Origin of the sequence: Rhizobacter sp. Root1238 (assembly GCF_001425825.1) — a bacterium.
GTDB lineage: Bacteria > Pseudomonadota > Gammaproteobacteria > Burkholderiales > Burkholderiaceae_C > Rhizobacter.
Genome location: NZ_LMDM01000001.1, coordinates 1 through 57,324, shown reverse-complemented (window position 1 = coordinate 57,324; position 57,324 = coordinate 1). Strand labels below are relative to the sequence as shown.

Sequence of the window (57,324 nt, the reverse complement as noted above, 5' to 3'; positions counted from 1 at the left end):
CACGGGATCACGCGGTAGGTCACGCCGGCCTCGATCGCGCGGAAGGCCCGGTCGGCGAACACCTCGGGCTGCATCAGGAACGGCATGCCGTAGCGGTTCTCGCGTGTCAGCGGCGTGTCGATGTAGCCCGGGCCCAGCGTGACGACCTTGACGGCGTCGGGCCGCAGCTCGCCGCGCAGGCTCTCGCAGTAGGCGATCACCGCCGCCTTGCTGGAGCAATAGGCGCCATGGCCCGGCAGCCCACGGATGCCGGCCACGCTCGCGATGCCGACCAGCGCGCCGCTGCGCCGCGCCCGCATCGCGGCGATGAACGGCTGGAAGGTGGCGGCCATTCCGAGGTTGTTGGTCTCGTAGGTGGCGCGCATCACCGCCAGGTCGTCGAACACCGCGGTGTCGATGCCGACGCTGATGCCGGCGTTCGCGATCACGACGTCGGGCAGCCCCTGCGCCGCGATGCAGGCGCGGCCGACCGCGGTGATCGCGTCGATGTCGCGCACGTCGGCGGCATACACCGCGAAGCGTGCCGCGTCGAGGCGCTGCGCGTCGGCCCACTTGCGGACCTCGTCGGTGCGGCGGGCGACCAGCGCCAGCCGGTAGCCGGCCTGGTGGAAGCGCAGCGCGAGCGCCTGGCCGATGCCGCTGGAGGCGCCGGTGATGAAGACGAGGCGGTCGCTCATTTCGCTTCCCGCGGGCTGAAGACGGCCCGCATGCGTCCGCCGAACTTGATCACCCGGTCGAGGTGGCTGTAGTCCATGCTGTCGGCGCGCAGCTCGGTGCCGCCCTGGGTCACGGTGACCGGCAGGTGCGAGCGGATGCGCTCGGTGTCGATGAAGGCGTGCAGGAACTCGCTGCGGAAATCGATCGGCGGGCCGCCGTCGACGCCGTCGCGGACGATCTCGGCCTGGCCGACCAGCTGCACCTCGGTGGCGTCGCCGTTCGCGATGGCCTGGCGCGCGGTGGCATGCAGCACCCGGCCGTCGGGCCCTACGGCGCGCAGCCGCACGTTGTCGATCTCGACGGTGTCGGTGTCGGGGTAGTGGCGCAGCACGTCGCCTTCGATCTGCGCGCGCAGCTGGCCCTGCGGCGTGAAGCGCTGCAGCGCGAAGTGGCGCATCTCGTAGTCGGGCACGTGGCGCAGCGGCGCGGCGGTGCGCGGGTCGTCGGACAGCGGCGTGTTCTTGACCAGCCACCAGGTGCCCATCGCGAGCACGCCCATCAGCAGCAGCGGCAGGTAGGACGACAGCAGCTCCACGAGCCGCCAGCGCAGCGGCTGCGGCGTGCGCCGGCCGCCCGGCCGCGCCGCGGCCGGTGCCAGCGTGCCGGGCCGGCTGGCGGGGGTCGCCGTGTCAGTTTCCGCCATCGAGCGTGACGAGGTGTCCGCGCAGCAGCGCCGCATAGCGGCCGGTCGCGCTCAGCAGCAGGTCGCAGAACTCGCGCGCAGCGCCGTGTCCGCCGGCCGCCGCGGTGACGTGGTGCGCGATCGCGCGCACCTCGACGTGGCCGTTGGCCGGCGCGCAGGCCAGCGCGGCGCGCGCGAGCAGCGGCAGGTCGGGCCAGTCGTCGCCGATCGCGGCCACGCCGTCCCAGTCGATGCCAAGCGTGCTCAGCAGGTGCGTCGCGGCGGCCAGCTTGTCGTGCACGCCGTACACCGCGTGGGCGATGCCGAGGTCGTTGACGCGGCGGCGCACCGCCGGCGAGTCGCGGCCGGTGATGACGATCGGCGCGATGCCGCCTTGCGCCAGCAGCTTCAGCCCGTGGCCGTCGAGCGTGTTGAACGCCTTGAACTCCTCGCCGCGCTCGCTGATGTAGATACGGCCGTCGGTCAGCACGCCGTCGACGTCGAAGATCGCGGCGCGGATGTCCTGCGCGCGCAGCAGCAGCTCGGGCGCGAAGCCCAGCACCGGGGTGATGTCGTCCAGGGCCATCAGATCACCTTCGCGCGCATGAGGTCGTTGGTATTGATGACGCCGACCAGCCGGTCGTCGGCGTCGACCACCAGCAGCACGGTGATGCGGTGCAGCTCCATCAGGTCGGCCGCATCGACCGCGAGCGCATCGCTGCGCACGCGCCGCGGGCTGCGGTGCATCACGTCGGCCGCGGTCAGCGCGCGCAGGTCGCGGCCCTGCTCGACGAGCCGGCGCAGGTCGCCGTCGGTGAAGATGCCGAGGATCTCGCCGCGCTCGCCGAGCACCGCGGTGGCGCCCAGGCCCTTGCGCGTCATCTCGCGCATGGTGTCGACGAACGGCGTCGACGGCGGCACCTGCGGCACCTCGTCGCCGCTGCGCATCACGTCGCGCACGTGGGTCAGCAGCTTGCGGCCGAGGCTGCCGCCGGGGTGCGAGCGCGCGAAGTCTTCTTCGCGGAAGCCGCGCGCGTCGAGCAGCGCGACCGCCAGCGCATCGCCGACCGCCATCTGCGCGATGGTGCTGGTGGTCGGCGCCAGGTTCAGCGGGCAGGCTTCCTGGTCGACCGCGCTGCTGATGGTGATGTCGGCATGGCTCGCCAGGCTGGAGTCGGGCCGGCCGGTCATCGCGACCAGCGTGACGCCCAGGCGCTTCAGCGCCGGCAGGATCGCCGCGAGCTCGTCGCTCTCGCCGGAGTTCGAGATCGCGAGCACCACGTCGCCGGGCGTGACCATGCCGAGGTCGCCGTGGCTCGCCTCGGCCGGGTGCACGAACAGCGCCGGCGTGCCGGTGGACGCCAGCGTCGCCGCGACCTTGCGGCCGACGTGCCCGCTCTTGCCCATGCCCATCACGACCACGCGGCCGCTGCATTGCAGCATCGCCCGCACCGCCTCGACGAAGCTGTCGCCCTGGCGCGCCTGCAACGCGAGCAGCGCGCGCGCTTCGATGTCGAAGGTTTCGCGCGCCAGCTTCAGCACGCGTTCGGCATCAAAAGAAACGGCGGGAGGGGCGGTCAGGGGCACGGAGGGCGGCTTCGGTCCGATAGGATCCGGCGATTGTAGGCACGCACGTTGCGTTGGCGATTCAATGGCATCCACTCTCGAACTCGTCCTGCTGTATCTCGTCGCCGCGGTCGCCGGCGTGGTGGCATGCCGTTCGTTGAAGTTGCCGCCGATGCTCGGCTATTTGACGGTCGGCGTGCTGATCGGCCCGAATGCCCTGGGTCTGGCCAAGGATTCGGCCGGCATGACCTACCTCGCCGAGTTCGGCGTGGTGTTCCTGATGTTCGTGATCGGGCTCGAATTCAACCTGCCGAAGCTGAACAGCATGCGCCGGCTGGTGTTCGGCCTCGGGCTCAGCCAGGTGGCGATGACGGTGCTGGCCGCGCTGGCCGGCAATGCGCTGCTCGGCTGGGGGCTGGCGCAGCTCGGGCGCAGCTGGGGCCTGTCGTGGCAGAGCGCGTTCGCGCTCGGCGGCGCGCTCGCGATGAGCAGCACCGCGATCGTCGTCAAGCTGATGGCCGAGCGGCTCGAGCTGGAAAGCGAGCACGGCCGCCGCGTGATGGGGGTGCTGCTGTTCCAGGATCTGGCCGTGGTGCCGTTCCTGGTGCTGATTCCGGCGCTCGGCGCGTCGCCCGACGCATTGGCGCCGGCGCTCGCGTGGGCCGGGTTGAAGGCGGTGGCGCTGCTGACCGTGCTGCTGGTCGGCGGCCAGCGCGTGATGCGCTGGTGGCTCACGCTGGTGGCACGCCGCAAGAGCGAGGAGCTGTTCATCCTGAACCTGCTGCTGGTCACGCTGGGCCTGGCCTGGCTGACCGAGCACGCCGGGTTGTCGCTGGCGCTCGGCGCCTTCGTGGCCGGCATGTTGATCGCCGAGACCGAGTACAAGCACCAGGTGGAGACCGACATCCGCCCGTTCCACGACGTGCTGCTCGGGCTCTTCTTCATCACGATCGGCATGAAGCTCGACGTCGAGATCGTGCTGCGCCAATGGCCGCTGGTGCTGGTGATGACGGTGCTGCCGGTGCTGTTCAAGTTCGCGCTGGTGACGCTGCTGGCGCGGCTGTCGGGCGCGGCGCCCGGCGTCGCGCTGCGCACCGGCCTGTACCTCGCGCAGGCGGGCGAGTTCGGCTTCGTGCTGCTGACGCTGGCGACGCAGGAGCACCTGATCCCGGCCCACCTGCAGAGCCCGGTGCTCGCGAGCATGGTGCTCAGCATGCTGGCCACGCCGTTCATCATCATGTACAGCAACCGCATCGTGATGCGGCTGAGTTCGAGCGACTGGCTGATGCAGTCGGTCGCGATGACCAGCATCGCGAAGCGCGCGATCAACACCGAGGCGCACGTGATCATCGCCGGCTACGGCCGCAGCGGCCAGAGCCTGGCGCGCATCCTCGACGGCGAGCACATCCCGTACATGGCGCTCGACCTCGACCCCGACCGCGTGCGCCAGGCCGCCGCCGCCGGGCAGAGCGTGGTGTTCGGCGACGCCGCGCGGCTGCAGAGCCTGATGGCGGCTGGACTGGCGCGCGCAAGCGCGGTCGTCGTCAGCTACCACGACACGCCGTCGGCGATGAAGATCCTGCACCTGGTGCAGGCGCATGCACCGACGGTGCCGGTGATCGTGCGCACGCTCGACGACAGCGACATCGAGCGGCTGCAGGCCGCCGGCGCGACCGAGGTGGTGCCGGAGGCGATCGAGGGCTCGCTGATGCTCGCGAGCCATGCGCTGGCGCTGGTCGGCGTGCCGATGCGGCGCGTGATCCGCGTGGTGCAGGACCAGCGCGATGCGCGCTACGGGCTGCTGCGCGGCTATTTCCATGGCGCCGACGACGACACCGTCGACGAGCTGCAGCAGGCGCGGCTGCTCAGCGTCAGCCTGCCGTCGGCGGCGACGTGGGTCGGCCAGCCGCTGTCGGCATTGGCGCTGCATGCGGTCGGCGTCACGGTGGTGTCGGTGCGCCGCGCGTCGGGCGCGGTGACGAAGCCGCACGAGGCGCTGCTGCTGGCCGGCGGCGACACGCTGGTCCTGTCGGGGCTGCCCGAACCGCTGGCGCTGGCGGAGAGCAAGCTGCTGGGCCGTTGACGCTTCAAGGCGCCGGACAGGCCGGGCGGGTCGACAACGGGTTCACAATGGCGCCCCCGATGGCGCCCCCAACGGCGCCCAGTTACCGACGGCGAATCCCATGACCGCAGACACCCCCCTCCAGGAATCGGCGCGCGACACCATCAAGCGCAGCATCCGCACCGTGCCCGACTGGCCGGAGCCGGGCGTGCAATTCCGCGACATCACGCCGCTGCTGGCCGACCCGCGCACCTTCCGCATCCTGATCGACGAGTTCGTGCACCGCTACTTCGACGTGCGGCCGACCGCGATCGCCGGGCTCGACGCGCGCGGCTTCATCATCGGATCGGTGCTGGCCTACGAGCTCAACGTCGGCTTCATCCCGATCCGCAAGAAGGGCAAGCTGCCGTTCACCACGGTGCAGGAAACCTACGAGCTCGAGTACGGCTCGGCGACGGTCGAGATGCACACCGATGCGGTGAAGCCGGGCGACCGCATCGTGCTGGTCGACGACCTGATCGCCATCGGCGGCACGATGATGGCCGGCATGCGGCTGCTGCAGCGGCTGGGTGCACTGGTGATCGAAGGCGCGGCAATCGTCGACCTGCCGGAGCTGCACGGCTCGCAGCGGCTGCGCGAAGCGGGGCTGCCGCTGTTCACGCTGGTCGACTTCGCGGGCCACTGAACAGCGGGGCCCGGCCGCGAAGCCGGCTCAGGTGACCGGCGTCTGGCGCGTGATGTTGGCGCGCATCCGCAGCGCCATCACCGAACCGGCGGCCCGCACCAGTTCGAGTGCGAGGGCCGGTGTGCGCTGGGCCAGTTCTTCGAGGCGCGGACCGCGCAGCGCCCAGACGATGCACGGCGTCATCGCCTCGACGTTGGCCATGCGCGGGCCGTCGAGGAACAGCGCCGGTTCGCCGACCACCGAGCCGGCGCGCAGGATCGCGATGCGGTTGCTGCCGGGCGGGCCGCCGGTCACGAAGACCTGCAGCGAGCCCTGGCCGAGGAAGTACATGCTGCGGTCGGAGTCGCCCTGCTTGATCAGCAGGTCACCGGCGCGGATGTCGTGGCGCGTGAGGTAGGGGCCGATGACGCGCCACTGGTCGAGCGTCAAACGCGCGCGAAAGGCGTCTTCCGCATTCAACGTTTGAATCGCTTGTGCCAACTGCTGCAGTTCCATCGTGTCCTCTGTGTGGTGTGACGCGAGCTTGCGAGGCAAGTGCGTGAAAGTGACGCGATTATCGGCGTGTGTGACGGGCACCACAACAGCGCACGGCAAAACTTGTGCCCGTCGGTCGCCGTCGCAGGCCCGTTTGTCGGCGCTGTGTGACCAAAAGTGCTACTTGCCGATGCAGAAGCGGCTGAAGATCTCGCCGAGCAGGTCATCCGACGTGAACTCGCCGGTGATCTGCGACAACGCGGTTTGCGCGAGCCGCAGTTCTTCGGCGAGCAGGTCCAGCGCCGGGTCGGGCGAGGTCGCGAGTTCGAGCGCCAGCGCCAGGTGCTCCGCGGTGTGGCGCAGCGCGTCGACATGGCGAGCCCGCGCGATGAACAGCCCGTCGGGCGACGCATGCCAGCCGGCCAGTTGCAGCAGCAGGCGGCGCAGCGCGTCCAGCCCGGCGCCGGTGCGGGCCGACAGCGCGAGGTGGTGGCCATGGTCATCGGGCAGGCCCGGCATGGCGGCGAGGTCGCTCTTGCTGTAGACGTGCACGATGCGTTCGCCATCACGCCGGGACGGTGTCTGCCATTGCGGCAACCTGGCCGCAATCTCGGCCTCCGCCGCGTCGTACGCCGGCTCGCCCCGCCGCGTCAGGTCGTGCAGGAACAGCACCGCGTCGGCTCGCTCGATGGCGTCCCAGCTGCGCGCGATGCCGATGCGCTCGACCTCGTCGCCCGCCTCGCGCAACCCGGCGGTGTCGATCACGTGCACCGGCACACCGTCGATCTGGATCGTCTCGCTGACCTTGTCGCGCGTGGTGCCGGGGACCGGCGTGACGATCGCCAGCTCGGCACCGGCCAGCGCGTTCAGCAGCGAACTCTTGCCGACGTTCGGTTGCCCGGCCAGCACGATCTGCATGCCTTCGCGCAGCAGCGCGCCCTGGCGTGCGCGGCCGAGCACGCCGTCCACGTCGGCCGCGATCGTGCGAAGCCGTCCGAGCGCGTCCGCTTTCTGCAGGAAGTCGATCTCTTCTTCGGGAAAATCCAGCGTCGCCTCGACCAGCATGCGCAGCGAGACCAGCCGGTCGCGCAGCGCATGCACCTCGTCGGAGAACGCACCGCTCAGCGAGCGGCTGGCCGAGCGCGCCGCCGCTTCGGTGCTGGCGTCGATCAGGTCGCTGACGGCCTCGGCCTGCGCCAGGTCGAGCTTGTCGTTCAGGTAGGCCCGCTCGGTGAACTCGCCCGGCTCGGCCAGCCGCAGCCCCATCGCCCGCCCGGCGTCGAGGCAGCGCGCCAGCAGCAGCTGCAGCACGACCGGGCCGCCGTGCGCCTGCAGTTCGAGCACGTCTTCGCCGGTGTAGGAATGCGGCGCCGGAAAGTACAGCGCGAGCCCGCGATCGATCGCCTGGCCCTGCGCATCGGTGAACGGCAGGTAGGTGGCATGACGCGGCACCAAGGGGCGGGCGAACAGCGCCTCGACCAGCGGCTTCAGGTCGCGGCCCGAGGCCCGCACGATGCCGACGGCGCCGCGGCCGGGCGCGGTGGTGATCGCAATGACGGGGTCGTGGTGGCGCGGCAGCATGGCGGCGATTGTCCCGGAAGGCCGGCTGAAACCGTCGGCCCGGAAACGACAAACCCGGGCGACGCTTGCGCGTGGCCCGGGTTGAAGATGGCGCGGGGGGAAGCGCCGGTGCAGCATGCTGCGATCCGAATCATCCTCCCGAGCCGCTGCCGTTCACGGCAGCGGGTCTGCCCCGCATTGAACTGGTGAGAGCGTCGGCAGCTGCCTTCGTTCCATGGCTGCATCGTCGCGCCGGCCGGGTCTGGCGGCAAGCCCCCGCTTGGGGGGCCGCAAGCACGGGGGCGCTGCGGCCCGCTACTTGCCGAGCACGCCCAGCTGCTTGTTGATCAGCCACTGCTGCGCGATCGACAGGATGTTGTTCGTCAACCAGTACAGCACCAGGCCGGCCGGGAAGAAGAAGAACATCACCGAGAACACGAGCGGCATGATCCACATCATCTTGGCCTGCACCGGATCCGGCGGCGTCGGGTTCAGCCAGGTCTGCAGCAGGCTCGACGCCGTCATCAGCAGCGGCAGGATGAAGTACGGGTCCTTGGCCGACAGGTCGGTGATCCAGCCGATCCACGGCGCGTTGCGCATCTCCACCGTCGACAGCAGCACCCAGTACAGCGCGATGAAGAACGGCATCTGCGCAATGATCGGCAGGCAGCCGCCGATCGGGTTGACCTTCTCCTCGCGGTAGATGCGCATCATCTCCTGCTGCATCTGCTGCGGCTTGTCCTTCAGGCGCTCGCGCAGTTCCATCACCTTCGGGTTGATGGCCTTCATCTTGGCCATCGAGCGGTAGGCGCTGGCGTTGAGCCAGTAGAACGCGATCTTCAGCAGCACGACCAGCGCGATGATGGACCAGCCCCAGTTGCCGATCAGCTTGTGCAGCTGCGTCAGGATCCAGAACAGCGGCTCGGCCAGGATCTTGAAGTAGCCGTAGTCCTTCACCAGCTCGAGGCCGGGCGCCAGCGCGGCGAGCTTGTGTTCTTCCTGTGGGCCGACGAAGAGCTGCGCGTCGAAGGTCTTCGTGGCGTTCGGTGCGATGTCGCCCAGCGGCACGGTCATGCCGACCTGGTAGACGTGCGCCGGGCCGCCGGTCACGTCGTTGGTGACGTCGGCCTTGCCGGTGAAGTACTCGCGCGGCTGCTTCGCGCCGTCGGCCTTGTCGATCAGCCAGGCGGACGTGAAGTAGTGCTGCACCATCGCGACCCAGCCGCTGTCGGCCGTCGTGACGTGGTCGGGGGCGTCGTGGGCGCCGCGCTTCTCGATGCTCTTGAAGTCGACCTTCGTGAAGTGCTTGCTTTCCTCGTAGATCGCCGGGCCGGTGAAGGTGGAATAGAAGCTCGAGCCGCCGGTGCCGTCGTTGCCGTCGCGCACCAGCTGCAGGTACAGCCGCGCATTGACCGGCGCGCCCGACGCATTGGTGATCTCGTTGTGCACCGCGATCACGTAGTCGCCGCGCTTGAAGGTGTAGGTCTTCACCAGCTTGACGCCGTTGACCACCGGCGATTCGAAGCGCACCACCAGCTCGTTGCTGCCGTCCTTCAGCGTGCGTTCGCCCGGGACCAGGCTCATCACCGTCAGGTGGTTCGGCAGCCCGCTGCCGCCCGCAGCCGGGATCAGGCCGCTCTGCGCCACGTACAGGCGTTGCGCCGACTCGTCGAGCACGACGACGTTCTTCTTCTGGAACTGCTCGTCATGGCGCGGCGCGAGGCCCACCAGCTCCTGCACCATCTGCCACAGGTCCTTCTGCAGCTGCTCGTGCTGCGTCAGCAGCTCGACGCGCGCCAGCGTGCCGCCCTTGCTGTCGAGCGTCGCCTTCACCAGGTCGGTCTGGATGACGACCCGCTCGGACACCACCGCCGACGCGGCCGGCGCGGCAGGCAGCGCGGCGGTCGCCGTCGTGGTCGGGCCGGTGGCGGCCGTCGGCACGCCCGCCGGCGCGCTGCCCGGACCCGCTGTGGCGACCGGCGCCGTCGTCACCGGCTGCGGCCCGAACAACGACGGTTGACCGTTGTGCCGGCTCCAGGCGTCCCAGATCAGGACGAGCGACATCGAGAACACCACCCACAGCAGGGTGCGGCGCATATCGGTCATGGGAGAGTCTCTTCGCGGGAAAGGGGGGAGGGATTGCGAGACGTCGGATGAGCGGCTGACGTCGGGTCGGACATGGGGCTGGAACGCCCGGCCACAAGCCGGGTGAACAGGCGACCCGGCGCGTCGGGCACCGGGTCGTGGCCGCCATTGCACCACGGGTGGCAACGCGCCAGCCGGTGCAGCGTCAGGTAGCTGCCGCCGATTGCTCCATGCCGCTCCAGGGCCTGCAGCGCATACACCGAGCAGGTCGGCTCGAACCGGCAGGCGCTGCCGAGCCAAGGGCTCAGGAAGAAGCGGTAGCCGCGCACCAGCGTCATCAGCAGGCGTTGCGGCGCGGACTTCAACAACTCGATCCACCGCCCCATCGTCAGGCTCCAGTCCGGGCAGCTTTCGCCATCACCGCCAGCAGTTCGTTGCCGGCCACCGTGCGCAGCGCATCGGATGCCGCGCTCGGAAACAGCTTGCGATCGAACGGGCTGCGCAGCCGGATCACCCACAGCCCGCTCGGCAAGCCGACCTGCGCATGCACGACACGCCGGATCTGACGCTTCAGCAGGTTGCGCGTGACGGCCCGCCTGGCATGCCGTTTCGGCACCACCGCGCCGAGCCAGCAGGCGCCTTCGGGCAAGTCATCCACAGCGGCGCCCTGAAGAGGTGCCTCGCCTGTTGACAACTTGTGGGCAGCGTGTCGGACAGCAGCCACTTTGACGGCAGGCCGGGCGGCCAGGAAATGAACGGCGAAATGCGTGCTGCGGGCCCGGGTGGGCGCCGCGAGCACGCGCTCGAAGTCAACCGATTGAACGATTCGCCCGATCACGGTGCCGCCCTGGACGCCATGCTGGGCGCTGGTGGGGCGTTGGCACCCGACGCTGAAGCGGTAGGTGCCGTCGATGCAGTGACTGCGGCTACTGCAACCGGCCTCAGACGGCCAGGCGCTTGCGGCCCTTGGCGCGACGTGCGTTGATGACCGCACGGCCACCGCGGGTCTTCATGCGCACGAGGAAACCGTGGGTGCGGGCGCGGCGGGTCTTCGAAGCTTGGTAAGTGCGTTTCATGATGATCAGTCCTGCAAAAAGGGGCCCCAAGTCACGCGGTGCTCACGCGCTGCTCACGCGATGTTCACGCGGTGCTCACCTTGATCAACAAGAGTCGTCACAAGAGCCGAGCCTTCGGGAAACCCACTATTACACCAAAAACCTCCAGTCTAGTCAAAGACTTGCACGGCAGCATGCGCCCGCCCGGCGGTTGCATCCCGCTGCACAAGACTGTGGATAACCCCGCCCGGCGGGCCGGTTGCACCGTAGAATCCGGCCGCTCCGAGAAGAACTTTTCCACAACATGAGCGCTGATCTCTGGCAGCGCGGCTGCGAGCGTTTGGCAGCCGAACTGCCCGAACAACAATTCAACACCTGGATCCGCCCGCTGCCCGCTGCCGACGTCACCGACCAAGGCATCTCCGGCGCGGTGGCATCACTGCGTGTGCCCAATCGGTTCAAGCTCGACTGGATCCGCAACCAATACGCCGGCCGCATCGAGGCCGTGCTGAGCGAACTCGCCGGCAAGCCGGTGCGGCTCGACCTGATGCTGGCGCCGCGCGACAACCCGGCGCCGATCGGCAGCTTCCGCAGCGACGGCCCGGTGCCGATCGCCCGCGCGCTCGGGCCGGCGCGGCCAGCCAGTGCCGACGGTGGCGATGTCGCGACGCTGGGCGCGCCCGCAGTGGCCGTGCCGCGCAGCCCGTCCGCCGCGAACGCCGCGCTGCCGCGCCACCGCCTGAACCCGGCGCTGACCTTCGGCTCGCTGGTGGCCGGCCGCGCGAACCAGATGGCCCGCACCGCGGCGCTGCACGTCGCCGGCGCGCCGGGGCAGATGTACAACCCGCTCTTCATCTACGGCGGCGTCGGCCTCGGCAAGACCCACCTGGTGCATGCCGTCGGCAACGCGCTGCTGGCCGACCGCACCGATGCCCGCGTGCTCTACCTGCATGCCGAGCAGTTCATCACCGACGTCGTCAAGAACTACCAGCGCAAGACCTTCGACGAGCTGAAGGCCAAGTACCACTCGCTCGATCTGCTGCTGATCGACGACGTGCAGTTCTTCGCCGGCAAGGAGCGCACGCAGGAGGAGTTCTTCAACGCCTTCGAGGCGTTGCTGGCCAAGCGGGCCCACATCATCATGACCAGCGACACCTACCCGAAGGGGCTGGTGGACATCGACGAGCGGCTGACCTCGCGCTTCGATGCCGGCCTGACGGTCGCGATCGAACCGCCGGAGCTCGAGATGCGCGTCGCGATCCTGATGCGCAAATCGGATGCCGAAGGCACCGCGATGCCGGAGGACGTGGCCTTCTTCGTCGCGAAGAACGTGCGGGCCAACGTGCGCGAGCTCGAAGGGGCGTTGCGCAAGATCCTGGCGTACTCGCGCTTCTCGCACAAGGACATCAACATCCAGCTGGCCCGCGAGGCGCTGAAGGACCTGCTGTCGATCCAGAACCGCCAGGTCGGCGTCGAGAACATCCAGAAGACGGTGGCCGACTTCTACAAGATCAAGGTCGCCGACATGTACAGCAAGAAACGCCCGGCAAGCATCGCGCGGCCGCGCCAGATCGCGATGTACCTGGCCAAGGAAATGACGCAGAAGAGCCTGCCCGAGATCGGCGAGCTGTTCGGCGGGCGCGACCACACGACGGTGCTGCACGCGGTGCGCAAGATCGCCGGCGAGCGCCAGAAGAACACCGAGTTGAACCAGCAGCTGCACGTGCTGGAACAGACGCTGAAAGGCTGAGCGAGGCTGCTGACACCAATGCGTGGGGATGTCAAAGCACAAGCCTGGGGACAACTCTCGAACAACAGCCGAGATGTCCACAGGCCAGGTGGGTCCGGGAAAGTTGTTGTGTGCGAGTCCCGCAGTTCAGGGCCGGCTGCACACAGGGTTTCGAGGTCTGTAAGCGGTTGATGGAAAAGGGGAAAATGGCGTTCTCCACAAGGAACGCGATCCTCTACTAAGACGACTAATTTAAGAGGTTGACATGATTGTCTTGAAGGCAGCGCAAGAAAAAGTGTTGGGAGCCCTGCAGGCCGTCTCCGGCATCGTCGAACGTCGGCACACCTTGCCCATCCTGGCCAACGTGCTGATCCGCAAGACCGGCAGCCAGGTCGAGCTGACCAGCAGCGACCTGGAGATCCAGGTGCGCACCACCGCCGAGTTCGACGGCGATGCGAGCAACTTCGCGACCACCGTCGGTGCGCGCAAGCTGATCGACATCCTCCGCTCGCTGCCCGCCGACCAGACCGTCACGCTGAGCGCGGCGCAGAACAAGCTGACGCTGCAGGGCGGCAAGAGCCGCTTCACGCTGCAGACGCTGCCGGCCGACGATTTCCCGCTGGTCCAGGAAGCGGCCGACTTCGGCCCGGTGTTCAGCGTGCCGCAGAAGACGCTGAAGACGCTGATCAACCAGGTGCACTTCGCGATGGCGGTGCACGACATCCGCTACTACCTCAACGGCATCCTGTTCGTCGCCGAAGGCAAGAGCCTCACGCTGGTCGCGACCGACGGCCACCGGCTGGCGCTCGCTCAGGCCAACCTCGACGTCGAGATCCCGAAGCAGGAAGTCATCCTGCCGCGCAAGACCGTGCTCGAACTGCAGCGGCTGCTGAAAGACGACAAGGACGGCAAGGACGAGAAGGACAACGTCCCGATCGAGATGCGCTTCGCCGGCAACCAGGCCAAGTTCAGCTTCAGCGGCATGGAGTTCGTCACCAAGCTGGTCGAGGGCAAGTTCCCCGACTACAACCGCGTGATCCCGAAGAACCACAAGAACCACGTGACGCTCGGCCGTGCGCCGCTGCTGGCCAGCCTGCAGCGCGCCGCGATCCTGACCAGCGAGAAGTTCAAGGGCGTGCGCGTCAACATCGAGCCCGGCGTGCTGCGCATCGCGTCGAGCAATGCCGAGCAGGAAGAGGCCAAGGAAGAACTCGAGGTCGACTACGACGGCGACGCGATCGAGATCGGCTTCAACGTCACCTACCTGATGGACGCGCTGGCCAACATGAGCGTCGAGATGGTGAAGCTGGAATTGCAGGACACCAACTCCAGCGCGCTGTTCACCGTGCCCGAGCAGGCGGGCTTCAAGTACGTCGTGATGCCGATGCGTATTTGATCCGACGGCCACGATCCCGGGGCGTGATCCGCCCGCCGGCCGCCTGCCTCCGATGTATTCCATGAGTTCAACACCGCGATGACCGATTCCCTGAACACTCCCGACGACGGCGCCGCCAAGAAGGCGGCTGCAGATGCAGTGTCGAGCGCCTACGGCGAAGGCAGCATCCAGATCCTGGAAGGCCTGGAGGCCGTGCGCAAGCGCCCGGGCATGTACATCGGCGACACCTCCGACGGCACCGGGTTGCACCACCTGGTGTTCGAGGTGGTCGACAACTCCATCGACGAGGCGCTGGCCGGCTACTGTGACGACATCGTCGTGACCATCCACAGCGACAACGCGATCAGCGTCACCGACAACGGCCGCGGCATCCCGACCGGCGTCAAGATGGACGACAAGCACGAGCCCAAGCGCAGTGCGGCCGAGATCGCGCTGACCGAGCTGCACGCCGGCGGCAAGTTCAACCAGAACAGCTACAAGGTGTCGGGCGGGCTGCACGGCGTCGGCGTGTCGTGCGTCAACGCGCTGTCGAAGTGGCTGCGCCTCACCGTGCGCCGCGACGGCAAGACGCATTTCATCGAGTTCCGCAAGGGCGTGCCGCAAGACCGCGTGCTGGAGATGCGCGACGGCTTCGAGGTCAGCCCGATGAAGGTCACCGGCGACACCGAGAAGCGCGGCACCGAGGTGCACTTCCTGCCGGACGACGAGATCTTCAACAACATCGACTTCCACTACGACATCCTCAGCAAGCGGCTGCGCGAGCTGAGCTTCCTGAACAACGGCGTCAAGATCCGGCTGGTCGACGAGCGCAACAACAAGGAAGACAACTTCGCCTTCGCCGGCGGCGTGAAGGGCTTCGTCGACTTCATCAACACCGGCAAGAAGGTGCTGCACCCGAACATCTTCCACGCCACCGGCGACAAGCTGTCGGACCAGAACACCAACATCACCGCCGAAGTGGCGATGCAGTGGAACGACGGCTACAGCGAGAACGTCCTCTGCTTCACCAACAACATCCCGCAGCGCGACGGCGGCACCCACCTGACGGGCCTGCGCGCCGGCATGACGCGGGTGATCAACAAGTACATCGAGGACAACGAGCTCGCGAAGAAGGCGAAGGTCGAGATCACCGGCGACGACATGCGCGAAGGCCTGTGCTGCGTGCTGAGCGTGAAGGTGCCCGAGCCGAAGTTCAGCAGCCAGACCAAGGACAAGCTGGTGTCCAGCGAAGTGCGCGGCCCGGTGGAAGACGTGGTGAGCAAGGCGCTGACCGACTACCTGCTCGAGAACCCGGTCGACGCGAAGATCATCTGCGGCAAGATCGTCGAGGCGGCGCGGGCGCGTGAAGCGGCCCGCAAGGCGCGCGAGATGACGCGCCGCAAGGGCGTGCTCGACGGCATGGGCCTGCCGGGCAAGCTGGCCGATTGCCAGGAGAAGGACCCGGCGCTGTGCGAGATCTACATCGTCGAGGGCGACTCCGCAGGCGGCTCGGCCAAGCAGGGCCGGGACCGCAAGTTTCAGGCGATCCTGCCGTTGCGCGGCAAGATCCTGAACGTCGAGCGGGCGCGCTTCGAGCGGCTGCTGACGAGCAATGAAATCCTGACGCTGATCACTGCGCTGGGCACCAGCATCGGCAAGGACGAGTTCAACCCGGACAAGCTGCGCTACCACCGCATCATCATCATGACCGACGCGGACGTCGACGGCGCGCACATCCGCACGCTGCTGCTGACGTTCTTCTACCGGCAGATGCCGGAGATCGTCGAGCGCGGCCACATCTACATCGCGCAGCCGCCGCTCTACAAGGTGAAGCTCGGCAAGGAAGAGCAGTACCTGAAGGACGGTCACGAGCTGGACGGCTACCTGCTGAAGGTGGCGCTGAAGGACGCGAAGCTCGAGACCGGCGTCGGCGGCACGGTGCTGTTGGGCGAGACGCTCGAGACGCTGGCGCGCCAGTACGTGATGGCCAACAACGTGGTGGAGCGGCTGTCGAGCTGGATGGACATCGAGGCCTTGCGCGCGATGGCCAACGGGCTGGCGCTCGACCTCGATACGCTGGAGGCGGCCGAGGTGTCGGCGGCCGCGCTGAAGGGCGCACTGCACGATGCCGAGGTGACGGCCGAGTTCGATGCCCGCACCGACAAGCACATCCTGCGCATCAGCCGCATGCACCACGGCAACCGCAAGAGCAGCGTGATCAGCGCCGACTTCGTGCATGGTGCCGACTACGAAGCCTTGTCGACGGCCGGCCAGACCTTCAAGGGCCTGGTCAGCAGCGAGGCGGTGGTCAAGCGCGGCGAGGGCGAGAAGCAGAAGGAAGCCAAAGTCGGCGATTTCCGCCAGGCGATGGCGTGGCTGATCCAGCAGGCCGAATCGGCGGTGGGCCGCCAGCGCTACAAGGGGCTGGGCGAGATGAACCCGGCGCAGCTGTGGGAGACCACGATGGACCCGACCGTGCGCCGGCTGCTGAAGGTGCAGATCGACGACGCGATCGAAGCCGACCGCGTGTTCACGATGCTGATGGGCGACGAGGTGGAGCCGCGCCGGGAGTTCATCGAGACGAATGCGTTGAGGGCGTCGAACATCGACGTGTGACCGGGTCGGGTGCCGCTGTGCGAAAAGTCGTCCTGATCATGACCATGTCGATCGACGGGTACGTCGTCGCACCGGAAGGGATGTCGACGGGCGGTCTGCCTGAATCGGCGGAGCTCAAGCGCTGGAAACTGGATCGCATTCGTCGCGCCGGCACCCACATCATGGGCCGCGTGAGCTACGAGGAAATGGGGCCGTTCTGGCAACGGTCCGACGATGCCTATGCCGCGCCGATGAACGACATCCCGAAGGTCGTGTTCTCGAAAACGTTGAAGGAGGCGACCTGGCCGGAGTCCTCCATCGCGAGAGGCGACCTGCACGAGGACATCTCTGAACTGAAAAAGCAGGCCGGTGGCGAAATCATCGCGTGGGGCGGCGCAGCGTTCGCCCAGGCGTTGTCGAAGGCGGGGCTGATCGATGAGTACGTCATCCTGACCCGGCCCATCGCCTATGGCGGCGGCAAGCCGCTGTTCAGCGGTCTGGCAGACGCCCTCAAGCTCAAGGTTCTCGTGACAGCCGCTTACGACAACGGCACCTTGCTTCGGATCTACGCCCCGCGCTGAAACCAGCATCAAGCTGTACCTGGAGGCCGAAGGAGATCCCATGCTGCGATGCACACCGTCGGCGGACCCCGGCAGGCGACGCGTGAAATGAGTGACGTCGTCAACGACCCGGTCGCTGGCCGGACCACTCCGGTGTCCCGCCGCCTGTCGGCGCGGCAACTCGCGTGGGCCTGCGTCGCCATCGCAGGCGCCGTTCTGCTGATCGCGCCGTGTTTCTGGCCCTCCTTGTGGCCTTTCCCGCAGTCGACCCCGCTGCGGCTGTCGGTGGCCGCGGCCCTGGTGGTCTACCTGGGCCGCCGACGGCTCTCCGATGCCATCGTGCTGGCCATTCCGCCGCTCGCCGGTCCGTGGGTGGACGCCGATCTCGGCGCGCACGCGCTGCTGGTGGCGTGCCTGGTGCCGTACCTGCTCACGCTGCGGCCCCGCTTTGCCGCGGTGGCAGGAAGCACGCTGGTCGCACTGCTGCTGACGGCCATCGGCCTGAAGGAGCAATTTGCCGGCACCACGCTGACGTGGCAGGACATCCGCTTCTTCTTCCGGCAGTTCGCCGACAACGTCGGCGTGATGGCCAGCCAGCCCACGCTGCTCTGGTACGCCGGCGGTGCGCTGGGCCTGGCGGCGCTGGCCTGCGTCCTGGCCTGGCGGTCGAATCCGTCGCACCGCACCGCACGCTGGGCCGCCCCGGGCACCGCGGCGATGCTTGCGTTGTTCCTCGTCGTGCACAGCGGCGCCCTCGTGGCGCGCAAGGCCTCGCAGCTGAGCGCGGCAGGCGACGCATGGGTCATCGGAGAAGGCCAGCTCGCGCGGCCGATCCTGACCTTCTTCGCGACGGCCTTCTTCGAGCCTCGGTGGGAAGGAGGCGCGGCCGACACCGACGCGTTCCAGCGCGAAAGCCGCCAGCTGATCCCCGGCGCGGCACGAGACCGGCCGGCCGACATCGTCGTGTTCCTGCAGGAAAGCCAGTTCAACCCGGCTGCCCTCGCAGGCTGTCCGGCAGCCCTGTGCACACTTGACGCATTCGGCGCGACGAAACAGACCGTCGCACGTGGGCCGCTGCAGGTGCACACCTTCGGCGGTGGAACCTGGAAGTCGGAGTTCGCGTTCCAGACCGGTGTTCCGCACAGCGCATTCGGGCCGGCGGGCGAATTCGCGCCGTTCAACATCGCGCCCGGCACGCACCGTTCGTTCGTGCGGTCGTTGAAGGCCGCCGGTTACCGCACGGTGGCGCTGTACCCGACGCGCGGCGGCATGATGAATGGCCGCGCGGCCTATGCCGCCTACGGCTTCGACGCGTTCTACGACGCGACGGAGCAAGGCCTCTCCGGGGGCTACGACACCCCGGACGCGCTGGTGCATGCCGCCGCCCGCGAGGTTCTTGCGCGCGAACGGACGCACGACCAGCCGGTGTTCCTGTTCGCGCTGACGATCTTCAACCACGCCGAGCACGGCGTGGACATGGAGCGCGTGCCGGCCGGACTCGTCGCCGAGGCATCCAAGGTGTTTTCAGCCGAGGAAGCGCAGAGCGTCGCCGACTACCTGTGGCGCACGCGGGAGTTCGAGCGCGAGCTGAAGCTCACCCGCGCGGCGGTGCTGGACACCCCCAGGCCGGCAGTCTTCGCATGGTTTGGAGATCACCAGCCGCCGTTCGCGAACGCCATGACGCTGAGACAGCGCATGCAGTCGCTGCCGACGGAGTCCGGGACGGTGCCCGCGAAGTACCAGACGTGGTACGAGGTGTCGAGCAACCAGGGCCGTCCGTTCGCGAGACAGGCCGGCAAGCCGGCCGAAGCCGAGGCCGTGCGTGCGGTGGACATCGTGTTCCTGCCCGGCCTGCTCGCGCAGGCCGCCGGCGCGCCGCTGGACGATTGGCTGGCCGCCAACGTGTCGGCGCGAACCCGATGCGGCGGACTGCTGGAAGCCTGCCAGGTGCCGGCGGTGCGCGAGGCCTACCTCTCGTACCTGTGGCGGGACCTCAACGAGTTCGACCTGCCCTGAGCCCGGCCTTTCCGCTCCTGCCGAGCGCGACCGGGCGCCCATTCCCACCCCCCATGAACCAAGGGTGGCCGCCCCGGTAAAATCCGAGGTTTTTTCGTTGGCACCTTGACTGGCACCCTGGCGCGCGCACCGCGCCGCACACCTCTTTCCGGTTCCGCGCTGATCCGCTTGCTGGCTGCGCTGGGCGACGCCGACATCCCGGCGCCGAAGGACAGCTTTTCGGACGGGCTGTGCCGGTGGTTCGACTGGACGGACGCGATCTCGCTGTCATCGGCGCTGGACGGCCCGCAGGCGGCGGTGGCCGACCCACGCGCCGCGGCGAACGCGGCCGCCGCTGCTGCCGAGCGCGACTGCCGTCGCGTGCGCGAGGCGATCGCGAAGCTGGGTGCTTCCGCCGATCCCACCAGCGACGACTTCGCACCGCACCGCCAGCGCTACCTCGGCTGGCAGCAGGCGATGGAAGCGGGCATCGCGCCGCTGCGCCGCCGGGTGCGCGCATCGCTGTCGTCCGCCTCGCCGGCGCTGGCGCGCCTGGCGGCGGTGGACGCGGTGATGGACAAGGTCATCGGTGCCCGCGAACGCACGCTGCTGGCCACGGTGCCGGCATGGCTCGAACAGCACTTCGCGCGCGTGCAGGGCAGCCAGCCCGACGCCTGGCGCGACACCTTCTGCCAGGACATGCGCGAGGTCCTGCTCGCCGAACTGGACCTCCGAATGCAACCGGTCGACGGGCTCCTCGAAGCCCTTCGCGGGTCGTCACCAGACCAACCATGACCAGATTTCTCCCTCACGCCGTGTTCCTGACCGGCCTGGCCGCCCTCGGCTGGGTCGGTGCCGGCTATGTCGGCTCCCACCCGCTCGCGCTGTCCATCACCGCGCTCATCGGGGCGTTCTACGCGATCGGCGCGCTCGAACTGCATCGCTTCCGGCAGGCCACCGCCACGCTGGCCCGGGCCGTCGCCGGCCTGGCCGATCCGCTGCCCGCCCTGCGGCCATGGATCGACGGCGTGCCGGCGTCGCTGCAGAACGCGGTGCGACGCCGCATCGAAGGCGAATCCGCCGGCTTCCCCGGCCCGGCGCTGGCGCCCTACCTGGCCGGCCTGCTGGTGCTGCTCGGCATGCTCGGCACCTTCGTCGGCATGGTGTTCACGCTGCGCGGCACCGGCATGGCGCTCGACGCCTCGACCGACCTGCAGGCCGTGCGCGCCTCGCTGGTCGCGCCGGTGCAGGGCCTTGGGCTCGCCTTCGGCACCTCGATCGCCGGCGTGGCCGCCTCCGCGGCGCTCGGCCTGCTGTCGGCACTGGCCCGACGCGAACGCGTGCAGGCCTTGCAGCTGCTCGACGCGAAGATCGCCACCACGCTGCGTCCGTTCTCGGGCGTCCACCAGCGCGAGGAGTCGCTGAAGCTGCTGCAGCGCCAGGTCGAGCAGATGCCGGCGCTGGTCGATGGACTGCACGCCGTGATGCAGGCGATGGAGCGGCAGGCGGAGGCGTCGAACGCCCGCCTGCTGGCCAGCCAGGAACGCTTCCACGGCACGGCCGAGGCGGCATTCACCGCGCTCGCCTCGTCGGTCGACCGCACGCTGAAGGAGAGCCTCGCGGAAAGCGCCCGCCTCGCCGGCGCGACGATCCGCCCGGCCGTCGAGGCCACGATGGCCGGCGTTGCCCACGAGACCGCCGCGCTGCACCAGGCCCTCTCGACCACCTGGCAGTCGTCGCTCGACGGATTCGCGCAGGCCTTCGAGCAGCGCTCGACCGCACTGCTGAAGACGGTCGCGCAGGCGCACGCCGAGTGGCAGTCGGCCGCGGCCGCCCACGAGCAGCAGCGCCTCGCCGCGATGACGCACCGCCTCGAGTCGATGGCCGCCTCGTTGCGCAGCGAGTGGCAGCAGGCCGGCGCCCAGAGCCTCGCGCAGCAGCAGCAGGTCAACGAGACGCTGCAGCGCAGTGCCCGCGACATCGCCGCCCAGGTCGAATCGCAGGCGGCGGCCACCACCGCCGAGATCGCCCGCCTGCTGCAGGCCGCTGCCGAGGCCCCGCGCGCCGCTGCCGAGGTGATCGGCGAACTGCGCCGCCAGCTCTCCGACAGCATCGCCCGCGACAACACGCTGCTCGACGAGCGCGCCCGCATCCTCGGCACGCTCGGCAGCCTGCTCGACACCGTGCAGCACGCCGCCACCGAGCAGCGCAGCGCGATCGATGCGCTGGTCGGTTCGTCGGCTGCACTGCTCGACCGTGTCGGCACGCGCTTCGGCGAGCAGGTCGATGCGCAGACCGACAGGCTGGCCGCCGTTGCGGCCCAGGTCACCGGCAGTGCGGTCGAAGTGGCCAGCCTCGGCGAGGCCTTCGGCCTGGCCGTCGAGCTGTTCGGCCAGTCGAACGACAAGCTGGTGAACCAGCTGCAGCGCATCGACAGCGCACTGGGCAAGTCGCTGGCGCGCAGCGACGACCAGCTCGCGTACTACGTGGCCCAGGCGCGCGAGGTCATCGACCTGAGCCTGCTGTCGCAGAAACAGATCATCGAGGACCTGCAGCGCCTCGCGGGCAAGGCGGCGGCCCCGGCGGCCGTGGCGGTGCGGTGATGGAAGAGATCGACGCGGGCGGGGAATCGTCGATACCGGTCTGGGCGGTGTTCGGCGACCTGATGGCCGGCCTGCTCGGCGCCTTCGTGCTGATCCTGCTGTGCGCGATCGGCGCGCAGCTCGAGCTGGCGAGCCGGCTCGAGAACGAGGTGCGGCAACACCAGCTCGAGGAACAGCGCCGCCAGGCGCTGGAGCGTGCGCTGGCGGGGCCGCTGGCGGCCGGCCGGGTGACGCTCGACCACGGGCGCATCGGCATCAGCGGCAGCGTGCTGTTCGCCTTCAATTCCGCCGACCTGCAGCCCGAAGGCCGGCAGCTGCTGCAGAGCCTGGCCGCGCCGCTGGCGGCCTACCTGCAGGCGCGCGACGAGGTGTTGATGGTCAGTGGCTTCACCGACGACCGCCAGGTGCGCGGCGGCAACCGGCAGTTCGCCGACAACTGGGAACTGTCGGCCCAGCGCGCGCTGACGGTGACGCGCACGCTGATCGAGGAAGGCCTGCCGTCGTCGTCGATCTTCGCGGCGGCATTCGGCTCGGAGCAGCCGGTGGCGCCGAATGCCGATGCGCAGGGGCGCTCGAAGAACCGGCGCGTCGAGATGGCGCCGACACCGCGGCCCGCACGCGGTACCACTGCGGCGGCGCATGGCTGACGGCGCGCGGGCGGATCCGGCCCTCGAGCCCTGGCGCGAGCGCGGGGCGCCGCAGGCCGACCGGGTGCGCCTGCGCTTTCTCGAAGCGCTGGCCCGGCGGGCCGCGAACCACGAAGGCGCCGTGCGGCAGGTGCTCGACGAGCGGCTCGCGCAGCTGGTGGCGGCGCATCGGCACCGGCTGGACCCGCCGCAACCGCCGCACGACGAGCCGCGGCGGCCTGCCGACGGCGTTCCGGCAGCGCGCAGCGCGCTGGCCGACCTTGTCGCGGACCTCGGCGAGCGCTCCGCAGCGCGGACGCCGTCGGCCGCGAACCCGAAGCCCACGTCAATTGGTGCGGCCGTCGAACTGGAAACGCTGCCGTTTTTCAGGCGCACCTGGTCGCGGCTGAGTGCGGAGCAGCGCCTGGCGCAATCGCAGGCCGCACTGCCGCAGAACGCCGGCCCGCTGAATTCGCACCACCTGGTGCACCGCTCGCTGACCTTGATGCGCGAGCTGTCGCCCGGCTACTTCGACCGCTTCGTGGCCCATGTCGATGCGTTGCTGTCGTTGCAACAAGGGCCGGGCTGATCTGCGGCGGAATGCGCATCCTCAAACTTGCTGAACCGTGCCCGGGTGGAACTTCGGTTGGCGTGGACCGCCGGACGGGGCTATAACCGATCCACCGCAATGAGGGCACGGCGCAAGGCGTGCCGCGATGCAGGGAGCCGACGTGAGCGACGAGCCGAGTGCACAGGACTGGCGACAGCCGTTTCGACGCCTGGCCATCGGCGCGGCGCTCGCGCTGGCGGTGGTGGCGGGGTTCCTCGCGTTCTCGCTGTGGACCAGCCACCAGCGCTACCAGGCGGCGGCCGCCGACAACCTGCGCAACCTGACGCTGAACCTGGAGCGCTACCTCTTCACGCGATTGCAGGCAGCCGACCTGGTGCTGCAGTCGGCGGCGCAGGAGTACCGGCGGCTCAGCAGCCTGGGCCCGGTGCGCGCGGATCAGTTCACCGAGGTGCTGATCGGGCTGCAGCAACGCCTGCCCGAGGCGCCGGCGCTGCGCGCGGCCGATGCGGCCGGCCTGGTGCAGTACGGCGCCGGGGCCGATGCGCAGCGGGCGCTCAGCGTCGCGCATCGCCACTTCTTCCGGCAGGCCGTCAACACGCCGGGGCTGGTGCTCGGGCTGCCGCTGAAGTCGCGCATCACGTCGCGCTGGGTGCTGCCGATCGCGCACCAGCTGCGCGACGCGGGCGGTGCGCTGGCGGGCGTCGTGTACCTCAACATGGACCTCGACGAACTCGGCGACATCATGCGTTCGCTGCGCATCGGCGAGCGCGGCGTGATCACCGTCTTCAACGCCGACCGCGAGGTGCTGCTGCGCCTGCCGGAGGTGCCACTCGTCGCCGACGAGAAGCCGGCGCGCCTGAACTCGCCCGAGACGCAGCAGGCGGTGGCGAGCGGCCAGGTCGCCGGTGGGTTCGATACGCGCAGCTCGATCGACGCGCTGCGGCGCACCGTGATGTACCGCCAGCTGGGTCGCTACCCCGCCTACGTGCTGATCGGGCTCGAGTACGGCGAGATGATGGCGCCGTGGCAGCGCGAGGTGGCGATCGCGGTGGCGTTCTGGTTCGTCCTGGTGGCCGGCGTTGCCGCGCTGCTGGGCACGCAGTACCGGGCGGCACGGCACCGCGCGGCGGTGCTGTGCGAGCTGCAGGCGGCGCGTGAGCGCGCCGAGGCCGCCAGCCAGTCGAAGTCGCTGTTCCTCGCGAACATGAGCCACGAGATCCGCACGCCGCTGAACGGCGTGCTCGGCTTCGCGCAGATCGGCTTTCGCGACCTCACGTCGTCGCCCGAGGTGCGCAGCCGCTTCGGGCGCATCCTCGAATCCGGCAAGCTGCTGCAGGGCATCCTGAACGACGTGCTCGACATGTCGAAGATCGAGGCCGGCAAGCTGCTGCTCGACGAGACGCTGACGCCGCTGCGCCCGGTCGCGCAACGCGCGGTCGACCTGGTGCGGCAGGCCGCGGCCGACAAGGGTGTCGGGCTGCAGCTGCGGGTCGACGAGCGGGTGCCCGAGCTGATGCGGGTCGACGGGCTGCGGCTCGGGCAGGTGCTGCTGAACCTGCTGTCGAACGCAGTGAAGTTCACCGATGCGGGCGAGGTGTCGCTGAGCCTGCAGGTGGACCATGGCGAGCTGCTGGTCGAGGTCAGCGACAGCGGCGTGGGCATGTCGGCCGAGCAGGTGGGGCGGCTGTTCGTGTCGTTCGAGCAGGCCGATGCATCGACCACGCGGCGCTACGGCGGCACCGGGCTGGGCCTCGCGATCAGCAAGCGGCTGGTCGAGCTGATGAAGGGCTCGATCCGGGTGTCGAGCCGGGCGGGCGAGGGCTCGGTGTTCTGCGTGCGGCTGCCGTTGGCCGGTGCGATGCCGGCCGGCCCGTCCGTTGCCCACGCACCGGCCGTGGCCGTCGACGTGCCGGTGCGCGAGCGGCTGACCGGCCTGCGGGTGCTGGTGGCCGAGGACAACATCGTCAACCAGATCGTGATCCAGAGCCTGCTGGAAAGCGAGGGCGCGCAGGCCGACATCGTCGGCGACGGGCACCAGGCGGTGGCGCGCGTCTCGGCACCGGGCGCCCGCTACGACGTGGTGCTGCTCGACGTGATGATGCCGGGCATCGACGGCTACGAGACCGCGCGGCGCATCCACGCGCTGTACCCGCAGTTGCCGATCATCGGCCAGACGGCACATGCGCTGCCCGAAGAGCGCGAGCACTGCATCGCCTCCGGCATGGTCGACCGCGTGACCAAGCCGATCGATGCGGACGAGCTGGTGCGGGTGATGCTGCGGCATTTCCGCAGCCGGGTGACCTGAGCTGCGGCCATCTGCCGCAGGCCGGCGCCATCTGTCCGGACGATGGCGGTGACCCTCCCACCGGCGCGGGGGCCTAGAGTTCCGGGGTCACGAAAAACGGAGCAGGCGCCGTTCCGCCGCATTCCCCTTGATCGATCGCTTTCACGGCATGGACGTCTTCACCCGCGTGGTGGAGCTGGGCAGCTTCACGCGGGCCGGCCTCGCGCTGCAGATGCCGAAGGCGCGCGTGACCACGGTGATCCAGGCGCTCGAGGCGCACCTCGGCGTGCGGCTGCTGATCCGCACCACGCGGCGCGTCAGCCTGACCGACGAAGGCGCGCTGTACCACCAGCGCGCGCTCGCGATGCTGGGGCAGATGCGCGAGCTCGAAGGGGCGCTGCGCGATCCATCGGAGGCGCCGTCGGGCCGCTTGCGCGTCGACGTGCCGGCGGCGATGGGGCGGCAGGTGATCGCGCCGGCGCTGGCGGATTTCTTCCGCCGCTACCCCGAGATCGTGCTGGAGCTCGGCAGCTCCGACCGCCCGGTCGATCCGCTGGCCGAAGGCTACGACTGCGTCGTGCGGGCCGGCGAGGTGCACGACGAGCGGCTGGTCGCGCGGCCGCTCGGTCGCCTGCCGATCGTCACCTGCGCGGCGCCGGCCTACCTCGATGCGCACGGCACGCCGCGCACGCTGGACGACCTGGTGCAGCACCGCGTCGTCAACTTCTATTCGCCGCGCGACGGCCACCTGTTTCCGTTCGATTTCCACCACGGCGGCGAGCACCACGCGCTGCGCGGCACGCACCGCGTCGCCTGCAACGACGTCGACACCGCCATCGCGGCCGCCGTCGCCGGGCTGGGCCTGGTGCAGGCGCCGTGCAGCCGCACGGTCGTCGACCACCTGGCACACGGCCGGCTGGTGCAGGTGCTGGCCGACTGGAGTGCCGGCAGCCTGCCGCTCACGCTGCTGCATGCGCGCCTGCGCCACCCGGCGGCCAAGCTGCGGGCCTTCAGCGACTGGCTGGTGGTGCTGTTCCAGCGCGAGTTCGACGGCCTGCCGACGCCCATCGACGGGCGGCAGCCGTCGCCGTGGCTCGCGATGCTCGACCGACCGCCGCCGCGCTGAGCGTCTTCAGGGCGGCAGCACCGGCAGCGGGGCGATGTCGCCGCCCGGTTCGGCCGGGATGTGGCCGACGTTCAGCACCATCGACACCATCGCGAAGTACCCGACCAGGCCGGTCAGCTCGACGGCACCCGCTTCGGTGAATCGCGCGACCGTGCGCGCCCAAGTCGGTTCGCTGACGCCGTGCTGCGCCAGCAACTCGGTGCAGAAGTCATGCACCAGCGTTTCGTCGGCGTCCATCGTGTCGGGGCGGCGGCCGTCGCGCAGCGCGTCGATCGTGGCCTGCGCCGTGCCGGCCTGCAGTGCCAGCGCCACGTGCACCTTCCATTCGAACTGCTGCCGCCAGTGCCGCGCGACCAGCAGCGTCGCGAACTCGCTGACGCGCGCCGGCAGCGAGGTGCCGAAGCGCAGGAAGGCGCCCAGCTTCTGCACGTGGGCAAGCAGCTCGGGGCTGCGCAGCAGCGCGATGAACGGGCCTTTGACGGCCTTGCGCGGGCCGGCGATCAGTTCATCGGCAGCGGCGCGCTGGGCGGGCGTCATCGCGTGGTCGGGCAGGGGAGGTAATCGCATGGGGGTTCGCTCGCTGGCTCGGTGGTGGGATGAAGGCAGATGATGCCGCAGCTCCGATCGCCTACAGTCGGGGCCGGCAGCCGGCGCTGCCGGGAGCAAACCATGGCCGAGACAGATTTCGAGATCCTCGACGAGCGATTCCGCCACTGCGTGCGCACCAGCGCCCGCGTCGAGACGCTGCACCAGGGCCTGCGCTGGGCTGAGGGGCCGGTCTACGTGCCGGCCGGGCGCTACCTGCTGTGGAGCGACATCCCGAACGACCGGATGCTGCGCTGGGACGAGACCGACGGCCGCGTCAGCACCTTCCGCGCGCCGTCGAACTTCGCGAACGGCAACACGCTGGACCGACAGGGCCGGCTCGTCACCTGCGAGCACGGCTCGCGCAGCGTGACCCGCACCGAGCACGACGGCCGCATCACGACGCTGGTCGACCGGGTGCAGGGCCGGCGGTTGAACAGCCCGAACGACCTGGTCGTGAAGTCGGACGATTCGATCTGGTTCACCGACCCGGCCTACGGCATCGACTCCGACTACGAAGGCCACCGCGGCGACAGCGAGACCGACGGCTGCCACGTCTACCGGCTCGACCCGCGCAGCGGCGACTGCGTGCGCGTTGCCGACGACTTCGTGCGGCCGAACGGCCTCGCGTTCTCGCCCGACGAATCGAAGCTCTACATCGTCGACAGCGGCGTCACCCACCAGCCGGGCGGGCCGCGCCACATCCGGGTGTTCGACGTGAACGCCCGCGGCGGGCTGTCGGGCGGTGAGGTGTTCGCCACCTGCAGCGCCGGGCTGTTCGACGGTTTCCGCGTCGACGATGCCGGCCGGCTGTGGTGCGGCGCGGCCGACGGCGTGCATTGCCTCGCGCCCGACGGCACGCTGATCGGCAAGGTGAAGACGGCCGAGCGCGTCGCCAACGTCGTGTTCGGCGGACCGAAGCGCAACCGGCTGTTCCTGTGCGCGACCAGCTCGCTGCTGTCGGTGCTGCTGGCGGTCAACGGCGCGAAGACGTTCTGATCCTGGCGGTCGACGGCCTGTCCGTCCTGGCGTGCTTCCTGTCGCGCCGCGATGGCATGTCGTCGCGCCGTCCGTAGAGTCCCCCGTTTCCCCACCTCCGACGGAGATCCGCATGCTGACCATCGCCCAGCTGTCGCACACCTATGCCAACGGCACCCGCGCGCTCGACAACGTGACGCTCGACATCCCGCGCGGCATGTTCGGGCTGCTCGGGCCGAACGGTGCCGGCAAGTCCTCGCTGATGCGCTGCCTGGCGACGCTGCAGCAGCCGAGTGCCGGCCGCATCGCGTTCGACGGCATCGACGTGCTGGCCGAGCCGGCGAAGCTGCGCGCGGTGCTGGGCTACCTGCCGCAGGACTTCGGCGTCTACCCGCGGGTGTCGGCGTACGACATGCTCGACCACCTGGCCGTGCTGAAGGGCGTGGCCGGGCGCGGCGAGCGCCGCGAGACGGTGGAGTCGCTGCTGCAGCAGGTCAACCTGTGGGACGTGCGCAAGAAAGCCATCGCCGGCTTCTCGGGCGGCATGCGCCAGCGCTTCGGCATCGCGCAGGCGCTGATCGCGAACCCGCGGCTGATCATCGTCGACGAGCCGACCGCCGGCCTGGACCCGGAGGAGCGCAACCGCTTCAACAACCTGCTGGCCGAGATCGGCGAGAACGTCGTCGTGATCCTGTCGACCCACATCGTCGACGACGTGACCGACCTGTGCCCGCGGATGGCGATCCTGGTCGGCGGGCGCATCGTGCGCAGCGGCACGCCGCAGGCGCTGATCGCCGAGATGGTCGGACGCGTCTGGCAAGGCGAGGTCGCGAAGGAAGAACTGGCCGACGCACGCAGCCGCATGGACGTGATCGCGACCCGGCTGCGCGGCGGCCGGCCGGTGGTGCACGTGCTGGCCGACGATGCGCCGGCAGCGGGCTTCGTACCGGTGGAGGCGGGGCTGGAGGACGTGTACTTCTCGACGCTGCATGCGCATCGGCGCGAGGCCGCCGTGGCCGCGACCGAGGCCGTGGCATGAGCGGCGGCATGCTCGGGCACGTCACCCGTTTTGAAGTCCGCTACCAGCTGAAGAGCCCGGTCTTCTGGGTCGGCTGCCTGATGTTCTTCCTGCTGTCGTTCGGGTCGGTCACGGTCGACACGATCCAGATCGGAAGCCGCGGCAACGTGCACCTGAACTCGCCGTTCGCGATCCTGCAGACGCTGGCGATCATGAGCCTGTTCGCGGTGTTCGTGGTGGTTGCGATGGTGTCCAACGTCGTGATCCGCGACGACGAGACCGGCTTCGCGCCCATCCTGCGGTCGACACGGCTCGGCAAGGGGGCCTACCTGGTCGGCCGCTTCATCGGCGCGAACCTGGCCGCGTTGCTCGTGCTGGCGTCGATCCCGCTCGGCATCCTGGTCGGCGTCGCGATGCCGTGGGTCGACGGCGAGAAAGTCGGCGCATTCCATCTGGCGCACTACCTGTACGCGCTGTTCGCGTTCGCGCTGCCGACGCTGCTGATCGTGTCGGCGCTGTTCTTCGCGGCCGCCACCGCGACGCGCTCGATGATGTGGACCTACGTCTGCGCGGTCGCGATGCTGGTGCTGTACTTCGTGATGCGCGGCCTGCTGCGCAACCCGCAGTACGACGCCATCGCGGCGCTGCTCGACCCGTTCGGGCTGTCGGCGCTGGGCATCGCGACCAAGTACTGGACGGCCGCCGAGCGCAACACGCTGCTGCCGGCGATGGCGGGACCGATGCTGGCGAACCGGCTGCTGTGGTCCGGCATCGCGCTGGCGGTGTTCGCGCTGGCCTGCCGGCTGTTCCGCTTCGAGCAGCGCGGCGCACCGGCGACCAAGGTGTCGAAGGAGAGGGACGCCGCGTCCGACAGCGCCGCAGCGCCCACCGCGATCGGTGCACTGCCGCTGGCGCGCGCCGATGCGCGGACGCGCCGTGCGCAGCTGTGGCGGCTCGCGCGCTTCGACATGGCCTTCGTGTTCCGCAGCCCGGCGTTCTTCGTGCTGCTGGGCATCGGGGTGCTGAACGCCGGCGGCGCGCTGTGGTTCAGCGGCGAGTGGTACGGCAGCGGCTCGTACCCGGTGACGCGCCTGATGGTGCAGACCTTGGCCGGCACCTTCAGCCTGATGCCGATCATCATCGCGATCTTCTATGCCGGCGAGCTGGTGTGGCGCGACCGCGAGCGCCGCATGCACGAGATCGTCGACGCGACCGCCGCGCCCGACTGGGCGCACCTGCTGCCGAAGATCGTCGCGATCGCGCTGGTGCTGACGGCCAGCGCGGCGGTCGCGGTGCTGACCGGCATGCTGGTGCAGGCGCTGAAGGGCTACACCCGCTTCGAGCCGGCGGCCTACCTGCTGTGGTTCGTGCTGCCGATGACGGTCGGTGCACTGCTGCTGGCGGTGCTCGCGGTCTTCGTGCAGGTGCTGGTGCCGCAGAAGTTCATCGGCTGGGGCGTGATGCTGCTGTACATCGTCGGCTCGGTCGCGCTGGCGGCAGCCGGCTTCGAGCACAACCTCTACAACTACGGCGGCACGCCGAACGTGCCGTTGTCGGACATGAACGGCCTCGGGCGTTTCTGGATCGCGCAGGCCTGGTTCCAGGTGTATTGGGGCGGCTTCGCACTGGTGCTGGCAGTGCTGTCGCATGCGCTGTGGCGGCGCGGTGCGAACCTCGCGCTGCGCCCGCGCTTGGTCTACATGCGCCATCACCTGCGCGGCGGGGCCGGCGCGCTGCTGGCGCTCGGCCTCGCGGTGTGGGCGGTCAGCGGCGGCTGGATCTACTACAACACCAACGTGCTGAACGCCTACGTGACGCAGCCGCAGCACGACGCCGAGCTGGCCCGGTTCGAGCGCGACTTCCTGGCCTACGAGAAGTTGCCGCAGCCGCGCATCACCGCGGTCACGCTGGACGTGCAGCTGTACCCGCGCGAGCCGCGAGCGGTGACGACCGGCAGCTACCTGCTGCGCAACCGCAGCGGCGCGCCGATCGACACGCTGCACCTGCTGTGGCCCGAGCGCACCACGCTCGACCGCGTCGAGCTGCCCGGCGCGACGCTGCAGCGCGAGTGGGCCGCGCAGCACTACCGCATCTACAAGCTCGAGCCGGCGATGCAGCCTGACGAGACACGGGTGCTGCGCTTCGCGACGACGCTGGCCGAACGCGGCTTTCCGAATGGCCAGCCGCTGACGCGCCTGGTGGACAACGGCAGCTTCGTGAACAACGCGGAGATCGCGCCGGCCATCGGCATGTCGCGCGACGGGCTGCTGAAAGACCGCGCGAAGCGCCGCAAGCACGGCCTGACGCCGGACCTGCGGCCGCCGACGCTGGAAGACGAGTCGGGGCGCGCCGACAACGGCTTCCGCAAGGACAGCGACTGGGTCGACGCCGACATCACGGTGACCACCGACGCCGACCAGACCCCGATCGCGCCGGGCTACACCGTCAGCGACACGACGACCGGCGGGCGGCGCACGGTGCACTTCAAGCCCGATGCGCCGATCAACCACTTCTTCTCGATCCAGTCGGCGCGCTATGCGGTGCTGCGCGACCGCTGGAAAGACGTCGACCTCGCGGTCTACCACCAGCCGGGCCACGAGTTCAACGTCGACCGGATGATGCAGGCGATGAAGCTGTCGCTCGAGCTGTTCAGCGAGAAGTTCTCGCCGTACCAGTTCAGGCAGGCGCGCATCCTGGAGTTCCCGTCGTATGCCGATTTCGCGCAGTCGTTCGCCAACACCATCCCGTACTCGGAGAACATCGGCTTCATCGCGCGGCTGACCGACCCGCAGAAGATCGACGTGGTGACCTACGTGACGGCGCACGAGATCGGCCACCAGTGGTGGGGCCACCAGCTGGTGCCGAGCTCGCAGCAGGGGGCCGAGCTGCTGGTCGAGAGCTTCGCGCAGTACTCGGCGCTGCTGGTGATGGAGAAGATGTACGGGCGCGACCAGATCCGCCGCTTCCTGAAGTACGAACTCGACCGCTACCTGCGCCAGCGCGGCGGCGAGGTGGTCGAGGAACTGCCGCTCGCACGGGTCGAGAACCAGGGCTACATCCACTACCAGAAAGGCTCGCTCGCGATGTACTGGCTGAAGGAGGTGGTCGGCGAGGAGGTCGTGAACCGGGCGCTGTCGAAGATGCTGAAGGAATACGCCTTCAAGGCCGCACCCTACCCGAACAGCCGCGACTTCCTGCGCATCCTGCGCGCCGAGGCCGGCCCGCAGCACGATGCGCTGATCACCGACCTGTTCGAGAAGATCACGCTGCTCGACCTGAAGGCCACCGCCGCGACCGCGACGAAGCGCGCCGACGGCCGCTACGACCTGGTGCTGCAGGTCGAGGCGCGCAAGCTGTATGCCAATGGCAAGGGGCAGGAGACCGAGGCACCGTTGGACGAACCGGTCGACATCGGCGTGTTCAGCGCCGAGCCGGGCAAGGAGGGCTTCGGCGCGGCATCGGTGCTGCACTTCGAGCGCCTGCCGGTGCACAGCGGCAAGCAGTCGATCGCGCTGGTGGTGGACCGGCCGCCGGCCTTCGCCGGGGTCGACCCCTACAACAAGCGCATCGACCGCATTTCGGAAGACAACCTCGTGAAGGTCGAGTTGAAGTAAATGCTTGAGTATTTGCTTGACGAACCGGTAAAGAGTTTTTACGATCCGCGCCTTGCTTGAAAAAGCGCACCGAATCGTCGAATCCGAGGACCTCATCGTGATCAGCCGCCACCTTCCCCGTCACCTGCAGCAAGCCGCCCGCGCATCGGGCGAGTGCCTCTGCATGGCGATGGGCAAGAAGGGTTACGGCAACGATCGACGGCATCCGGGAGAAGGCAGGGCGTAGGCCCACCCTTCGACTCTGTTCGCAGAGGCCCGGATTCCGCCAAGGATCCGGGCCTCTTTGCTTTTGAAGTGCTTTTCCTGAATGCGCCACCCGCTCCACTTCGGGTGTGCCCTTGCCCTCCGCGACCGCATCCAATGGTGTTGGCGGCGCGGGATGTGCGCGGTCCGGACCCGGACCCCGTGCAGCGAGACACCACATCCGACGGGATGCTCGCGCTTGGACACAGCCGAAGTGCAGTGGACGCCGACGGAGCCGGCCCTGAACGACATACCGCGCGGCGCGATGCCGTGCGGCCAGGGCCAGGGGGTTCGATTCCCCCGCCGCGGCGCCCGGCTGTCACCCCTCGGCGGTCACCCGGTCCCAGCTGAGGCCGTGCTTCGCGAGGTACTTGCGCAGCCGGTCGGCATCGTTGACGACGCTGCGTTGCCGGCGGGACACGTCGAACAGCTGGCGTCCCGCCTCGGACAGGCTGCGCGAGCGGCGGCAGGTCTGCACGACGGCCTGCAGTTGCAGCCGGTCGAACAGGTCGAGGGCCGCGGCGGCGTCGCCGAGCAGCGCGTCGAGGTCGACGCCGTCGCTCGCCGGCGCGTCGCCCGCCGGGTGCTCCCACAGCCAGCGCAGCCGCTGCAGCTCGGCATCGACCAGCGCCGACGAGATGCGGCCGCCGTCGGCCAGCGTCGCCAGCCGCGTGATGCTCGCCGACAGGTCGCGGAAGTTGCCGCGCCACAGCGCTTCGGGCGATTGTGCGAAGCGCAGGTACTGCGCGCGGGCCTCGGCGTTGAAGCGCACCGCGCGGCCGTTCTCGGCCGCTGCGCGGGCCAGCAGGTGCTCGATGTTCGGCTCGATGTCTTCCGGCCGCTGCGCGAGGCCCGGCAGCACGTAGCTCCACAGGTTGATGCGGGCGTACAGGTCTTCGCGGAAGCGGCCCTCGGCCACGTCGATGCGCAGGTCGCGGTTGGTGCCGACCATCAGCTGGAAGTCGCTCGCCACCTCGCGGTCGCTGCCCATCGGGTAGAAGCGCTTCTCCTCCACCGCCTTCAGCAGCATCGCCTGCTCGTCCAGGCCCAGCTCGCCGATCTCGTCCAGGAACAGCACCCCGCCGTGCGCGCTGCGCAGCAGGCCGGCGCGGTCGGCCGCCGCGCCGGTGAACGCACCCTTGCGGTGGCCGAACAGCGTCGACGCGGCGCCGTCGCCATGCAGCGTCGCGCAGTTGACTTCGACGAACTCGCCGCCGACCTGGTGGCGCGACTTCTTCAGCTCGAACATGCGTCGCGCGAGGTGCGACTTGCCGGCGCCGGTCGGGCCGGTCAGCAGGATCGGCGCGCGCGAGCGCACCGCCACGCGCTCGATCTCGTCGATCAGCGCATTGAAGGCGCGGTTGCGGGTCGCGATGCCGTCCTTCAGGAAGTCGACCGCATCCTGCTGCGCCTGGTGGAAGCGCTTGGCGAGCACGTCGTAGCGCGACAGGTCGAGGTCGATCAGCGTCAGGCTGCCGGGGTTGTCGTGCGTCTGCTTCTTCGGCGGCGCGGTCTGCAGCAGCACGCCGGGGATGAAGCGCGACTCGACCATCAGGAACATGCAGATCTGCGCGACGTGGGTGCCGGTCGTGATGTGGGCGCGGTACTGCTCGCGCTCGGTGTCGAACGGATAGGCGCGGACCCAGTCGTAGAGCGCGCCGTACATCTCGCCGAAGTCCCACGGGTCGGCCACGTCCATCGGGATCAGGTTGACCTGCGTCTCGGGCGAGACCGACGCGATGTCGCGCTGCACCTGCTGCGCCAGGCCGAGGTGGCGCGGCGTGTGGATCAGCTCGATGCGGTGCACGACGACGTCGGGCTGCTGCACCAGCGAGACGGTGGGACGCCACTTCTCCCAGCGGCCGGCGCCCTGGCCGGCGTCGAGCTGGGTGCCGAGGAAGCCGATGACGACGGTTTGCTTCATGCGCTTGAATGCTAGAGGGCTAGCGAATATTCTAGATTCGATCTGTCCCGGTTCAGGCAGTCGGGAACGACCGGAGCCGGTGATTTGATTAAAAGCGTTGTGCGACAGGCACTTGCATCTGCGCGTTGGCTCGGCCCGACGTGCTGGCACGCGCTCTGCAATGGAAGGAGGGTCCTGACGCAAACGAAGAGTGCAATGGCCAGGGGTTGAGGCGAAGGCCTGCCCCGCCGGCGCAGGGGACCCGGGGTGTCACAGCCCTGTCGGTGTCTTGCGTACCGCGCTTCGGGAATGTCGGGTGTGAGGGCAGTCAGGTGAACGCACGCAAGTCGCGCCGGGTTCGAGTCCCGGGCTGCCCGCCCTCTGTAGCTCAGCGTGGTAGAGCAACTCGTTTTCAACGGGTCCGTCGCGGGTTCGACTCCCGCCAGGAAAGCCGGCCGAAAGGCCTTTGTCATGCCGGGTCGAAAGACCCACGCCGAATGCGGAAGAGGGCCGGCCCGTCCGGAACGATTCCGTCAGCAGCGGCGGCCCGCACTGGGAAACCGGTCGGCCCTTGCCCGCACCCCTCGCCACGGCCGCGGTCGTGGCGAGCGTTGCGAAGCCAGCGGCCGGTGCGATCTCCGTCCGCCGACGCTGCTGTAACGGCACCTTTTCGATGAGAAGAACGAGGAGAAGAAGATGTTGATGTTCGAACGTGTGATAGTGAAGAAGAGCGAGCGCGGCCTGCTGCTGCGCAACGGCGATTTCGAGCGCGTGCTCTCGCCCGGCTGCCACTGGCTGTTCAAGGGCCTGGACCGCCTGCGCGTCGAGACCTTTGCGCTCGACCAGCCTGCGTTCACGCATGGCCTGGCCGACTACCTGATGGCCAAGGAGCCTGCAGTGGTCGCGGCCGAGTTCATCAAGGTCGAGTTGTCGGAGACGCAGGTGGGCCTGCGCAGCGACAACGGCGTGCTGGTCGAGGTGCTCGCGCCGACCACGCGGCGCCTGTACTGGAAGGGCCTGGTGGACGTGGCAGTGGAAGTGGTCGATGTCGCCGCCGGCGCGGAGCTGTCGCCGGGGTTGACCGCCCGGCTGGCACAGACGCAGATGCGCAGCCGCGGCGTGTCCGGCCTGGCCGGCGTTCTGCAGGTGCAGGTGAACGAGTTCGCCGCCGGCATCCTGTGGATCGACGGCAAGGTCGATCGCGTGCTCGGGCCTGGTTCGTATGCGTTCTGGAAGTTCAACCGCACCGTCTCGGTCGACCTGGTGGACCTGCGCCTGCAGGCCGTGGACGTGAGCGGCCAGGACATCCTGACGCGCGACAAGGTCAGCCTGCGCCTGAACCTGGCCGCCACCTACCGTGTCACCGACGTGCTGAAGGCGTACACGCAGCTGCAGAAGCCTGCCGAGCATCTCTACCGTGAGCTGCAGTTCGGCCTGCGCGCCGCGGTGGGTACCCGCAGCCTCGACGAGTTGCTCGAGAACAAGGCGGTGATCGACGAAGTGGTGACCGGCCATGCGCGAGCCAGGCTCGCGGACTACGGCCTGGCGCTGGAGAGCGTGGGCGTGAAGGACATCGTGCTGCCCGGCGAGATGAAGACGATCCTGGCGCAGGTGGTCGAGGCGCAGAAGGCGGCCGAGGCCAATGTGATCCGCCGCCGCGAGGAAACGGCGGCCAGTCGCTCGTTGCTCAACACGGCCAAGGTGATGGAGGACAACCCCACCGCGCTGCGCCTGAAGGAGCTGGAGACGCTGGAGCGCGTGGCCGAGCGGATCGACAAGATCTCGGTGTTCAGCGGACTGGATGGCGTGCTGAACGGGCTGGTGAAGTTGGCCTGAGCGGCCAGTGAACGACAAAGAGAGAGGAAGAGAAATGGAAACCCTGAAGAACTACGACACCGAAATCATCGAAGGCGGCGTGCCCGTCAAGATGTGGACCCGCGGCGTGCCGGTCGAGGCCGAGGCGAAGCAGCAGCTCGCGAACGCGGCCCGCCTGCCGGTCGTCTTCAAGCACGTCGCGGCGATGCCCGACGTGCACCTGGGCATCGGCGCGACGGTCGGCTCGGTGATCCCGACGCTGCGCGCGATCATCCCGGCCGCGGTCGGCGTCGACATCGGCTGCGGGATGATGGCCTGCAAGACCACGCTGCGCGCGGAAGACCTGCCGGACAACCTGGGCCCGCTGCGTGCGGCGATCGAGCGCTCGGTGCCGCACGGCTCGACGCCGCGCCACCGCGGCCGCGACCAGGGCAGCTGGGAGAACCCGCCGGAGACCGTCGACCAGGTGTGGGCGACGCTCGTCGACGAGTTCGATGCGCTGTGCGAGCTGCACCCGCGCCTGAAGAACACCAACAACCGCAAGCACCTGGGCACGCTGGGCGGCGGCAACCACTTCATCGAGGTCTGCCTCGATGAAGCGGGCGCCGTCTGGTTCATGCTGCACTCGGGTTCGCGCGGTGTCGGCAATGCGATCGGCACCCACTTCATCGAACTGGCGAAGAAGGATGCCGAACAGCACCAGCGCAACCTGCCCGACCAGGACCTGGCGTACTTCGAGGAAGGCGCGCAGTACTTCGGCGACTACGTGCGCGGTGTCGGCTGGGCGCAGAAGTTCGCGGCCCGCAACCGCGAGGTGATGATGACCAACCTGATCGCCACCGTGCGCCAGGTGATCGCGAAGCCGTTCGAGACGCACGTCGAGGCGGTGAACTGCCACCACAACTACGTGCAGCAGGAGCGCCACTTCGGCGAGGACGTGTTCGTCACCCGCAAGGGCGCGGTCAGCGCGAAGCGCGGCCAGATGGGGATCATCCCGGGCAGCATGGGTGCGCGCAGCTTCATCGTGCGCGGCCTCGGCAACCCGGAGAGCTTCGACAGCTGCAGCCACGGCGCCGGCCGCGTGATGAGCCGCACCAAGGCGAAGAAGCTGTTCAGCGTGGCCGACCACGCGAAGGCGACCGAAGGCGTCGAGTGCCGCAAGGATGCCGACGTCATCGACGAGATCCCGATGGCCTACAAGGACATCGACGCGGTGATGGCAGCACAGAAGGACCTCGTGGAGGTCGTGCACACGCTGAAGCAGGTGGTGTGCGTGAAGGGATGAGAAGGGGCGTGTGATGAAGAGCGGAAAGCAGCGCCGCGCCGAGATCAAGGCGCGGCGCATCCAGCGTGCGGTGCGCAGCGGCGTCGATTGCTTCGCCCCGGTGTCCGTCCTTCCGGTGGGGGCGGTCGCGGCCGATCCGGAACAACTGCGCCACAACAACACGCATGGCCAGTTTCCGCTGTTCTATGTCGACCGTGCATTCAGTTGCCGCGATTGCAACCAGGCCCAGCTGTGGACGGCGAAACAGCAGAAATGGTGGTACGAGATCGCGAAGGGCAACATCTACAGCCACGCCGTTCGCTGTCGGCCGTGTCGCCGCGTCGAACAGGCGCGAATCGAGGAGGCTCGAAGCATTGCGCAGGCTGGACTGGCGCGCAAGCGGGAAGCGTTGGGGAACAAGGAATGACGATGATCGAACTCGACGGAGCCACCGGGGAGGGTGGCGGCCAGATCCTGCGCAGCGCGCTGGCGCTCGCGATGTGCACCGGCCAGGGCGTGGGGCTTCACAGCATCCGCGCCCGCCGACCGAAGCCCGGCCTGATGCGGCAGCACCTGGCCTGCGTGCAGGCGGCGCAGGCGGTCAGTGGGGCGCGGGTGCAAGGCGCCGAGGCCGGCTCGACGTCGCTGGTCTTCGAGCCCGGCACGGTGTGCGCCGGCGACCATGTCTTCAGCGTCGGCACGGCCGGCAGCGCGACGCTCGTGCTGCAGACGGTCTGGCCGGCGCTGATGCTGGCGGCCGGCACGAGCCGGCTGACGCTGGCCGGCGGCACGCACAACCCGATGGCGCCGCCGTTCCACTTCATCGAGCGCTGCTATGCGCCGCTGCTGCAGCGCCTGGGCGCTGGCAGCCGCCTGCAGCTGCGCCGCCACGGCTTCTTTCCGGCAGGTGGCGGCGAGTTCGTCGCCGAGATCCTGCCGGCCGTCGGCGGCTTGCAGCCGTACGACCTGCTGGAGCGCGGCCCGTTGAACAGCGCTTACGCGGAAGCGCTGGCAGCCGCCATCCCGCGCAGCGTGGCCTCGCGCGAACTCGCGATCCTGCAGCGCGAGTTCGGTTGGCCGGATGACGCCTTGCAGGTGCCGGTGCTGCGCCAGAACGAAGGCCCCGGCAACGCGCTGATGGCGACGCTCGCGCACGAGCATGTCACGGAGCTGGCGATCAGCTTCGGCGAGCGCGGCCGCAGCGCCGAGCAGGTCGCGTTGTCGCTCGCTGCGGAGCTGCGCGCGTACCAGGCCGGCACCGGCGCGCTCGGCCCGCACCTCGCCGACCAGTGGGTGCTGCCGCTCGCGTTGGCGGTGTGGCGCAGCGGCCGCACGGCGCGCTTCAGCTGCACCGAACTGACGGAGCATGCGCGGACGAACTTCGGCGTGATCGAACGCTTCCTGCCGGTGCGCATCGCGACCGACGGATCGCCTGGGCACTGGCGCGTGGGCGTTGCGCCGGTCGCCTGAACCCGACGGGCGTTCAGCGCCGCAACGCGTCCGCGAGCCGCTCGATCTCGGCCCGCTGGTGCAGTCGCACCAGCCAGCGCGCCGGGATGCCGGACTTGCCGTAGTGCGCACCGGCAATCTGGCCGACGATCGCGGCCGTGGTGTCGGCATCCTCGCCGAGGTTCGCGGCGCGCAGCACCGCGGCCTCGAAGCTGTCGGTCTGCGCGAAGCACCACAGCGCGGCCTCGAGCGACGCGACGCAGTAGCCGGTGCCGGCGATCTGCGATTCGCGCTTGTGCAGGTAGTCGCGCGCCGCGATCGCCTGCACCTTCGGCATCGTCGGCTGCGCCAGCTGGTTCGACAGGATCGCGTCCTTCGGAAGGCCGTCGAGCGCATGGCACAGCAGTTCAGCGAACAGCACGCAGCATTCCAACGCCTCGGTGGCCGCATGCGTGGTGGCAGAGCTGTGGTGCGCCAGGTCCATCGCCGCGGCCATGTCAGGGTGTCCGAACAGCACCGCCGGCGCGAGCCGCATCAGCGAACCGTTGCCGGCGCTCATCGGGTCGTTGGAGCCGGCCATCGGGTTGCGGGTCTGCAGGTAGCGCTGCAGCGCGGCCGACACGGTGATGCCGATGTCGAAGCAGCTGCCGGTCGAACTCAGGTACCCGTGGTGCCACCAGTTCACGTAGCGGTTCATCTGGTCCGCGGCGTCGAAGCCGCGGCGCTCGACGAGGCTGGTCGCCAGGCACAGCGCCATCGAGGTGTCGTCGGTCCACTCGCCGGCCTTCAGCCCGAACGGGCCGCCGCCGACCATGTCGGTGATCGGCTCGAAGCTGCCGCGGCGGCGGAACTCCAGCGTGGTGCCGACTGCATCGCCGCAGGCCAGCCCGAGCAGGCAGCCGCGGTAGCGGTCGAGCAGGGCGGCTTCCTCCCTCATCGCGGCGTCAACCCCAGGAAGTGGTCGAGCATGTGGAAGTGGTCGTCGAGGAACTGGTCCTCGAGCGCCGGCAGCTCGCCGATCGGCGTCCACAGCGCGGCGGCCGCGTCGTCGCCCGCCACCACCTCCGGCAGCTCGCGGCCGCCGAGGTCGAAGTGGTGGGCGTGCGTGATGGTGCGGCCGCGCTGGCTGCGGTCGGGGTGGTCGAACACCGCGGTCTCGCGCAGGCACTGGCGCATGCTGGCGTCGAGCAGGTGCAGCTGGGTTTCTTCGCGCAGCTCGCGCAGCGCCGACTGGTAAGCAGTCTCACGGGGCTCGATGAAGCCGCCCGGCACTGCATACAGGCCCTTGCCGGGTGCTTGGCCGCGGCGCACCAGCAGCACGCGCCCGGCGCACTGCACGATCGCGTCGACGGTGACGAAGACCGGCGGGTACGGCGAGCCGGCCCACGCGGCGCGGTAGGCCTTCAGCATCTGCCACTCGGCCGTCAGCGCGGCAAACAGCGGCAGCCGCGACCAGGCGCGCAGGAAGCCGAGCGTCGTCGACGGCGCCTGGCCGACCAGCGCGGCGAGCGTCGCGTCGACATCGTCGGGCGCACAGGCGAAGAACGCGTCGCGCAGCGCGGTGCCGTCGGCGGCCGCGATCCGCTCGACACCATGCAGCCGCCAGCCCGGGAAGCCCTGCAGGTACTCGCTGGTCGCGTCCTTGAAATGCCCGACCAGCCCGATCGAGCCGAGCCGCGGATCGGCCCGCTTCGCGATCAGCGCGTGCACGCCGTCGTGCACCGCCTTCAGCCAGCGCGCCTCGTCGTAGTAGTCGCGCACCGGCAGGAAATCGATGCGGCCGCGCTCGTCCTCGGGGACCGCGAGCCGGATCATCTCGGCCCGCTCTTCCCAGCTGAACGGATTCTTCGGCGAGCGCGCCTGGTGCGCCGAGCCGATCACGACGATGACGCGCGGCGCGATCGCGAGCGCCCGGTTCAGCAGCGCCAGGTGGCCGTTGTGGAACGGCTGGAAGCGGCCGATGTACACCGCGGTGTCATGGTGCTGCCCGGGCGTGGCCGGCTGGTGGGACGGGATGGTTCTCATGGGATGAAGGCGGCGATGGGCATCTGCCGCCCGCTGCCGAAGGCGCGGGGGCGGACGCGGATGATGGGGGGCGCCTGGCGCCGCTTGTATTCGTTGCGGGCGATCATGCGCCGCACCCGCTCGACCAGCGCGCGGCCGTCGTCGCTGCGCTGCAGCTGCGCGACGTACGCATCGACCTGCGCCCGCTCGCGCGGCGCGAGCCGTTCGCCTTCGATCAGCAGCTTCAGCACCTCGTCGAGCACCTCGTAGGGCGGCAGGCTGTCGGTGTCCTTCTGGCCGGGTGCCAGTTCGGCCGACGGCGGCTTGTCGATGATGGCGGCCGGGATGATCTCGCGGCCGGCCGCCTCGTTGACGTGGCGCGACAGCGCGAACACTTCCGTCTTGTACAGGTCGCCGATCAGCCCGAGGCCGCCATTGGTGTCGCCGTACAGCGTGCAGTAGCCGACCGAGATCTCGGACTTGTTGCCGGTGGTCAGCAGCAGGTGGCCGAAGCTGTTCGAGTAGGCCATCAGCGCGGTGCCGCGGATGCGCGCCTGCAGGTTCTCGTGCGGCAGGCCCTGCAGCGGCTTGCCGAAGCTGCGCTCGAACTGCGCGCTGTAGCCGTTCACCAGTTCGGCGATCGGGTGCGTGAACAACTCGATGCCGAGGTTGCGGCACAGCGTGACCGAGTCGTCGACCGAACCGGCCGACGAGTAGTGCGACGGCATCGTCACCGCGCTGACGTTGCCCGGCCCGAGCGCCTGCGCGGCCAGCGCCAGCGTCAATGCGCTGTCGATGCCGCCCGACGAGCCGACCACCGCCTGCCTGAACCCGCAGCGCCGCGCGTAGTCGGTCAGGCCGAGCACGATCTGCGCCTGGTAGAACGCCGTCGTCGGCAGGCCGGCGGCCGGCACCGGCGGCGGCGCGTCGCCGTCCAGTGTCAGGAAGCGGCCGTGCTCGAAGCGCAGCGTGGTCACGTCCTCGACGAAGCGGCGGGCTTCGTAGACGACGCGGCCGTCGGCCTCGGTCGCGAACGATGCGCCGTCGAACACCAGCTGGTCGTGGCCGCCGATCTGGTTGACGTACAGGATCGGCAAACCGTGGCGGCGGCTCGCGTTGCCGAAGATCTGGTGGCGCTGCTCGCGCTTGCCGATCTCGGACGGGCTGGCGTTGATCGACACGACCAGGTCGGGCGCGGCATCGCGCATGCGCTCGAACGGGTTGACCGCGTAGTCGCCGGCGACGTCGTTCCAGCCGTCTTCGCAGATCATCATGCCGACCTGGGTGTCGCCGATGCGCAGCACCTTGGCGACGTCCGGTCCGGGCTCGAAGTGGCGGCGCTCGTCGAAGATGTTGTAGGTGGGCAGCAGCTGCTTCGCATAGCGCAGCACGATCTCGCCGGCATGCAGCACCAGCAGCATGTTGTGCAGCCGCTTGCCGGGGCCGTCGCGCCGCAGCGGCGCACCGACCACCCAGTGGAGGCCGCGCAACTGCCGCGAGGCCTGCAGCAGCTGGTCGAGCCCGGCGTCGACGCGCTGCAGGAAGCCGGGCTCCTCCAGCAGGTCGGCGGGGTGGTAGCCGGTCAGCCCGAGTTCGGTGAAGACGACCAGCTCGGCACCCTGCGTGCCTGCCTGCCGGGCCGCGGCGATCATCTTCGCGACATTGCCGTCGATGTCGCCGAGGGTCGGGTTCAGCTGGGCGATCGTGATCTTCAGCATGCGTGCTCCATCAGGTGGGGACGTTGAAGACCTGGCGCAGGTAGGCGAGGAAGGTCTGGTCGTCGCACAGCGTCTTGCCGGGGCTGTCGGACAGCTTGGCCACCGGCTGGCCGTTGCAGCGGGTCAGCTTCATCACGATGTTCAGCGGCGTCAGGCCGACATCGTTCGACAGGCTGGTGCCAATGCCGAAGCCGGTCTGCGTGCGGTCGGCGAAGTGACGGTACAGCGCGAGCGCGGTCTCGATGGTCAGGCCGTCGGAGAACACCAGCCGCTTGGTGTGCGGGTCGATGCGCAGCTTCGCGTAGTGGGCCAGCGCCTTCTCGCCCCAGACCACCGGGTCGCCGGAATCGTGGCGCAACCCGTCGAACAGCTTCGCGAAGTAGAGGTCGAAGTCGGCGAGGAAGGCGTCCATGCCGACCACGTCGGTCAGCGCGACGCCGAGGTCGCCGCGGTACTCCTGCACCCATTCCTCGAGCGCGGCCTTCTGCGAATCGCGCAGCCGCACGCCGAGCGCCTGGAAGGTCTGCAGGTACTCGTGCGCCATCGTGCCGATCGGCACCATGCCGAGTTCCTTCGCGAGCAGCACGTTGGAGCTGCCGCGGAAGAACTGGGGCACGGCTTCCTTCAGCGTCGAGACGACCTCGCGTTGCCAGGCGCCGCTGTAGCGGCGACGCACGCCGAAGTCGAAGAACTCGAACGGATTGCGGCGCGGCGGCTCGGCGCCGAAGGCGCGCAGCGTCGCGATCTTGGCCTGCAGGCGCTCGCGGCCCACGGCCAGCGCGGCGGTGGCATCGAAGCGGCGGAAGTACAGCTCGTTGACGATGGCCAGCACGAAGATCTCGAAGGCCATCACGTGCACCTGCGGGCCGTTCGCGATGATCTGCAGCGTGTCGCCGTCGGCCCGCGCGGTGATGAAGACGCGCTGGAACTGGAAGATGCGCAGGAAGTCGACGAAGTCCGACTTGATGAAGCGCAAAGCGCCGAGGTAGGCGAGTTCGTCTTCGGCGAAGCGCAGCGTGCACAGGTGGTCGAGCTCGCGGTTCACGTCGGCCAGCAGCTCGGCCAGCGGGTAAGCCGGCGCGTTGCGGCAGACGAAGCTGTATTCGGCCTGCGTCTGCGGATGCCAATGCAGCATGGTCTGCCACATCGTGAACTTGTAGAGGTCGGTCTCCAGCAGGCTGTGGATGACAGGAGGCATGGTGGCTTTCAGGTCAGGCGGCGAAGGACCTCGCCGCTGGTCGCGAGTTGAACACCGCGGGCGCGCATCGCGTCGAGAAACCCTTGCTGCTGCGCCTCGAAGCCGCCGACCGGGCTGATGCAGTCGGTCAGCAGCACGACGCGGTCGAGCCGGCCGCTCGGCAGGTTGTCGACCACATGCTCGGTGGTGGCCTTCACGCAGTGGCTGCCGGCCTCGCCGGCGATCAGCAGCAGGTCGGCGCGGTCCAGGCGCTCGATCAGGCCCCGGTTCAGCTGGGTGTCGGGATCGCCGGCATCCGGCACCTCGGCCTGTACCGCGCTGTAGTGCTCGGTCCATGGGTTCTCGCCCTTGGTGACCATCTCGACCGTTGCGAGCCGGCGTTCTTCCCAGCCGTTGCAGGCGGCGCGCACGTCGGCGTGGATGTTGTGGCCCCAGCTGCCGATCTCGCAGTGCACCGGCCAGACCATCAGCGTGTAGCGGCCGCGGGCTTCGAGTTCATCGAGGTAGGCGAGGGTGCGCGGCAGCGCGGCGGCATCGCGCGGGCGGAACGCGCCGGCGCGCACCTGCTGCGCGGTGATCGGCGTGAACGGGCCGACCGCGCTGCCGTCGTGCTGCTGCCAGAAGGTCGGATGGGCGATGTCGACGCGGTGGTGGGAGTCGAGCGTCACGGTGATGTCGGTGATCGCATCGCCGGCGTGCCGGATGAAGCCGGCCAGGCGCTGCATGTCGGCGTGGGCGCCGCTCACCGGCAGCGCGGGCGCGACGGGCTGGCCGGTCAGCGGATCGGTTGCGCGCCAGGCGTCGGGCAGGTCGCAGAAGTCGTTCTGCGGGTCGATGATCAGGAGCTGGGTTCGCAGGGTCATCGCAGGCTTTCGTCTTGAACGTGACGGTACTCTAGTCGTGTTAGGTCAACATTGCAACTAAGTGACGGACTGCCGGGCGATGGCCCTAACATCGGACGATGGTTGTCGACCCTTACCCGCCCGTCATCTGCACCGTCGACGTGGTGCTGCTGACGCTGCGCGATGATGCCTTGCACGTGGTGCTGCACAAGCGCGACCGCGAGCCGTTCCGCGGCGCGCTCGCGCTGCCGGGCGGCTACGTGCACCAGCAGGAAGACCAGGGTGCCGAGGATGCCGCGGTGCGCGTGCTGCGCGACAAGGCCGGCATCGCGAGCCCGTACCTGGAGCAGCTCGCCACGTTCTCCGGCCCCGGGCGGGATCCGCGCGGCTGGTCGGTGTCGATCGCGTACTACGCGCTGGTGCCGTTGCAGCTGGTGCCGGTCGATGCGGCGCACCTGCGCGTGCTGCCGGCCGACCGGCTGCCGACGCTGCCGTTCGATCACGGGCGCATCGTCGAACTGGCGGTGTCGCGGGTGCGGGTCAAGAGCCACTACTCGTCGCTGCCGGTGCACCTGTGCGGCGAGCGCTTCACGCTGCCGCAGCTGCAGTCGGTGTACGAGGCGGTGCTCGGCGAGCCGGTGAACAAGGTGAGCTTTCGCCGCAAGATGGACGAGCTCGCGATGCTGGAGCCGATCGACGGCGAACTGGAGCTGGGCCGGGCCAACCGGCCGGCCCAGCTCTACCGCGTGCGCCGGGAGTTCCGGCGCACGCTGTCCCTCAGCGAACGCGGGCTGGGGACTTAGCAGGCCGAGCGCCGGGCCGCCCCAAGCCGGCCTGCATCCCCTCGGGGGATCGGTCGGCGTACCCGCCGACCGAGGGGCCGTCGTCTACGCCGCGAGCAGCTCGGCCTGCAGAGGTGCCGGCACCTCGGCGTAGTGGCTGAACTGCATCGAGTACTGCGCCCGACCGGACGAAAGCGCACGCAGGCTGCCGATGTAGCCGAACATCTCCTTCAGCGGCACATGCGCTTCCAGCGCCGTCGCGTTGCCGCGCGGATGCTGGGCCCGCACGTGGCCACGCCGGCGGTGCAGGTCGCCGATGCTGTCGCCGAGGTAGTCGGCCGGCGTGACGACTTCCACCGCCATCACCGGTTCGAGCACCACCGGCGCCGCGCGCGCGACGCCATCGCGGAAGGCCGCGACGGTCGCCAGTTCGAACGCCAGCACCGACGAGTCGCGCTCGTGGAAGCTGCCGTCGAGCAGCGTGACCTCGAGGTCGACCACCGGATAGCCCGCCAGCACGCCGGTCTCGGCCGCGCGCTTCACGCCGGACTCGACGCCCGGAATGAATTCGCGCGGGATCGCGCCGCCCGTCACCTGGTTGACGAAGCGCAAGCCGTCGCCGCGCGCCAGCGGCGCGATGCGCAGCGTCACGCCGGCGAACTGCCCGGGGCCGCCGCTCTGCTTCTTGTGCACATGGCTCACCTCGACCGTGCGCGTGACCGTTTCCCGGTAGGCCACCTGCGGGCGCCCCACCGTCACCTCGACACGATGGCGCGTGCGCAGCTTCTCCAGCGTCACTTCGAGCTGCAGTTCTCCCATGCCGGACAGGAGCGTCTGGCCGGATTCGGCGTCCTGGCGGATGCGCAGGCTGGGGTCTTCCTTCGCGAGCGCGGCGAGTGCCTTGCCGAGCTGCTGCTGGTCGACCTGCGTGCGCGGCTCCACCGCGATGTGGATCACCGGTTCCGGGATCGAGATGCTCTCCAGCACGACCGGGTGGCGCTTATCGGCGAGCGTGTGGCCGGTCGTCGTGTCCTTCAGGCCCACCAGCGCACCGATGTCTCCCGCCTCGAGGGCCGGGACTTCCACGTGCTTGTCGGCATGCACTTCATACAGCCGGGCGACGCGTTCGGTGCGGCCGGTGCTGGCGTTGAGCACGCTGTCGCCCGGCCGCAGGCGGCCGCGGTACACGCGCACGAAGACCATCGCGCCGTGGTCGTCGGAGACGACCTTGAACGCGAGCGCCGCGAGCGGACCGTTGGCGTCCGATTCGGGTTGGCCTTCGGTTGCCACGTCGCCGGGCGCCGGCAGGTAGTCGACGACGGCGTCCAGCAGCGGCTCGACGCCGCGGTTGCGGAAGGCAGAGCCGGCCAGCACGGGCACGAAGGCGCCGGCCAGCGTGCCGGCGCGCAGGCCGGCGCGCAGCTGCTCGACCGACGGCTCGTCGCCTTGCAGCCAGGCCTGCAGCAGCGCATCGTCGCGCTCGACCACGGCCTCGACCAGGCGGGCGCGCGCGATCGTCGCCTGCGCCTGCAGGTCGTCGGGAATGGCTTCGATGAGCGGCGGCTGGCTCGCATCGGCGGCCGGCCAGACCAGCGCGCGCCGGCCGAGCAGGTCCACGACGCCGCGGAACGAGTCCTCGGCGCCGATCGGCAGTTGCAGCGGCAGCGCGGTGACGCCCAGGCGCGACTCCATCATCTGCACGACGCGGGTGAAGTCGGCACCCACTCGGTCGAGCTTGTTGATGAAGGCGAGGCGGGGTACGCGGTACTTGTCGGCGAGGCGCCAGTTGGTCTCGGTCTGCGGCTCGACGCCGGCGACGCCGTCGAACACGACGACCGCGCCGTCGAGCACGCGCAGCGAGCGGTTCACCTCGATGTTGAAATCGATGTGTCCTGGCGTGTCGATGACGTTGATCTGCGCACCGTTCCAGAACACGGTGGTGGCCGCGCTGTTGATGGTGATGCCGCGCGCCCGCTCCTGCGGGTCGTAGTCCATCACGGTGTTGCCGTCGTTCACGTCACCGATGCGGTGGTTCGCGCCGGTGTAGAACAGGATGCGTTCGGTGGTGGTGGTTTTCCCGGCGTCGACGTGGGCGATGACGCCGATGTTGCGAAGGAGGCGGGTGTTGCGGTTCATGACGAATCTTTCAAACGGGGGTGGTTCTTGCCAGCCCCGGTGAAGATTCGCCGTGGGCTAGCCCGTAACTTGCATGGCTGGGGTGGTGTCGACGGACACGCCAAAGGACGAGCGCAAGCCTCCCGTGCTTTGGCGGTCTTGAATCGTGGCGATCAACTTGTCGTAGGTGCGCATGGCAGTAACGTGCAGACTGAAAAGCAGAAACCCCGGGGGCAGAGCCGACCGGGGTTTCTGGGACCGGAAGGCGCAGGGCCTTCCGATGGTGGGGAAGACCTTGGACTACACGACGAACAGCAACACGTCGCCACGCGACGGTGCTGCTTGCGAGATGGCTTCAAAGTTCTTCAACATGGCCGCAATTGTCCTCCTGCTGCAGAGCACCTGCTGCCGGTGGGGCTTCCGCTTTGGTGTGGAATGAGTTCATGACCTCCACGAAGATTCTTCTCGCCGGTGCGACGGGTGTCGTCGGTCGCCGGCTCATTCCGCTGCTGGTCGGCGGTGGCTACAACGTGTTCGGCACGACGCGCAGCCAGGCGAAGGCAGCGGCCATCATGGCGGCGGGTGCCGAGCCGATCGTGCTCGACGTGTTCGACGCGGCGGCGGTGCGCGCGACGATGCTGCGGCTGAAGCCTGACGTGATCGTGCACCAGTTGACCGACCTCGCGCTGCTGAACGATCCGGCGACGCGTGACGAGGCGCTGGCCCGCAACGCGCGACTGCGCATCGAAGGCACGCGCCACCTGGTCGATGCCGCGCTGGCCTGCGGCGCGAAGCGGATGGTGGCGCAGAGCATCGCGTGGGTGTATGCCGCGGGGCGCGAGCCGCATGCGGAAAGCGACCCGCTGGACCTGAAGGCCGAAGGGGCGCGGGCGAACACGGTGGAAGCCGTGGCGGTGCTGGAACAGCTGGTGACGCAATCGCCGGGGCTCGATGGCATCGTGCTGCGCTATGGCCAGTTCTACGGGCCGGGCACCGGCGTCGAATCGGCCGCGGGCAAGCCGACTGCCTTGCACGTCGATGCTGCGGCGTATGCGGCGCTGCTGGCGGTCGACCGTGGGGCGCCGGGCATCTACAACGTTGCGGAGCCGAGCTGGCAGATCACCGGTGACAAGGTGCGGCGCGAGCTGGGGTGGGATGCGGCGTTTCGGCTCAGGAGCTAGCAACGGCGCGGGTGGGGACTGTCGCGCGTCTTGTGCGTGCAAAGGCGCGGGTGGGGAGGCTGTGGCGCGCCGTCGGAGGCGGTCCTCGGCCCCCCCGGGGGGCCGAGGACTTCCCTCCGCTGRCTGGCTTCATGGCCCGTCGCCGAAACTCCCGCCGCTCACTTCGTTCGYTGTGGTCAAACAGTCGGCGACAGTCAGTCCACGAAGCGTGCTGCGCACGCGGGCCACGAATCCAGCCAGCTCCGGCGCCCCCTCCTTATTGGCGCGCCACAGCCTCCCCACCCGCGCCTTTGCCGGCACCGCAGCTCTTTGGGTGGGGGTGAAAGAGCCCGAACAGGCCGACGAAGCGGGCGAGCGCCCGCATGCTCAAGCTTCTGACCCGTCTTTTCCCCCCGACAAGAGCCGCTGGTGCTTCGCGGTGGGTGAGGGGAGGGGCTGGGGGCGATTTCTGGGGCGACGAAGAAGATCGGCTTTGGGGATGGCGCGCGCCAGCGCGCTTCGTGGACTGACTCATCGGCACTGTTTGACCANGGGCTGGGGGCGATTTCTGGGGCGACGAAGAAGATCGGCTTTGGGGATGGCGCGCGCCAGCGCGCTTCGTGGACTGACTCATCGGCACTGTTTGACCACAGCGAACGAAGTGAGCGGAGGGAGTTTGCCGATGCATCCCCAAAGCCGAGCTTCTTCGTGCAGTCGGCCCGCCAGGGCCGACCGCCCCAGCATGAGCTCCCAGCCCCTCCCCTCACCCACCGCGACGCGCAAAAACAGCAAAGCAAACGACAAACAGCTGCTAACCAGCACTCATCGCCCATTCAGGGGGGGACCCCTCTCCACCGGCCCTGTGCTTGCTTACGATCGCTCGTCGCCTCCGGCGCATCCGAGTAGTCAAGCCATGAAGTCCCTGCCCGCCGAGGTCGAAGTTGCGAAGGCACTCGTCGACGACTCCGCGTTCATCACGATCCGCGGCGTGCGCCTGTCGCTCGACGAACTGATCGAACCGCGCCTCGCCGACATCACGCACCTCGACGAGTTGCGATCGCGCATGCAGTCGGCCAGCCCCTACCCGCACCTCGTCGTGCAGGACTGGTTCAATCCCCGCCTGCTGGAACTGGTGCGCGAGGAATTCGAGGTCGTGCCCCGCGACCACTGGAGCACGCAGACCAATGCCTACGCGCGCGTCGAGCGCTCACGCGTCGGCGCACGCCTGGGTCCGGCCAGCCAGCTGTATTTCTGGACGCTCGGTTCGAGCTTCTTCCTGCATGCGCTGTCGCACATCAGCGGCGTGCCCGACCTCGTCGCCGATGCCCACCTGTTCGGCGGCGGCCTGCACGAGACGCTGTCCGGCGGCTCGTTCGGCATCCATGCGGATTTCGACCGGCACCCGCGCACCGCACTGAACAACGAGATGGTGTTCATCACCTACCTGAACAAGGACTGGCAGCCGCCGTGGCACGGCGCGCTGGAGCTGTGGGACGCCGGCCGCAAGCAGTGCGTCGGCACCGTCGAACCCGAGTTCGGCCGCTCGATCCTGATGAGCCACGGCCGCACCCATTACCACGGGCATTCGCAGCCGCTCGCGGTGCCGCCCGGCGTCACGCGGCGCTCGGTGGCCGCCTACTACTACGCCAACCGATTCGCTCGCGAAGACCGGCGCGAAGCCATGCTGTCCACCTACCTGTTCGCCAGCCGCAGCGACCGCAGCAAGCAAATGCTCAAGCAGATCCTGCCGCCGATCGTCGTCTCGGCGATCAAGCGGCTGGCGCGTCGATAATCCCCATCCCACGTCGACCCCACGCGACCAAGAAAACCAGGAAGAGAAACCCGCCATGCCCACGCCTACCCCCCCGCCGACGCCGCTGTCCGTCCTCCCCGTCATCATGGCCGGCGGCAGCGGCACGCGGCTGTGGCCGCTGTCGCGCGCCGGTTTTCCGAAGCAGTTCCTCGTGCTGTCGGGCAACCAGAGCCTGTTCCAGCAGGCGGTGCAGCGCGTCGCCAGCCTGGGTGCCGCCGACATCGCGGTGCAACCGCCACTGGTCGTCGGCAACGAGGAACATCGCTTCCTCGTGCTCGACCAGCTGCGCGACCAGCAGGTCGACCCGGCTGCCGTCGTGCTCGAACCGCAGGGCCGCAACACCGCGCCGGCACTGACGCTGGCCGCGCTCGCCGCGGTCGAGAACGGCCAGGATCCGATCCTCGTCGTGACACCGGCCGACCAGACCGTCACCCGGCCGGCCGCGTTCACCGCCGCCCTGCAGCGCGCCGTGCGCGCCGCGGCCGACGGCGCCATCGTGATCCTCGGCATCACGCCCGACCGCCCCGAGACCGGCTACGGCTACATCCGTGGCACGGCGGACGGCAAGGTCGCGCAGTTCGTCGAGAAGCCCGACCTGGCCACCGCCGAACACTATGTGCGCGAAGGCCAGTACCTGTGGAACAGCGGCATGTTCGTGCTGAAGGCCTCGGTGTGGCTGACCGCGCTCGAACATTTCCGCCCCGACATCGCGGCCGCGACGCGCGCCTCGTGGGCCGCCCGCGCCGGCGACGCGAAGTTCATCCGCCCCGGAAAGGCCGAGTTCGCCGCCGTGCCGTCCGAGTCGGTCGACTATGCGGTGATGGAGCGCTGCCCCGGCAGCGCGTTCGACATCCGCATGGTCGCGCTGGACGCCGGCTGGAATGACCTCGGCGCCTGGGACGCGGTCTGGCAGGTGGCCGACAAGGATGCGCGCGGCAATGCGAGCGTCGGCGACGTGCTGCTGCAGGACAGCGACAACACGCTGGTGCATGCCACCAGCCGGCTCGTCAGCGTGGTCGGCCTGAGCGACGTGGTCGTCGTCGAGACGGCCGACGCGGTGATGGTCAGCGACCGCGCGCGCAGCCAGGAGGTCAAGAAGATCGTCGGCGAACTCGGCGCGCGCGGCCGCGGCGAGCACACGCTGCACCGCAAGGTGCACCGCCCGTGGGGCTGGTACGACAGCATCGACTCCGGCGCGCGCTTCCAGGTCAAGCGCATCATGGTCAACCCGGGCGCCTCGCTGAGCCTGCAGATGCACCACCACCGCGCCGAACACTGGATCGTCGTCTGCGGCACCGCCGAGATCACCAACGGCGACAAGGTGATGATCCTCAGCGAGAACCAGAGCACCTACATTCCGCTCGGCCAGACGCACCGGCTCGCGAACCCGGGCAAGGTGCCGCTGGAGATCATCGAAGTCCAATCGGGCTCGTACCTCGGCGAAGACGACATCGTCCGCTTCGAGGACACCTACGGGCGAACCAAGTAAAGACAGGGATTCCTTCATGACCATACTAGTCACCGGCGGCGCCGGCTTCATCGGCAGCAACTTCGTGCTGGACTGGCTGGCGCAGAGCGACGAGACCGTCGTCAACCTCGACGCGCTGACCTATGCCGGCAACCTCGAGAACCTGGCGTCGCTGAACGGCAACCCGCGCCATGTGTTCGTGAAGGGCGACATCTGCGACCGCGCGCTGGTCGACGCGACGCTCGCGCAGCACCGGCCGCGCGCGATCGTGCACTTCGCGGCCGAGAGCCACGTCGACCGCAGCATCCACGGCCCCGGCGCATTCATGCGCACCAACATCGACGGCACCTTCACGCTGCTCGAGGCCGCGCGCGGCCTGTGGAGCACGCTCGAAGGCGATGCGAAAGCCTCGTTCCGCTTCCACCACGTCAGCACCGACGAGGTCTACGGCTCGCTGTCGCCGACCGACCCGGCCTTCGCCGAGACCAAGGGCTTCGAACCGAACAGCCCGTATTCGGCCAGCAAGGCCGCCAGCGACCACCTGGTGCGCGCCTGGCACCACACGTACGGACTGCCGGTGGTCACCACCAACTGCAGCAACAACTACGGGCCGTACCACTTCCCCGAGAAGCTGATCCCGCTGATGATCGTCAACGCGCTCGCCGGCAAGGCGCTGCCGATCTACGGGGACGGCCAGAACGTGCGCGACTGGCTGTACGTGCGCGACCACGCGAGCGCGATCCGCGCGGTGCTGGCCGGCGGGCGCGTCGGCGAGACCTACAACATCGGCGGCTGGAACGAGAAGACCAACATGGAGATCGTCCACACGATCTGCGCGCTGCTCGACGAACTGAAGCCAGATCCGGCCGGGTCGTACCAGCGCCTGATCACCTACGTGAAGGACCGCCCGGGCCACGACCGCCGCTATGCGATCGATGCGCGCAAGGTCGAGCGCGAACTCGGCTGGCGCCCTGCCGAGACCTTCGACACCGGCATCCGCAAGACGGTGCAGTGGTACCTCGATCACGCCGGCTGGGTCGCCAACGTGCAGAGCGGCGGCTACCGCGACTGGGTCGCGAAGAACTACGGCGAGGCCGCGGCCGCATGAAGATCCTGCTGCTTGGAAAAGGCGGCCAGGTCGGCTGGGAGCTGCAGCGGGCGCTCGCGCCGCTGGGCGAGCTGACCGCGCTCGACTTCGACACGCCCGGCACGCTGAAGGCCGATTTCTCGAAGCCCGACACGCTGGCCGCGACGGTGCGTGCGGTGAACCCGGACGTGATCGTCAATGCCGCGGCGCACACCGCGGTCGACAAGGCCGAGAGCGAACCGGCGCTGGCGCGGGCGATCAACGCGACCGGTCCCGGCGTGCTGGCGCGCGAAGCGGCGGCGCTCGGCGCCTGGCTGGTGCACTACAGCACCGACTACGTGTTCGACGGCAGCGGCAACACGCCGCGCCGCGAAGACGCGCCGACCGGCCCGCTCAGCGTGTACGGCCAGACCAAGCTCGAGGCCGAGGAGCTGATCCGCGGCAGCGGCTGCAAGCACCTGATCCTGCGCACCAGCTGGGTCTATGCGGCCCGCGGCGGCAACTTCGCGCGCACGATGCTGCGGCTGGCCGGCGAACGCGACCGGCTGACGGTGATCGACGACCAGGTCGGCGCCCCGACCGGCGCCGACCTGCTGGCCGACGTCAGCGTGCATGCGCTGCGCGCCGCGATGGCCGACCCGAAGCTCGCCGGCACCTACCACGCAGTGGCCGCCGGCGAGACCAGCTGGCACGGCTACGCGCGCTTCGTCGTCGAATGGGCACGGGCCCGCGGCCATGCGATCAAGGTGGCGCCCGAGGCGATCGAGCCGGTGCCGACCACCTCGTTCCCGACGCCGGCGAAGCGGCCGTTGAATTCGCGCTTGTCGTGCGACAAGCTGAACCAGGCCTTCGGGCTGCGCATGCCGCCGTGGCAGGCCGGCGTCGAGCGCATGCTCGCTGAAGTGCTGGGCTGACAGATCACCTTCGTTTGGGAGAACACATGAACCGCAAAGGCATCATCCTCGCTGGCGGGTCAGGCACCCGCCTGCACCCGGCGACGCTCGCGCTGAGCAAGCAGCTGATCCCGGTGTACGACAAGCCGATGATCTATTACCCGCTGAGCGCGCTGCTGCTGGCCGGCATCCGCGAGATCCTGATCATCAGCACGCCGCAGGACACGCCGCGCTTCCAGCAGCTGCTGGGCGATGGCGCGCAGTGGGGCCTGGACCTCAGCTATGCGGTGCAGCCCAGCCCGGACGGCCTCGCGCAGGCCTTCCTGATCGGCGAGGAGTTCCTGGCCGGCGCCCCGAGCGCGCTGGTGCTGGGCGACAACATCTTCTACGGCCATGACCTGGGCACCCGGCTTTCCGATGCGGCCACGCGCACCAGCGGCGCGACGGTGTTCGCCTATCCGGTGACCGACCCCGAGCGCTATGGCGTGGTCGAGTTCAATGACAAGGCGCAGGCGATCAGCCTCGAAGAGAAGCCGAAGCAGCCGAAGAGCCGCTATGCGGTGACCGGCCTGTACTTCTACGACGACAAGGTCGTGCCGTATGCGAAGAGCCTGAAGCCCAGCCCGCGCGGCGAGCTGGAGATCACCGACCTGAACCGCCTCTACCTCGAGGCCGGCACGCTGGAGGTGCAGATCTTCGGCCGCGGCGATGCCTGGCTCGACACCGGTACCCACGATTCGCTGCTGGAGGCGAGCGCCTTCATCCAGACGCTCGAGAAGCGCCAGGGCCTGAAGGCCTGCTGCCCCGAGGAGATCTGCTGGCGCAAGGGCTGGATCACGTCGGCGCAGCTGGAAGCGCTGGCGAAGCCCCTGGCCAAGAGCGGCTACGGCCAGTACCTCCTCCAGTTGATGCACGACAAGGTGTTCTGATGAAGGTGATCCAGACCGAGATCGCCGACGTGCTGGCGTTCGAGCCGAAGGTGTTCGGCGATGCGCGCGGCTTCTTCATGGAAAGCTACAACGGCCGCGTCTTCGCGGAGGCCGTCGGTCGCGAGACCGTCTTCGTGCAGGACAACCATTCGCGCTCGACACGTGGCGTGCTGCGCGGGCTGCACTTCCAGTACGCGCCGCATGCGCAGGGCAAGCTGGTGCGGGTGACCAGCGGCGCGGTGTTCGACGTCGCGGTCGACATCCGCCGTGCGAGCCCGACCTTCGGCCGATGGGTGGGCATGGAGCTCAGTGCCGAGAACAACCGGCAGCTGTGGATTCCGCCGGGCCTGGCGCACGGTTTCCTGGTGCTGACGGAGACGGCCGACTTCCTCTACAAGACGACCGAGTACTACGCGCCGAAGGAAGAGGGCTGCGTGCGGTTCGACGACCCGGAGCTCGCGATCGCGTGGCCGGACGTGGGCGCACCGCCCCAGCTGTCGGCCAAGGACGCGTCGGCGCTGCCGCTGTCGAAAGCGAGGCTCGAATGACGAAGGCGATGATTCTTGCGGCCGGCCAGGGCACGCGGGTGCGGCCGCTGACGCGCGACCTGCCGAAGCCGATGGTGCCGATCCTCGGCAAGCCGGTGATGGAGTACCTGATCGAGCACCTGGCGCGCTACGGCGTGCGGCAGATCATGGTGAACGTCGCGTTCAACCACCGCAAGATCGAGAGCCATTTCGGCGACGGCCATCGTTGGGGTGTCGAGATCGGTTATTCGTACGAAGGCGCGCGCGAGCACGGCGAGATCGTGCCGAAGCCGTGCGGTTCGGCTGGCGGCATGAAGAAGATCCAGGACTTCTCCGGCTTCTTCGACGAGACGACCATCGTGCTGTGCGGCGATGCGCTGATCGACCTGGACTTCGGCGCGGCGCTGTTCGAGCATCGCAGCAAAGGGGCGCTCGCGAGCGTGGTGACGCTGGACGTGCCGCGCAGCGAGGTGCAGAACTACGGCATCGTGAAATGCGACAAGGACGGCCATGTCGAGTCGTTCCAGGAGAAGCCGAAGCCGGACGAGGCGCACAGCACGCTGGCGTCGACCGGGATCTACATCTTCGAGCCGTCGGTGCTCGACCTGGTGCCGAGCAACACGGTGTTCGACATCGGCAGCCAGCTGTTCCCGCTGATGGTGGAGCGCAAGCTGCCGTTCTATGCGCAAAGCCGCTTCTTCAACTGGATCGACATCGGGCGCGTCAGCGACTACTGGAGCGTGCTGCAGCGGGTGCTGCGCGGCGAGGTGGCGCAGATGGACATGCCGGGCCGCGAGGTGCGGCCGGGCGTGTGGGTCGGGCTGAACACGCGGGTGCCGTGGGACGAGGTGACGATCAACGGACCGGTGTACATCGGCTCGGGCGTCGAGATCGAGCCGGGCGTGACGATCCAGGGTCCGACGTGGATCGGCACCGGCAGCCACCTGCGCCGCAACTCGACGCTCGCACGCAGCGTGCTGTTCGAGTACACGCGCATCGGCGAAGGCCAGACCTTCAGCGACATGATCGTCGCGCCGTTGTATTGCGTGGATCGCAAGGGGAAGACGTTCTACCAGGGCGATGAGGAATGCACGCTGCGCTGGTCTGACGCACGGGCTTGATTCGCGCTTCCGCTCGTCGCGGCGGGTGAGGGGATGGGCTGGGGGCTCATGCTGGGGCGGTCGACGGGCCCCGGGGGGCCCGTCGACTCCACGAAGAAGATCGGCTTTGGGGATGCATCGGCAAACTCCCTCCGCTCACTTCGTTCGCTGTGGTCAAACAGTGCCGATGAGTCAGTCCACGAAGCGCGCTGGCGCGCGCCATCCCCAAAGCCGATCTTCTTCGTCGCCCCAGAAATCGCCCCCAGCCCATCCCCTCACCCACCGCGAGGAACCAGCCGCGCTTGTTGGGGGGAAAAGACTGAAGTGACCGACGAGCACGCGGGCGCTCGCATGCTCGTAGCCCGGGTGCCAACCCGGGGATCAACCCCCACTTGTTCGCTTGTCACCTCCCCCAAGGCAGGGCGGTGGCACAAAGGCGCGGGTGGGGAGGCTGTGGCGCGCCAATAAGGAGGGGGCGCCGGAGCTGGCTGGATTCATGGCCCGCGCGCGCAGCGCGCTTCGTGGACTG

At 69.1% G+C, this 57,324-nt stretch carries 47 protein-coding genes (1 of these 47 only partly in view); 29 read left to right on the top strand and 18 right to left on the bottom strand.

Annotation, left to right across the window (positions count from 1 at the left end):
* The 4 genes in view from ASC98_RS00240 to ASC98_RS00225 are tightly spaced (each overlapping or abutting the next) and all read right to left on the bottom strand, a layout consistent with a single transcriptional unit that may run on beyond the window.
* Window positions 1-677, bottom strand: partial view of an SDR family oxidoreductase gene (locus ASC98_RS00240; RefSeq protein WP_056802795.1) — the 5' portion only. 100 nt of this gene lie to the left of the window's left edge; 677 of the gene's 777 nt are visible here — the first part of the coding sequence; its start codon is at window positions 675-677; the stop codon falls past the left edge of the window.
* Complete coding sequence (gene lptC, locus ASC98_RS00235; protein ID WP_082541768.1) at window positions 674-1,360, bottom strand: LPS export ABC transporter periplasmic protein LptC; 687 nt, start codon at window positions 1,358-1,360, stop codon at window positions 674-676. Before lptC ends, ASC98_RS00240 begins: the two co-directional genes overlap by 4 nt.
* Entirely contained in the window at window positions 1,347-1,925 is a 579-nt protein-coding gene (locus ASC98_RS00230; RefSeq protein ID WP_056802792.1) for an HAD family hydrolase, read from the bottom strand. The genes lptC and ASC98_RS00230 overlap by 14 nt, the downstream gene beginning before the upstream one ends.
* Window positions 1,925-2,926, bottom strand: coding sequence for an SIS domain-containing protein (locus ASC98_RS00225; protein WP_369820430.1), 1,002 nt, complete (start codon window positions 2,924-2,926; stop codon window positions 1,925-1,927). Before ASC98_RS00225 ends, ASC98_RS00230 begins: the two co-directional genes overlap by 1 nt.
* A gap of 64 nt (window positions 2,927-2,990) precedes the next feature.
* Between ASC98_RS00225 and ASC98_RS00220 the strand changes: the two genes are divergently transcribed.
* Entirely contained in the window at window positions 2,991-4,988 is a 1,998-nt protein-coding gene (locus tag ASC98_RS00220; RefSeq protein ID WP_056802789.1) for a cation:proton antiporter, read from the top strand.
* Window positions 4,989-5,088: 100 nt separating this feature from the next.
* Window positions 5,089-5,652, top strand: a complete 564-nt coding sequence (locus ASC98_RS00215) for an adenine phosphoribosyltransferase (protein ID WP_056802786.1) — start codon at window positions 5,089-5,091, stop codon at window positions 5,650-5,652.
* Between the two features lie 27 nt (window positions 5,653-5,679).
* Here the strand turns inward: ASC98_RS00215 and ASC98_RS00210 are convergent, their stop codons facing one another.
* From ASC98_RS00210 to rpmH, 6 genes are all read right to left on the bottom strand, one after another.
* Complete coding sequence (locus ASC98_RS00210; protein WP_056802784.1) at window positions 5,680-6,147, bottom strand: cyclic nucleotide-binding domain-containing protein; 468 nt, start codon at window positions 6,145-6,147, stop codon at window positions 5,680-5,682.
* A 159-nt stretch (window positions 6,148-6,306) separates the two neighbouring features.
* On the bottom strand, window positions 6,307-7,707 hold the full coding sequence (gene mnmE / locus ASC98_RS00205) for a tRNA uridine-5-carboxymethylaminomethyl(34) synthesis GTPase MnmE (RefSeq protein ID WP_056802781.1): 1,401 nt from the start codon (window positions 7,705-7,707) through the stop codon (window positions 6,307-6,309).
* Window positions 7,708-8,001: 294 nt separating this feature from the next.
* Window positions 8,002-9,792 carry a membrane protein insertase YidC gene (yidC, locus tag ASC98_RS00200; RefSeq protein ID WP_056819525.1) on the bottom strand — a complete coding sequence of 597 codons (1,791 nt, stop codon included), beginning with the start codon at window positions 9,790-9,792 and terminating at the stop codon, window positions 8,002-8,004.
* The gene (gene yidD, locus ASC98_RS00195; RefSeq protein WP_056802776.1) at window positions 9,789-10,157 is read right to left on the bottom strand and encodes a membrane protein insertion efficiency factor YidD; all 369 of its coding nucleotides are present in this window, start codon (window positions 10,155-10,157) and stop codon (window positions 9,789-9,791) included. The genes yidC and yidD overlap by 4 nt, the downstream gene beginning before the upstream one ends.
* A gap of 2 nt (window positions 10,158-10,159) precedes the next feature.
* The gene (locus ASC98_RS00190) at window positions 10,160-10,609 is read right to left on the bottom strand and encodes a ribonuclease P protein component (RefSeq protein WP_235581119.1); all 450 of its coding nucleotides are present in this window, start codon (window positions 10,607-10,609) and stop codon (window positions 10,160-10,162) included.
* Window positions 10,610-10,712: 103 nt separating this feature from the next.
* Window positions 10,713-10,847, bottom strand: coding sequence for a 50S ribosomal protein L34 (rpmH, locus tag ASC98_RS00185; RefSeq protein ID WP_047486751.1), 135 nt, complete (start codon window positions 10,845-10,847; stop codon window positions 10,713-10,715).
* 283 nt (window positions 10,848-11,130) lie between these two features.
* Here rpmH and dnaA point away from each other — a divergent pair, with 283 nt between their 5' ends.
* From dnaA to ASC98_RS00130, 11 genes are all read left to right on the top strand, one after another.
* Window positions 11,131-12,576, top strand: coding sequence for a chromosomal replication initiator protein DnaA (gene dnaA, locus ASC98_RS00180; protein WP_056802774.1), 1,446 nt, complete (start codon window positions 11,131-11,133; stop codon window positions 12,574-12,576).
* Between the two features lie 244 nt (window positions 12,577-12,820).
* Window positions 12,821-13,951, top strand: a complete 1,131-nt coding sequence (dnaN, locus tag ASC98_RS00175; RefSeq protein ID WP_056802771.1) for a DNA polymerase III subunit beta — start codon at window positions 12,821-12,823, stop codon at window positions 13,949-13,951.
* 78 nt (window positions 13,952-14,029) lie between these two features.
* Window positions 14,030-16,546, top strand: a complete 2,517-nt coding sequence (gene gyrB / locus ASC98_RS00170) for a DNA topoisomerase (ATP-hydrolyzing) subunit B (protein ID WP_056802769.1) — start codon at window positions 14,030-14,032, stop codon at window positions 16,544-16,546.
* On the top strand, window positions 16,543-17,106 hold the full coding sequence (locus tag ASC98_RS00165) for a dihydrofolate reductase family protein (RefSeq protein WP_369820429.1): 564 nt from the start codon (window positions 16,543-16,545) through the stop codon (window positions 17,104-17,106). Before gyrB ends, ASC98_RS00165 begins: the two co-directional genes overlap by 4 nt.
* Window positions 17,107-17,238: 132 nt before the next feature.
* Window positions 17,239-19,101 carry a sulfatase-like hydrolase/transferase gene (locus ASC98_RS00160; RefSeq protein WP_162249252.1) on the top strand — a complete coding sequence of 621 codons (1,863 nt, stop codon included), beginning with the start codon at window positions 17,239-17,241 and terminating at the stop codon, window positions 19,099-19,101.
* A 117-nt stretch (window positions 19,102-19,218) separates the two neighbouring features.
* On the top strand, window positions 19,219-19,875 hold the full coding sequence (locus tag ASC98_RS00155) for a DUF3348 domain-containing protein (protein WP_056804640.1): 657 nt from the start codon (window positions 19,219-19,221) through the stop codon (window positions 19,873-19,875).
* Window positions 19,872-21,683, top strand: a complete 1,812-nt coding sequence (locus ASC98_RS00150; RefSeq protein ID WP_056802656.1) for a hypothetical protein — start codon at window positions 19,872-19,874, stop codon at window positions 21,681-21,683. The genes ASC98_RS00155 and ASC98_RS00150 overlap by 4 nt, the downstream gene beginning before the upstream one ends.
* On the top strand, window positions 21,680-22,330 hold the full coding sequence (locus ASC98_RS00145) for an OmpA family protein (RefSeq protein WP_056802653.1): 651 nt from the start codon (window positions 21,680-21,682) through the stop codon (window positions 22,328-22,330). The genes ASC98_RS00150 and ASC98_RS00145 overlap by 4 nt, the downstream gene beginning before the upstream one ends.
* Window positions 22,323-22,898 carry a DUF2894 domain-containing protein gene (locus ASC98_RS00140; protein ID WP_082541767.1) on the top strand — a complete coding sequence of 192 codons (576 nt, stop codon included), beginning with the start codon at window positions 22,323-22,325 and terminating at the stop codon, window positions 22,896-22,898. Before ASC98_RS00145 ends, ASC98_RS00140 begins: the two co-directional genes overlap by 8 nt.
* Window positions 22,899-23,025: 127 nt before the next feature.
* Window positions 23,026-25,185, top strand: a complete 2,160-nt coding sequence (locus ASC98_RS00135; RefSeq protein WP_056802651.1) for a hybrid sensor histidine kinase/response regulator — start codon at window positions 23,026-23,028, stop codon at window positions 25,183-25,185.
* 148 nt (window positions 25,186-25,333) lie between these two features.
* Window positions 25,334-26,290, top strand: a complete 957-nt coding sequence (locus ASC98_RS00130) for a LysR family transcriptional regulator (RefSeq protein ID WP_082541766.1) — start codon at window positions 25,334-25,336, stop codon at window positions 26,288-26,290.
* A 6-nt stretch (window positions 26,291-26,296) separates the two neighbouring features.
* Here ASC98_RS00130 and ASC98_RS00125 read toward each other — a convergent pair whose 3' ends face one another.
* A complete protein-coding gene (locus ASC98_RS00125) occupies window positions 26,297-26,857 on the bottom strand; it encodes a carboxymuconolactone decarboxylase family protein (protein WP_056802646.1) in 561 nt (186 codons plus the stop codon).
* A 102-nt stretch (window positions 26,858-26,959) separates the two neighbouring features.
* Here ASC98_RS00125 and ASC98_RS00120 point away from each other — a divergent pair, with 102 nt between their 5' ends.
* From ASC98_RS00120 to ASC98_RS00110, 3 genes are all read left to right on the top strand, one after another.
* The gene (locus ASC98_RS00120; protein ID WP_056802645.1) at window positions 26,960-27,874 is read left to right on the top strand and encodes an SMP-30/gluconolactonase/LRE family protein; all 915 of its coding nucleotides are present in this window, start codon (window positions 26,960-26,962) and stop codon (window positions 27,872-27,874) included.
* A 112-nt stretch (window positions 27,875-27,986) separates the two neighbouring features.
* Entirely contained in the window at window positions 27,987-28,892 is a 906-nt protein-coding gene (locus ASC98_RS00115; protein ID WP_056802642.1) for an ABC transporter ATP-binding protein, read from the top strand.
* Entirely contained in the window at window positions 28,889-32,485 is a 3,597-nt protein-coding gene (locus ASC98_RS00110; RefSeq protein WP_200952986.1) for a M1 family aminopeptidase, read from the top strand. The genes ASC98_RS00115 and ASC98_RS00110 overlap by 4 nt, the downstream gene beginning before the upstream one ends.
* Before the next feature lie 562 nt (window positions 32,486-33,047).
* On the opposite strand, the gene rtcR is transcribed toward ASC98_RS00110, so the two are convergent.
* The gene (gene rtcR / locus ASC98_RS00105; protein ID WP_056802639.1) at window positions 33,048-34,652 is read right to left on the bottom strand and encodes an RNA repair transcriptional activator RtcR; all 1,605 of its coding nucleotides are present in this window, start codon (window positions 34,650-34,652) and stop codon (window positions 33,048-33,050) included.
* Window positions 34,653-35,333: 681 nt separating this feature from the next.
* Here rtcR and ASC98_RS00095 point away from each other — a divergent pair.
* From ASC98_RS00095 to rtcA, 4 genes are read left to right on the top strand one after another with little or no spacing between them, the layout of a single operon-like run.
* Window positions 35,334-36,467: a slipin family protein gene (locus ASC98_RS00095; RefSeq protein ID WP_369820428.1), complete on the top strand. Its 1,134-nt coding sequence runs from the start codon at window positions 35,334-35,336 to the stop codon at window positions 36,465-36,467.
* A 34-nt stretch (window positions 36,468-36,501) separates the two neighbouring features.
* A complete protein-coding gene (locus ASC98_RS00090; RefSeq protein WP_056802634.1) occupies window positions 36,502-37,731 on the top strand; it encodes an RtcB family protein in 1,230 nt (409 codons plus the stop codon).
* A 13-nt stretch (window positions 37,732-37,744) separates the two neighbouring features.
* The gene (locus ASC98_RS00085; protein WP_082541765.1) at window positions 37,745-38,137 is read left to right on the top strand and encodes a zinc-ribbon domain containing protein; all 393 of its coding nucleotides are present in this window, start codon (window positions 37,745-37,747) and stop codon (window positions 38,135-38,137) included.
* Window positions 38,134-39,180 (top strand): RNA 3'-terminal phosphate cyclase, encoded by a 1,047-nt coding sequence (gene rtcA, locus ASC98_RS00080; RefSeq protein WP_056802631.1) that lies wholly within the window; start codon window positions 38,134-38,136, stop codon window positions 39,178-39,180. The genes ASC98_RS00085 and rtcA overlap by 4 nt, the downstream gene beginning before the upstream one ends.
* Before the next feature lie 13 nt (window positions 39,181-39,193).
* Here rtcA and ASC98_RS00075 read toward each other — a convergent pair whose 3' ends face one another.
* From ASC98_RS00075 to ASC98_RS00055, 5 genes are read right to left on the bottom strand one after another with little or no spacing between them, the layout of a single operon-like run.
* Window positions 39,194-40,096 carry an ADP-ribosylglycohydrolase family protein gene (locus ASC98_RS00075; protein WP_056802628.1) on the bottom strand — a complete coding sequence of 301 codons (903 nt, stop codon included), beginning with the start codon at window positions 40,094-40,096 and terminating at the stop codon, window positions 39,194-39,196.
* Window positions 40,093-41,184, bottom strand: a complete 1,092-nt coding sequence (locus ASC98_RS00070; protein ID WP_056802625.1) for a bifunctional nicotinamide-nucleotide adenylyltransferase/Nudix hydroxylase — start codon at window positions 41,182-41,184, stop codon at window positions 40,093-40,095. Before ASC98_RS00070 ends, ASC98_RS00075 begins: the two co-directional genes overlap by 4 nt.
* A complete protein-coding gene (locus ASC98_RS00065; protein ID WP_056802621.1) occupies window positions 41,181-42,881 on the bottom strand; it encodes an NAD+ synthase in 1,701 nt (566 codons plus the stop codon). The genes ASC98_RS00070 and ASC98_RS00065 overlap by 4 nt, the downstream gene beginning before the upstream one ends.
* Before the next feature lie 10 nt (window positions 42,882-42,891).
* Entirely contained in the window at window positions 42,892-44,079 is a 1,188-nt protein-coding gene (gene pncB / locus ASC98_RS00060; protein WP_056802619.1) for a nicotinate phosphoribosyltransferase, read from the bottom strand.
* An 8-nt stretch (window positions 44,080-44,087) separates the two neighbouring features.
* The gene (locus ASC98_RS00055; RefSeq protein ID WP_056802615.1) at window positions 44,088-44,942 is read right to left on the bottom strand and encodes a hypothetical protein; all 855 of its coding nucleotides are present in this window, start codon (window positions 44,940-44,942) and stop codon (window positions 44,088-44,090) included.
* Between the two features lie 98 nt (window positions 44,943-45,040).
* Here ASC98_RS00055 and ASC98_RS00050 point away from each other — a divergent pair, with 98 nt between their 5' ends.
* Window positions 45,041-45,724, top strand: a complete 684-nt coding sequence (locus ASC98_RS00050) for an NUDIX domain-containing protein (protein WP_056802612.1) — start codon at window positions 45,041-45,043, stop codon at window positions 45,722-45,724.
* An 84-nt stretch (window positions 45,725-45,808) separates the two neighbouring features.
* On the opposite strand, the gene fusA is transcribed toward ASC98_RS00050, so the two are convergent.
* A complete protein-coding gene (gene fusA / locus ASC98_RS00045) occupies window positions 45,809-47,839 on the bottom strand; it encodes an elongation factor G (protein ID WP_056802609.1) in 2,031 nt (676 codons plus the stop codon).
* Between the two features lie 422 nt (window positions 47,840-48,261).
* Between fusA and ASC98_RS00040 the strand changes: the two genes are divergently transcribed.
* The 8 genes from ASC98_RS00040 (at window position 48,262) to ASC98_RS00005 (ending at window position 56,816) form a co-directional block, all read left to right on the top strand.
* Complete coding sequence (locus tag ASC98_RS00040) at window positions 48,262-48,999, top strand: NAD(P)-dependent oxidoreductase (protein WP_056802605.1); 738 nt, start codon at window positions 48,262-48,264, stop codon at window positions 48,997-48,999.
* Between the two features lie 892 nt (window positions 49,000-49,891).
* Complete coding sequence (locus ASC98_RS00035) at window positions 49,892-50,770, top strand: 2OG-Fe(II) oxygenase (protein WP_056802600.1); 879 nt, start codon at window positions 49,892-49,894, stop codon at window positions 50,768-50,770.
* A 55-nt stretch (window positions 50,771-50,825) separates the two neighbouring features.
* Window positions 50,826-52,280, top strand: coding sequence for a mannose-1-phosphate guanylyltransferase/mannose-6-phosphate isomerase (locus tag ASC98_RS00030; RefSeq protein WP_235581118.1), 1,455 nt, complete (start codon window positions 50,826-50,828; stop codon window positions 52,278-52,280).
* 16 nt (window positions 52,281-52,296) lie between these two features.
* Window positions 52,297-53,367 (top strand): dTDP-glucose 4,6-dehydratase, encoded by a 1,071-nt coding sequence (rfbB, locus tag ASC98_RS00025; protein WP_056802592.1) that lies wholly within the window; start codon window positions 52,297-52,299, stop codon window positions 53,365-53,367.
* On the top strand, window positions 53,364-54,260 hold the full coding sequence (gene rfbD, locus ASC98_RS00020; RefSeq protein ID WP_056802588.1) for a dTDP-4-dehydrorhamnose reductase: 897 nt from the start codon (window positions 53,364-53,366) through the stop codon (window positions 54,258-54,260). Before rfbB ends, rfbD begins: the two co-directional genes overlap by 4 nt.
* Before the next feature lie 26 nt (window positions 54,261-54,286).
* Window positions 54,287-55,168: a glucose-1-phosphate thymidylyltransferase RfbA gene (gene rfbA / locus ASC98_RS00015; protein WP_056802584.1), complete on the top strand. Its 882-nt coding sequence runs from the start codon at window positions 54,287-54,289 to the stop codon at window positions 55,166-55,168.
* The gene (gene rfbC, locus ASC98_RS00010) at window positions 55,168-55,716 is read left to right on the top strand and encodes a dTDP-4-dehydrorhamnose 3,5-epimerase (protein WP_056802580.1); all 549 of its coding nucleotides are present in this window, start codon (window positions 55,168-55,170) and stop codon (window positions 55,714-55,716) included. The genes rfbA and rfbC overlap by 1 nt, the downstream gene beginning before the upstream one ends.
* 8 nt (window positions 55,717-55,724) lie before the next feature.
* Window positions 55,725-56,816: a sugar phosphate nucleotidyltransferase gene (locus ASC98_RS00005; protein WP_200953085.1), complete on the top strand. Its 1,092-nt coding sequence runs from the start codon at window positions 55,725-55,727 to the stop codon at window positions 56,814-56,816.
* The last annotated feature ends 508 nt before the right edge of the window (window positions 56,817-57,324 follow it).

What these genes read in the sequence shown, in the direction of transcription:
- lptC (WP_082541768.1), bottom strand. Translation starts at nt 1,360, where the DNA reads ATGGCGGAAACTGACACGGCGACCCCCGCCAGCCGGCCCGGCACGCTG.
- ASC98_RS00230 (WP_056802792.1), bottom strand. Translation starts at nt 1,925, where the DNA reads ATGGCCCTGGACGACATCACCCCGGTGCTGGGCTTCGCGCCCGAGCTG.
- ASC98_RS00220 (WP_056802789.1), top strand. Translation starts at nt 2,991, where the DNA reads ATGGCATCCACTCTCGAACTCGTCCTGCTGTATCTCGTCGCCGCGGTC.
- ASC98_RS00215 (WP_056802786.1), top strand. Translation starts at nt 5,089, where the DNA reads ATGACCGCAGACACCCCCCTCCAGGAATCGGCGCGCGACACCATCAAG.
- ASC98_RS00210 (WP_056802784.1), bottom strand. Translation starts at nt 6,147, where the DNA reads ATGGAACTGCAGCAGTTGGCACAAGCGATTCAAACGTTGAATGCGGAA.
- mnmE (WP_056802781.1), bottom strand. Translation starts at nt 7,707, where the DNA reads ATGCTGCCGCGCCACCACGACCCCGTCATTGCGATCACCACCGCGCCC.
- yidC (WP_056819525.1), bottom strand. Translation starts at nt 9,792, where the DNA reads ATGACCGATATGCGCCGCACCCTGCTGTGGGTGGTGTTCTCGATGTCG.
- yidD (WP_056802776.1), bottom strand. Translation starts at nt 10,157, where the DNA reads ATGGGGCGGTGGATCGAGTTGTTGAAGTCCGCGCCGCAACGCCTGCTG.
- rpmH (WP_047486751.1), bottom strand. Translation starts at nt 10,847, where the DNA reads ATGAAACGCACTTACCAAGCTTCGAAGACCCGCCGCGCCCGCACCCAC.
- dnaA (WP_056802774.1), top strand. Translation starts at nt 11,131, where the DNA reads ATGAGCGCTGATCTCTGGCAGCGCGGCTGCGAGCGTTTGGCAGCCGAA.
- dnaN (WP_056802771.1), top strand. Translation starts at nt 12,821, where the DNA reads ATGATTGTCTTGAAGGCAGCGCAAGAAAAAGTGTTGGGAGCCCTGCAG.
- gyrB (WP_056802769.1), top strand. Translation starts at nt 14,030, where the DNA reads ATGACCGATTCCCTGAACACTCCCGACGACGGCGCCGCCAAGAAGGCG.
- ASC98_RS00150 (WP_056802656.1), top strand. Translation starts at nt 19,872, where the DNA reads ATGACCAGATTTCTCCCTCACGCCGTGTTCCTGACCGGCCTGGCCGCC.
- ASC98_RS00140 (WP_082541767.1), top strand. Translation starts at nt 22,323, where the DNA reads ATGGCTGACGGCGCGCGGGCGGATCCGGCCCTCGAGCCCTGGCGCGAG.
- ASC98_RS00135 (WP_056802651.1), top strand. Translation starts at nt 23,026, where the DNA reads ATGCAGGGAGCCGACGTGAGCGACGAGCCGAGTGCACAGGACTGGCGA.
- ASC98_RS00130 (WP_082541766.1), top strand. Translation starts at nt 25,334, where the DNA reads ATGGACGTCTTCACCCGCGTGGTGGAGCTGGGCAGCTTCACGCGGGCC.
- ASC98_RS00125 (WP_056802646.1), bottom strand. Translation starts at nt 26,857, where the DNA reads ATGCGATTACCTCCCCTGCCCGACCACGCGATGACGCCCGCCCAGCGC.
- ASC98_RS00120 (WP_056802645.1), top strand. Translation starts at nt 26,960, where the DNA reads ATGGCCGAGACAGATTTCGAGATCCTCGACGAGCGATTCCGCCACTGC.
- ASC98_RS00115 (WP_056802642.1), top strand. Translation starts at nt 27,987, where the DNA reads ATGCTGACCATCGCCCAGCTGTCGCACACCTATGCCAACGGCACCCGC.
- ASC98_RS00110 (WP_200952986.1), top strand. Translation starts at nt 28,889, where the DNA reads ATGAGCGGCGGCATGCTCGGGCACGTCACCCGTTTTGAAGTCCGCTAC.
- rtcR (WP_056802639.1), bottom strand. Translation starts at nt 34,652, where the DNA reads ATGAAGCAAACCGTCGTCATCGGCTTCCTCGGCACCCAGCTCGACGCC.
- ASC98_RS00095 (WP_369820428.1), top strand. Translation starts at nt 35,334, where the DNA reads ATGTTCGAACGTGTGATAGTGAAGAAGAGCGAGCGCGGCCTGCTGCTG.
- ASC98_RS00090 (WP_056802634.1), top strand. Translation starts at nt 36,502, where the DNA reads ATGGAAACCCTGAAGAACTACGACACCGAAATCATCGAAGGCGGCGTG.
- ASC98_RS00085 (WP_082541765.1), top strand. Translation starts at nt 37,745, where the DNA reads ATGAAGAGCGGAAAGCAGCGCCGCGCCGAGATCAAGGCGCGGCGCATC.
- rtcA (WP_056802631.1), top strand. Translation starts at nt 38,134, where the DNA reads ATGACGATGATCGAACTCGACGGAGCCACCGGGGAGGGTGGCGGCCAG.
- ASC98_RS00075 (WP_056802628.1), bottom strand. Translation starts at nt 40,096, where the DNA reads ATGAGGGAGGAAGCCGCCCTGCTCGACCGCTACCGCGGCTGCCTGCTC.
- ASC98_RS00070 (WP_056802625.1), bottom strand. Translation starts at nt 41,184, where the DNA reads ATGAGAACCATCCCGTCCCACCAGCCGGCCACGCCCGGGCAGCACCAT.
- ASC98_RS00065 (WP_056802621.1), bottom strand. Translation starts at nt 42,881, where the DNA reads ATGCTGAAGATCACGATCGCCCAGCTGAACCCGACCCTCGGCGACATC.
- pncB (WP_056802619.1), bottom strand. Translation starts at nt 44,079, where the DNA reads ATGCCTCCTGTCATCCACAGCCTGCTGGAGACCGACCTCTACAAGTTC.
- ASC98_RS00055 (WP_056802615.1), bottom strand. Translation starts at nt 44,942, where the DNA reads ATGACCCTGCGAACCCAGCTCCTGATCATCGACCCGCAGAACGACTTC.
- ASC98_RS00050 (WP_056802612.1), top strand. Translation starts at nt 45,041, where the DNA reads ATGGTTGTCGACCCTTACCCGCCCGTCATCTGCACCGTCGACGTGGTG.
- fusA (WP_056802609.1), bottom strand. Translation starts at nt 47,839, where the DNA reads ATGAACCGCAACACCCGCCTCCTTCGCAACATCGGCGTCATCGCCCAC.
- ASC98_RS00040 (WP_056802605.1), top strand. Translation starts at nt 48,262, where the DNA reads ATGACCTCCACGAAGATTCTTCTCGCCGGTGCGACGGGTGTCGTCGGT.
- ASC98_RS00035 (WP_056802600.1), top strand. Translation starts at nt 49,892, where the DNA reads ATGAAGTCCCTGCCCGCCGAGGTCGAAGTTGCGAAGGCACTCGTCGAC.
- ASC98_RS00030 (WP_235581118.1), top strand. Translation starts at nt 50,826, where the DNA reads ATGCCCACGCCTACCCCCCCGCCGACGCCGCTGTCCGTCCTCCCCGTC.
- rfbB (WP_056802592.1), top strand. Translation starts at nt 52,297, where the DNA reads ATGACCATACTAGTCACCGGCGGCGCCGGCTTCATCGGCAGCAACTTC.
- rfbD (WP_056802588.1), top strand. Translation starts at nt 53,364, where the DNA reads ATGAAGATCCTGCTGCTTGGAAAAGGCGGCCAGGTCGGCTGGGAGCTG.
- rfbA (WP_056802584.1), top strand. Translation starts at nt 54,287, where the DNA reads ATGAACCGCAAAGGCATCATCCTCGCTGGCGGGTCAGGCACCCGCCTG.
- rfbC (WP_056802580.1), top strand. Translation starts at nt 55,168, where the DNA reads ATGAAGGTGATCCAGACCGAGATCGCCGACGTGCTGGCGTTCGAGCCG.
- ASC98_RS00005 (WP_200953085.1), top strand. Translation starts at nt 55,725, where the DNA reads ATGATTCTTGCGGCCGGCCAGGGCACGCGGGTGCGGCCGCTGACGCGC.